Below are 54,387 nucleotides of genomic sequence, written 5' to 3'. Positions count from 1 at the left end.
AAAAAGGCTTTCTTGACCTGATACTGCAAACCGATCTGGTACGCCAGGAAAGTGTGCGCAGTCTGGCGCTGGCCAGCCATCCCGTGGGCTGGATTGTCGCCAGTAATTCGATCTACAACCGTGACTATGCGGATCTCGCCGATCTGGCCCGTGAGCGCATCATCACTTACTCGAAAAACTCCCGGCCGCATCAGGACATCGTCGCGTTGATGCAGGCCAACGACGTGATCACGCCGCGTTTGAACTGCGTGAATTCGGTGTCGGCAATTACCCGATTATTACGCGACGGTTTTGGTATCGGTGCGTTGCCACCCGTTCTGGTGGCCGAGGAACTGGCGCGTGGCGAGCTGACGCTACTGGACATCGAACAGCGCCCGCCAGATCTGCAGGTGGTGGTGTCGTGGCGGGTCGGTGTGGAATGGGTCGAGGAAATGGTGACGTTGTGTCAGCAGGTGCTGGCGGGGTATGCACGCAAGGTGGGTGAGGACTACGTGATTCTCACCTCACCATGATCGTTCCCATGCTCCGCGTGGGAACGGCCAACAGATCACGATCTGTTGACCTTCCGCTCTTACAATCCGCGCACATCCCGGTCTTCGATCGGCCGACTCTGGCGCAGGCGCCTGCCGCCCAGCACCACCCAATCGATCAACCGGAACAGGCACTCAATGCCAAACGAGAGCAGTAACGCGCCACTCATGCCCCAGATCATCGCTTCCGGGGTCAGCAGAATCTGATAACTGTAACCGTTCCAGGTTTCCTGGCGGATATCCGGGTCGGCGGCCAGCGCCACTTGCAGGAAGCGGATATACCACGGGCCCTGCATGGCTTGAAATTGTTTATCCAGCGCCACCTGACGATTAAGCATCGTGTTCAGGCTGTCGGCATCGCTACGAAACACCGGATCGTCGCTGGCGCGGTAATGGGCGACCAATGCCTGCAAGTCACCCTTGAAGAACTGCTGGGCCGTGTTCTGGAAACCCTGCAATCCAGTCTGCGCTTCGATCAGGTGCGCCTCGACCCGCTTCGCATAATCGTTGATGAACCCCGGCACCTGGACACCGATCAACAGGCCCGCCGCAAACAACACCAGCCTTAGATAACTGAGCAACATTGGGGAATCCTTATTCGGTCTTGCCCTGGCTGACGCATTCGCCGCGTCGCCAGAGGCTCCATTGACCCGGTTCGTAGCGAGTCCAGGTTTCGTTTTCGGTCAGGGGTTCGGTGGCAATTACCGTGACTACGTCGTTGGGCGTGGTTTCGGCCTGAAAGTCGACGATCACATCGACGTCCTTCAATCTCGCGGGGCCGAACGGTGCGCGTCGGGTGATTTGTGCCAGTTTGGTCGAGCAATAGCAGAACAGCCAGTCGCCGTCGCTGAGCAGGCAATTGAAAACGCCTTTGCTGCGGTACTCGGCGCACGCGGCCACCAGATCCGGCAGCAGCGCTTCGATGTCCACCGGCTCAGGGAACGCTGCACGAACGCGGTTGAGCAAATCGCAGAATGCCGCTTCACTGTCGGTATCACCGACCGGGCGGTAGAAACTCTTGATCGGGGTGAAATCCGCCAACTGGCCGTTGTGCGCGAAGCACCAGTTGCGTCCCCACAGTTCACGGACGAACGGGTGAGTGTTGGACAGGCAGACCTTACCGACGTTGGCCTGGCGAATATGACCGATGACCACTTCGCTCTTGATCGGATAGCGCTGCACCAGATTGGCCACCTCCGACTCGCTGCTCGCCGCCGGATCCTGGAACAGCCGCAATCCGCGACCTTCATAGAACGCGATGCCCCAACCGTCGCGGTGCGGACCGGTGCGACCGCCGCGCTGCATCAGCCCGGTGAAGCTGAACACGATATCGGTCGGCACGTTGGCGCTCATGCCCAGTAATTCACACATGTGCGGATTCTCTACAGACGCGGCTCGACCCGCATGCGTTGCGGGTTGCTCGGCACCGGCGGGCGGCCGTAGCGGTCATCACCGGCGCCGCCGAACGGAACATCATCATCGCGCTCATCGGCCTTGGCAGCCGCGCGCGCGGCTTCGGCTTGTTCCTTGCGGGCGTTGGATGCACGTTCGATCGGGAAGCGGATCAACACGAAAATCAAGTAAACACCGAAGGCGATCATGGCGTACATGAGCAGGTCGGACACGGCACGCCAGGCGTTGTTGCCGACCTTGAAGGCCAGATCCAGCGCAGTGATGGCGATGGCCGGAGCAACCTTTTCCTTCACCGGATCGATGACCGTCGGGCTCAGCAGCAACACGGCCATCAGCAAACGCAGCGGCTCACGCAGCCAGCGAAACATCCAGCGGGTCATGCGCATCCATACCAACAGGCAGCCTAAAGCGGCGAAGGCGTAAAGGCCCCAGGCGATCAGATAGTCGTTCTCGGTCATGGTGTCCATGGCAAGGCAGGCAAATAGGCGCTTATAGTAACGACTTTTCGCCCGCCCGGCTTGTCCCAATGCCAGAGGGTCACGCTCCCACCGGGTCTGCAGCGCCATCAAGCCCTATTTCCGTTTACTGTCCGAGAGCCTTTCATGCCCGTATCCACCACCGTCATCACTGCCCCGGTTGCCCGCAAGGACGCCGGTGCCGACCCGTATGCCTGGCTTCAGGAGCGTGACACCGACGCGGTGCTCGATTACCTCAAGGCCGAAAATGCTTACCAAGAGGCGCTGACCGCCGATCAGGCTCAGCTGCGCGAAACGCTGTTCCAAGAGATCAAGGGCCGGATCCTCGAAACTGACCTGTCACTGCCGTCGCCGTGGGGCCCGTATCTCTATTACACCCGCACCACCGCTGGCGATGAATATGCCCGCCACTACCGCTGCCCGCGCCCGGCCGATGACAGCCTGACCCTTGATGAAAGCCGCGAACAATTGTTGCTCGACCCGAACGTGCTGGCCAACGGTGGCTTCTTTTCGATGGGGGCGTTCAGCATCAGCCCCGACCACCAGCGTCTGGCCTACAGCGTCGACGCCACGGGCGACGAGATTTACACGTTGTTCGTGAAGGAATTATCCAGCGACCGCGTCAGCGAACTGGAATTTCAGGACTGCGACGGCAGCATGACTTGGGCCAACGACAGCCTGACCCTGTTTTTCGGCGAACTGGACGACACCCATCGCCCCCACAAACTCTATCGCTACCGCCTCGATGGCACGGCGGCCGAAGAAGTGTTCCATGAGCCTGACGGGCGCTTTTTCCTGCATTGCTACCGTTCAAGTTCCGAACAGCAATTGCTGCTCTCACTGGGCAGCAAAACCACCAGTGAAGTCTGGGCACTCGACGCGTCTCTGCCGCACTTGCCGTTCACCTGTCTGGCGCCACGGGTCGAGGATCACGAGTACGACGTCGATCACGGCAAGCTCGACGGCGAATGGACGTGGTTCATCCGAACCAACCGCGATGGCATCAACTTCGCGCTGTATCAGGCGCCGGATACCGGTGTGGTGCCAAGCGAAACCGACTGGCAGAACCTGATCCCGCACAGCGACACGGTGATGATCGACGGCCTGAGCCTCAATACCGACGCCATGACGTTGAGTCTGCGTGAAGGCGGCTTGCCGATCATTGAAGTTCGCCCACAGGGTTTGGCGCCTTATCGCGTGCAATTGCCGGACGCGGCCTACAGCCTGTATGTGCAAAACAGCCTTGAATTCAACAGCGACCGCATCCGCCTGCGGTATGAAGCGTTGAATCGTCCGGCTCAGATACGCCAATTAATATTGGCCGACGGCAAGCAAACCGTTTTGAAAGAAACCCCGGTGCTCGGCCCGTTCGACGCCGACGCCTATGTCAGCCAGCGCCTGTGGGCCACGGCGCCGGACGGCACTCAAGTGCCGATCAGCCTGGTGGTCAAACGCGAAATGCTCGGCAAACCGGTGCCGCTCTATCTTTATGGCTACGGCGCTTACGGTGAAAGTCTCGATCCGTGGTTTTCCCACGCACGCCTGAGCCTGCTGGATCGCGGCATGGCGTTCGCCATCGCTCATGTGCGAGGCGGCGGCGAATTGGGCGAAGCCTGGTATCGCGCCGGCAAGCAAGAACACAAACACAACACCTTCAGCGACTTCATCGCGTGCGCCGAGCACTTGATCGCCAACGGCTACACCACCGCGCCGCAACTCGCGATCAGCGGCGGCAGTGCCGGTGGTTTGCTGATCGGCGCGGTGCTTAACCAGCGCCCGGAGCTGTTCGGCGTGGCGATTGCCGAAGTGCCGTTCGTCGATGTCCTCAACACGATGCTCGATCCGGATCTGCCGCTGACCGTCACCGAGTACGACGAATGGGGCAACCCTGAAGAGCCAGACGTTTACGAGCGAATCAAGGCCTACGCGCCGTACGAAAACGTCACCGCGCAGACTTATCCTGCGACCCTGGTGATCGCTGGCTACAACGACAGCCGCGTGCAGTATTGGGAAGCGGCCAAGTGGGTGGCGAAATTGCGCGCAACCAAAACTGACGACAATCCCCTGCTGCTCAAGACTGAATTGGGCGCCGGACACGGCGGCATGAGCGGTCGCTATCAGGGAATCCGTGACGTAGCCCTCGAATACGCATTTGTTTTTAAGGTTTTGGGGATTGACTGAGGAACTCCGTCGGTCGACCGGGTCTTAATTCCAGACCCATAAGGCCGATACCCCACAGATCCTCTGTAGGAGCGAGCCTGCTCGCGATAGCCCTCTGTCATTCACATCAACGATGACTGACACACCGCTTTCGCGAGCAGGCTCGCTCCTACAAGGTTATTCGCTGACTTCGAGCCTGCATCCCAGACAAAAAAAGACCGCGACGACATGTCAGAACCGACCTTATTGAACAATGAAATCCGCGACTGGCTGATGGACTGCGGCCTGTTCGATCAACTGCTGCCGGTGGATTTTGCCGCCGCGTCTGGCTATTTCAGCATCAGCACGGTGCCGCAGGGCGAGGCGATTTTCCGCGAGGGTGATGCCGGCAGCTTCATGTGCATCATCCACACCGGCCAAGTGGCCGTGCAGAAAACCGGCACCGACGGCCAAGTGGTGACCATGGCCACCTTGCGTAGCGGCCGGGCGTTTGGCGAGATGGCCGTGCTGGATGGCGAACGCCGCTCGGCCACTTGTATCGCGGCGAGCAATTGCCAGTTGCTGAACCTTGGCAAGGACTCGCTGGAGAAGATGCTCAACGACGCACCGAAAATCGCCGCGAAAATCATTCGCGCCCTTGCCGTCTCCCTCTCCAAACGCCTGCGCATGGCCGACGGCCAATTGGCCGCTCAACAGTTTTAACCGCCGGGCGGCTTGCCCGATGACGTTGCCGGATCAAGCCCCGGCAACGGCTGATCCTTGGTCGGCGGGCTGGGCATCTCAATCGGCACCAAGGGTGGACCGCCACTGCCGGGGCCGCTCTTGGGAATCGGTGACGGGGTGATCTGCGGGTACGGCGTCGGCGTCGCGGTGCCCGGCGAGCCCGGTTGCAGCGTCGGACTGACGGGAAGCGTCTGTTGCGCTTGCACCGCAGTTATCGTGAGCGCGGCCATGGCAATGGCCGTTAGAATGGTGCGCTTCATTCAGGGCTCCGTTGGCCTCTTGTCTGCCCTCAGGCTACTCCCAACCCGGGCGGCTTGCCTTCCCTTCTTTTATCGAGATTTTCATGAAACGTTTTGTTCTGCTCGACACCACCCCGATCCCTGATAACGGCGGCGCCCTGTGCCTGTTCGAATATGGCGAGGATTTCGTCATCAAGATCCAGGGTGGCGACGGCGGGCAACTGATGAACACGCGCATGCACGGCTCCGAAGATGCGCTGGCCGAGATTCCCTGCCGCAAGGTCGCCGGACGTGCAGATTCTCGGGTGCTGATCGGCGGCCTGGGCATGGGTTTCACCCTCGCCTCGGCGCTCAAGCACCTGGGTAAGACCGCCGAAGTGGTGGTCGCTGAACTGGTGCCTGGCGTGGTCGAGTGGAATCGCGGCCCCCTCGGTGAAAAGTCCGGCCGACCGTTGCTCGATCCGCGCACGGTGATTCGCATGGAAGACGTCGCCAAGGTGCTGCAAAGCGAGCCGAACGGTTTCGACGCGATCATGCTCGACGTCGACAACGGCCCTGAAGGCCTGACCCAGAAGGCCAACAGTTGGCTGTATTCGGCCGGTGGCCTCAGCGCCTGCGCCAAAGCCCTGCGCCCTAAAGGTGTGTTGGCCGTCTGGTCGGCCAGCGCCGACCGGCAGTTTTCCGATAAATTGAAGAAAGCCGGCTTCAAGGCCGAGGAAGTTCAGGTCTTCGCCCACGGCAACAAGGGCACCCGCCACACGATCTGGATTGCCGAGAAGCTCAAGGGCTGAGCTAAACTGGCGTCATAACCGTCATTAGTCTTTCGATAAAGGTGAACCCATGAGTTCGTCCACTCCAACCAACACGTCGAAGCTGGATCGTATCCTCGCCGACAACCAGCGCGACAAGGAAATGGGCTACCGCGACAAAGCCCTGAAAATGTACCCGCACGTCTGCGGCCGTTGCACCCGCGAGTTTTCCGGCAAACGCCTGAGCGAGCTGACCGTGCACCACCGCGACCACAACCACGACAACAACCCGCAGGACGGCTCGAACTGGGAGTTGTTGTGCTTGTATTGCCACGACAACGAACACTCGCGCTACACCGATCAGCAGTATTTCAGCGAAGGCTCGCTGAGCACCCCGAAAATTGCCAAGGCCACGCATAACCCGTTTGCGGCGCTGGCCGGGCTGATGAAAAAAGACGACTGAAGATGTGCATCGCCTGAGCTGGCCCTTTCGCTGGCAAGCCAGCTCCCACAGTGATTTCGGTCGTACGCAAAAATTGTGTATTCCAAGGACTCTGTGGGAACTGGCAGGCTTGCTCCCACAATGATTTCGGTCGCGCACAAATTTTGTGTAGTTCAGAGAACCTGTGGGAGCTGGCTTGCCAGCGATGGGGCCGGATCAATCGCCACACCTCTTGAATCTGACCACCCTCCCCCAATCCCCGTATAATCGCCCTCTTTTTTTCCCGAAGGCACCTCGCTCGTGGCAGACAAACGGTACAGCTGCATTGGTTTGTATAACCCCAAATCACCGGAAAACGTCGGCTCGGTCATGCGCGCCGCCGGCTGCTACGGCGTGGCGTCCGTGTTCTACACCGGCAAGCGCTACGAGCGCGCCGCCGATTTCGTCACCGACACCAAGCGAGTGCATTACGACATTCCGCTGATCGGCATCGACGATCTGAAGAAAATCCTCCCGCTGAACTGCGTACCTGTCGCTGTGGAATTGGTCGAGGGCGCCCGCCCGCTGCCGGAATACACCCATCCGGATCGCGCCCTGTACATCTTTGGCCCGGAAGACGGCTCGCTGGATAAAGAAATCCGCGACTGGTGCGAAGACGTCGTCTACATACCGACCACCGGCTGCATGAACCTCGCCGCCACGGTCAACGTCGTGCTTTACGACCGCATGGCCAAGGGCTTGAACACCCGCTCCGGGCCGAAATTCCGCTGAACCGCAACATATCCGATGGAACGAGCTGACCGCCATTGCAGTCAGCTTATCTATCAATCACACGTTGCCTGGAGACAGATCATGAGCGAACTCAAACGCGTCGAACGTATCGATTCCACCCCGTTCCAGAGCCCGTCGAACCAGAATGTTCATGGCTGGGAACGCATCGGCTCGCTGACGGGCGGTGTGGTCATGATGGGTAAAGGGCTGCGCCGAGGTGGCATTTTCGGCCTGATCCAAGTGGCGATCGGCGGCATGGCGCTGGCGCGTGGCATCACCGGCCATTGCTCGGCGAAGAGCCTGCTGGAGAAAGGTCGTCAGGACATGAACAACGTGCGGGCCAAGATCGAGCGTGCCGGTGACGAACTGAGCAAATTGAAGGCCAACGCCGAAGCGGCGACCAGCACCGCCACGGTGACCGGCAATGATTCGGTGAAATCGCCGAAGGCCGGGGTTTGAGTTTTTAGAACAAGATCACAAGGTCGCAGCCTTCGGCAGCTCCAACCTAAAGGCGTTGTAAACCCTGCAGGAGCTGCCGAAGGCTGCGATCTTTTGATCTTCATCCTCAGCACAACCCCAGGATAATCACCCCGCCCGAAAAATCAGATGATCTTCCCAATCATCTTCCGCCACGCTGCCTTCCGCCAACATGCGCCCCGACTGTGAAATCCGTTCGTGGTGCACCGCATCGCGGTCGCCGCACACCAAGTGATGCCACAGCGGCAGATCCTTGCCTTCACTGACTAGCCGATAACCGCAGGTCGGCGGCAGCCATTTGAACTCGTCAGCCTTGCCCGGGGTGAGCTGGATGCAGTCCGGGACAAACTTGATGCGATTCGGATAATCGCTGCACTGACAGGTCTTCAGATCCAGCAGTTTGCAGGCGATGCGCGTGTAATAAACGCTGTTGTCCTCTTCGTCTTCGAGCTTTTGCAGGCAGCACAGGCCACAACCGTCGCACAGCGATTCCCATTCCTCAGGGTCAAGCTGCTCAAGGGTTTTGCGTATCCAGAAGGGTTCGACTTTGGCGGCCATGGCTCAAGCATCTGCATCAGGTGGTGAAAAGGCCGCCAGTCTAGTGCCCCGGGGGCCGTGGGCCAAGCGCTGACGACTGACGGTTACAGGGCACTTGTCAGTTTTTACGACGGCGCGTAGTTTTGCCTGTCCCAAGCGATCCCGGTTTCTTACCTAAACGTAGCAAGGAAATTCCAGATGAGTGCCAACCCTCGCGTTGCCGAATATGCCATTCACCCGCAGTTCACCGATCGCTGGTCGCCCCGCGCGTTTACCGGCGAAGCAATCCCGCTGGACACCCTGCTGAGTTTTTTTGAAGCCGCGCGCTGGGCGCCGTCGGCCTACAACTCGCAGCCATGGCGTTTTCTCTATGCGCGCCGTGACACGCCAAACTGGGAACGCTATCTGGGCCTGCTGAACGAATTCAATCGCAGCTGGGCGCAACATGCCTCGGCACTGGTGATCGTGATCTCGAAAACCACCTTCACCGCGCCCGGCGCCACTGAAGAAACCCCGGCGCTGTGGCACACCTTCGACACGGGTTCGGCGTGGGGCCATCTGGCGTTGCAAGCCAGCCTGAGCGGCTGGCACACCCACGGCATGGCCGGTTTCGATCAGGAACTGACTCGCAAGGAGCTGAACATTCCTGAAGGTTATGCGCTGCATGCCGCCGTGGCGGTGGGCAAGCTGGGCGACAAGGCCTCGCTGGCCGAGTACCTGCAGGCGCGCGAAGTGCCGAGCCCGCGTCGTCCGCTGGCAGAAATAGCTGCTGAGGGCGATTTCACCCTTTAAGCCACAGCAAAAACCAATGTGGGAGCGAGCAGGCTCGCTCCCACATTTTTATTGCGGTTAATCAGTAACCGCGCGTGAAATCCACTTCCCCGCGCAACGGTTCTCCCGTCTGATACGCCCGCAGGTTCTCGACGAACAGATCGACCATCATCGGTGGCGAGGTCGGCGCCGAGCTGTGCCCGGTCAACAACAAACCCCACGCTGTCCAGAACGGATGCCGTTGCGGCAGCGGCTCCTGGCGGCAGACGTCGATAACGGCGCCAGCCAGATGCCCTTCTTTCAACGCTTGCACCAGATCCGCATCGACCACAGCGACCCCGCGCCCGGCATTGATGAACAACCCGGTCGGCTTGAATTGCTTAAACAGCGCCGCGTCGTAGATATCGTGGGTGTGATCAGTGTTGGGCAACAGGTTGACCACGTAATCGACCTCACCGACCAGACGCGGCAAGTCCGCCATCGAACCGACTTCGACAAACGGCGCCAGTTCACGGGCGCTGCTGGCGATACCGTACAGCTCGACACCGAACGGCTTGAGGAAACGCGCCACGCTCTGGCCGATGTCGCCGGTGCCGACAATCAACACCTTGCGCCCTGACAGACTCTGGCCTGTGCGGTTGTCCCATTTGCGCTCGACCTGGCTGACCAGTCGCGCCAGCACTTCGCGCTCGTGACCGAGCATGTAAGTCAATACGTATTCGGCCATGACCTGGCCAAAAATTCCTACCGCCCGGGTCAGGCGATAATCCCGCCGCAGGCCGTCGGCCAACAGCGGCGTGATACCCGCCCAGGTCGACTGCATCCATTGTGGCTGATGGCCTTGGCGCAGCAGAGTCGCCAGCAGATCCGGCTGGCCCAGCCACACCGGGCAATCGGCCGCCTGACGGGCCAGTTCGGCGGAGTCGTCGCTGGTCAGCACTTCAAGCTCCGGGGCCGCTTGCCGCAGGAGGCCTTCGTAAATCGCGTGGTCGTGTTCGGCAATCAGAACGCGCATGTTCAAACCTTTCGCAAACCGTGCAGAGGACTGCCCTTTAAAGGACAGTCATCGCCATAAAATCATTCAGGGTATCGAGAGGCCCAAGGACAGGGCCTCGTAGATCAGACCGGGTCGTTGCGTCGCAGCAACTCTTCAGGCAAGTGCTCGATGTACTCGTCCTCGGCGGGCGGCATCTGCAGGTGGTAGCCCTGCTTTTCGAGATTTTCCAGCACCACCGCGATGTCTTCGCGGGCCAATTTACGCTCGGGTGTCAGCACCAGGTCGAAGGCATGCTTGGCTTTGCCAAAAGCGGCCATGAGGGCTTCCGGCACGCGTTCGAGCGCATCGGCCTTCAGCACGTAAAGGTACATGCCGGTTCTTTTTGAGCTGTGATAAATGGAGCAAATACGTTTCAAGGCTGTTCTCCGGCAGTGGCCAAGCTGTCAAGCAGCGCCTGGCCCATCAATTCGCGGCGCCAGCCACGCAGCGAATCAGGCAATTGGTAAGGCCCATCGGGGTAGCCAGTCTTGACCAGCGCTTCGAGGGTTTTCTTGCGCAGCATCAGTTCCGGCGCAATGTTCAGGCGCTCGGCTTCGGCCTGTCCCAGGGCGCGCAGTTGCTTGATCAGCGCAGCGGCGTCCACCGGCAGCGGTTCGGGCACCGCCGGCGGCCATTGATCTGGCCCCACACTGCCAGAGCGCTTGATCAGATCAAGCAGAAACTCGCCGTCCTGACGCACGGTACGCGGGTGCATGTCTTCGATCTTCGCCAGCGCGCCGAGGTTGTCCGGCTGCGTGCGGGCCAGCGGCCACAGCGAGTGCTCACGCACAATACGGTTGCGCGGCAGATCGCGGGCACGGGCCTCGCGTTCACGCCAGGCGCAGAGTTCGCGCAGCACGGCCAGTTGCGCCCGCGAGAGTTTCCACGCCAGTTTGGCGTCGCGGTAAACCTCGTAGGGATCTGTTTCGCGGCGCAGGTTGGCGACCAGCTCGGCGCCATCCTCCAGCACCCAGGCGAATTTATCGTCAGACAGCTTCGGCCGCAGCTGTACGAAAACTTCCGCCAGGTGCAGCGCATCTTCGGCGGCATAACTGATTTGCGTCTCCGACAATGGGCGCTGCAACCAGTCGGAACGGGTTTCGCCCTTGGGCAGTTCGATGCCGAGCACTTCGTGCACCAGACGCGAATAGCCCATGGAGAAACCGAGGTTCAGGTAAGCAGCGGCCAGCTGCGTATCGAACAGTGGCGCCGGCAGACTGCCGGTCAGGCGCAGCAGGACTTCGAGATCCTCGCTGCAAGCATGCAGGACTTTGAGCACCGCCGGATTTTCCAGCAACTCGGCCAGCGGTTGCCAGGCGTTGATGGTCAGCGGATCGATCAGGTAAGCGCGTTTGCCGTCACCAACCTGCAACAGACCGGCAATCGGGTAGAAGGTGTCGACCCGCATGAATTCGGTGTCGAGGGCCACGAAAGGCAGCTGCTGCCACTCGGCGCAAAACTGCGCGAGGCTTTCGTTGTCGCGAATCCAGTGAATATCGATGGCCACACGGCTCTCCCTTGAAGAATGGCGCGCAGTATATATCGCCGTCGGCGATTTCCGCGCCTCCACTGGACAAGAGCTTTGATGAAATATCCCGCCCAAGGGCAAGAATAGTCTGACGGAGGGATGAACGGGCCCGTTGCGTCAGGTCAACAGGCCGCTTCGATCATTGCTTGGCGAGCACGCCGTCGATCACCGCGCCACGGCAGCCGGCGAACATGTCCAGATCGGGTTGATAGACCTTGCTCTGCACTTCCAGCAGGCCAAGCATCGAATGGAACAGGTTGTCCTGACTCAACGGCTTGTCGCGGCTCATTTGCAGGCAGTGGGTGTCGACGGAAAACGACTTCTGATAGCTGTCGGAAAACCATGCCAGCATTGCCACGTGCTTTTGTTGATCCGGCGCCAACATGTACGGCGTGCCATGCAGGAACAGGTTGTATTCGCCCAGCGACTCGCCGTGATCGGACAGGTAGAGCATGGCGGTGTCGACCTTGTCCTGATTGGTGCGCAGTACATCGATCAGGCTTGAGAGAACGTGGTCGGTGTACACCAGTGTGTTGTCGTAACCGTTGACGATACTTTCGCGGCTGCAATTGTTCAGTGCGTTGCTCTCACACACTGGGGTGAAGTGTTCGTATTCTTTCGGATAACGCTTGAAGTACTCCGGCCCATGACTGCCCATCTGGTGCAGTACCAGCACGGTGTCTTTATCCAGGTTATCAATGAAGCTCTGCAGGCCTTGCAGCAGAATCTCGTCGCGGCATTCGCTGTTGGCACACAACACCGGATCCTTGAGGTTGCTGACGTCCTGCAGTGTGACGCGGTCGCAGGTGCCTTTGCAGCCGGACTGGTTGTCGCGCCAGATCACGTCAATACCCGCACGCTTGAGCACGTCCAGCAGCCCTTCTTCGTTTTTTGCCTTGCTCGCGTCGTAATTTTTCCGCCCCATGTTGGAGAACATGCACGGCACGGACACGGCGGTTTCCGTGCCGCAGGAATGCACATCGGTAAAGGCGATCAGACCGGTTTCTTTATCGAGCCGCGGCGTCGTGTCCCGGTCATATCCCAGAATGCCGAAGTTCTCGGCCCGGGCACTTTCCCCGACGACAAGCACGGTCAGGGATTTGCGCGGATGGTGTTGCCATTGCGGATCGCGCCGCGCATCTTCACCCAGTTTGATGAACGGCTGCTGCGCCGAAGCGACCTGCTCACGTAAATAACCCGCCGATGCACCGATGTAATTACTCGGCACCAGCATCAGGCGCAATTCATGGTGATTGCGAAACAGCGACGACAACCCTTGGTAATTGGCCAATGCCACGCCGCCGATGACGGCTACAGAGGCGACACTTACGATAACTTTGCTCAACAGTTCTTTATGCCAGCGACGATAATCAACCGGCACTTTCCATAACAACCAGGAAGGCAAGACACCAAGCAAAAATATATAAGCCAGCAACTTCAAAGAGAGCAGATCACGAATTTCCGTGGCATTGGTTTCGGCAAAGTTACGAAACATGCCTGCATCAATCATGACGCCATACTGGCTCATGAAATATGCAACGCCGGCACTGACCATAAACAACAAGGTCAACACCGGTTTAAATACCGGTCGAAACGCCAACAACGTCAGCACAATGTTATAGGCTGCGAAAATCATCAGCCCGAAAGCCACGCGCATGGCAATGCCTTTGCCGTCCGGGGCGGTGATCTCGAACAAATGCTGCCAGAGCATAAAATTGAATCCGGCCAAAAGAAAGGCACTGGCAAACAACGTCACCCATTCCGGGCGTACGGCTTTTGACTTGAACATAAGAAGTGGCTATTCCTGGAAAGAAGCACCGCCGTCAATTGTGAAAAATTCATTGACTCAGACAACACAAACTTTAAGCAGGCAACCATCAATTTTTTGTGAAAAAGAAGCCAACGATTAGTTGGCTAATGGCAAAGAGCTAAAACTTATGAAGTGTTTGAGAATGGTTCAGGTTTTGTTCAGAAAAAGAGCAAGTTTTCACTTGTAGGAGTGAGCCTGCTCGCGAAGGCGTCGCGCCAGCCAGCATCGATGCTCAATGAGCCAACGCGTTCGCGAACAGGCTCGCTCCTACAGATTCCTCTGTCGGGTCAAGCCCCGGGCTGGAGGCCTCTGGCCATCTTTTTGCCGATTTTTTGCAAGCGTCGTGTTGCTTAAAGTTTCTGTCCCACCAACGACAGGGAAACGGCCTACAGGTGATTCTCCTGGCACCATCGTTCCGCTAGGATCGTACGCACACGTTTGCGCACCTCTGGCGCAAGGAGCACAGCGAGAGGCAATGGATGCTGAACAGTAACTTGCTTAGAAAGCTCGACATGCAGGATCTGATGGTGTTTGTCGCTGTTTACGAGCAAAACAGCGTCACTGGAGTATCGGAAACGTTGTTCGTTAGCCAGTCCACCGTCAGTTACTGTCTGAAAAAGCTGCGCACCAGTTTTGAAGATGAATTGTTCATCAATACCCGCACAGGCATGCGCCCCACCTACAAGGCCAGCACCATGTATGGCCATGTGCTGAAGATCCTCGAAAACATCAACCTGTGCCACGCCGGTGCGACGGCATTCGATCCTGCCTCCCGCCCGATGACGTTCAACATCTGCGCCCCGGAATACTTTGAGCAATTGATACTGCCGCGCCTGTTAAAACGCTTCGATTTCGCCGATCTACCGGTGATGGTCAACGTGCACACCTTTGAAACCGACGTCCCCGCCGAGGCGTTACGCGACGCCAGCCTGGATCTGGTGATCTGTTTCGGACCAAACTTTCATCGTCACTACACCGATCTCAAATCAAGGATGCTGCTGGAGGACGATCTGGTCTGCGTGTTCGACAAGCGCGCCACGCCATTGGAGCCGCGCCTGAGCCTGCAAGCGTTCACTGAGCGTCGGCACGTTTTTCCCACACCGTGGATGTCCAGCACCAACATGGTCGATGGCTGGCTGGCGCGGCAGGCGCAAAAGCGCCAGATCGTTGCGCGCTCCAACAGTTACGGCGCGGCCCTGAAGACAATTACTGGCACCGACTTCATCCTCACCCTGCCCCGGCGTATTCAGCAGCAGCTGACCAATGAAGCCGTGTTTAACCACTGTGAAGCGCCGGACGGCTTGCCGGGTTTCACACTCGACATGCTCTGGAGCGGGCACGCCGATCAGGACAGCGCGAACGTCTGGCTGCGAGAGCAAGTGATTCACGCCTGCAGCGAACTGCAAGCGGCGTGAGACTTACACGCCGATGGCGGTTTTGCTGTAGGACTCGCGATCAATGTCGAGCAACTCGACACACAGCTGCACTTCCACATCCGCCGGCCATTCACAGAGTTCCTGCAACACGGCCAGCAGGCTTTCCGAGAGCTGCTTCTTAATCTGCGGCGAACGCCCGCTGAGCAGCGCCAGCTTCACATGGACAAAACCGCGCTCGGCCATCGCGGTGCCCACCTTGAACGTCTCGACCTTCACCGCCCGGCCCTTGATGTCGGATTCAGCACCAAACTGGCCTGATCCCACCAGCGTGTTATTGAGACGGATCAACGCCACGTCGGCATTCAGTTGCGGCAGGTTGGCGGTGTATTCCATGTGCAGGTGTGGCATGAGACGGCTCCTGTAGGTCGGCGGAAAGTTCGTACGTATAGCACAGCAAAACGCTGCTTACTCGAGTGACGGTAGCAGCGGCCGCTCACTCATGAATGCCTCCAGGCGAGAACGCAACCAGCGCTCCGCCGGATCGGTGTCAACGTGACTGAGCCAGACCATCGACAAGTCCAGGGTCGGCGTCTTGAACGGGAATGGCTCCTTGAACAGAGTGCCCGACAGCGCCATCGCTTCGGCCGTGTAGTCCGGCAGGCTGGCGATCAGGTCGGTGCCGGCCAGCAGTGCCGGCAATGAACTGTATTGCGGCACCGACAAGACCACCCGCCGCGTGCGGCCGATTTCCGCTAGCCATTCATCGGCGTAACCACTGATGTTGGCCGTATGGGAAACCAGTACGTGGGGACGTGCGCAATATTCATCGAGGGTCAGCGGCGCGTCGGACGCATCGGCGCGCAGGACGCTCGGCTGAATATGCCGCAGCAGTTTGCGCTTGGCGTTCGCCGGCAGGCCTCGGGTCTGGCTGATGCCAACGGTGATGTCGCCAGCGGCCAGCAAATCGGGAATGCGCCAGTAATCGACATGCTGCACGACGAACACCACTTTCGGCGCCTCTTGGCGCAAGGCCCGCAACAAGGGAGGCAACAGGCCGAACTCGACGTCATCGGAAAGGCCGATGCGAAACGTCATGTTACTCACGGCCGGGTCGAAATCGTGGGTCAGGCTCAACGCCACGGACAGCGAATCCAGCGCTGGCGACAGATGCCGAAACAACTCTTCGGCCCGCGCTGTCGGCTCCATCCGATGGCCGACGCGGATAAACAGCGGATCGTTGAACATCACACGCAGACGGTTGAGCGCCGAGCTGATGGTCGGCTGGCCGAGAAACAGTTTCTCCGCCGCCCGGGTCACGTTGCGCTCCAGCATCAAGGTCTCGAACACCACCATCAGGTTGATGTCGGCCTTGCGTAGTTCATTGCGATTCATCCCTTACCCCGCGATCCCCAGACTGCGGGCAGTTTAGAAAGCACGGAGGGTTGCGTCTACGGGCGATGCTGTCAGTTGACGCTCATCGACTTCAATCCCAAGGCAAGCTTTCGTGCATCGTCACCTATGCCTAACTGCTGAGGACTGACTGCATCGGCAAATTGCAGTTGCAGGCGTAGCAACCCCTGAGCCTTTATTCGCTGGCGCATCGCAGGCGTCAGATTGAACTCGATAACGTTGCCGTCTGGCTTGTCCAACATGGTCGACATTGCCTCGATGTCATTGAGTTTAATCACCACGCTTTGCCGCTCGTGATCAGGCGCCACGAATGCCATGGTTTCGAGACGCAAGGTTCGAGCAGAGTCCGGCACCCGCAACACGATTTCGGCTTCAGTTCCATTGGACCAGACACCCCACGCCTCAGCATCCGACCATCCGCGCGACAGAAACGCCTTACCGGTTCCGCCGTAACCGAACCGGGCAGCTTGACCGGATCCAAATTCCGGAACCAATTGCTGAGGCACCTGTACAGCGTATTGCTGCACGCATTCGGCACACTGTTTCCAACCCGGAGCCAGTACGGTAAAGCCATCGATGACGGCGAACAGATCCGTTTTGGAATTGACGGTTGGAACGGCCTGCAACAAGGCCCGATCACTCAGCAGATACAGCGAGTCAGCGTCATAACGACCCGAGGCCAACATTTGCGCCGTGCGCCGATCGGCTTGAATCCATTGGTCTTTGCCCATGCGTCCCAGGTACACCGCATCGGTCTGCAACCCGTGGCTTGCGGCGAAGGCTGCGACATTGAGCCAATGCGCCGACAAGTTTTGCGGCAGGATCCAGCGAATCTTTCCATAGTGCGCGGCAGCGCTTTGCCAGAACGGGTCGACAAACGGTGATGACCATTGAGTGGTCGGTTCGACCATCAACTGTTTGCGCACCACTGACCAGCCGCTGCGCGTATCCGCCACTTGAACCACCAGCGCCAACGCCATCAGGTACATGGCCGTGCGCGGCTTGTTCGCACGAATCACCAGGAAGATGACCAGCAGAATGACGGCATAATAAACGGGCCAGAACATACGGCCCGACGCCCGGAAAATATTGGCGATCTCGATGATTTTTGCCGGCAGTGGATAACTAAAATCCGCGCCGCCCACCGCCACGTGATTGGACAGCGCAAAAACTGCCAGTCCCGCCAGAGCGGCGAGTAAAAAAGGGTAGCGGCGCAACGACTGAATCAGTCCGGTATGCCCTTGCAATGCGCCGACCAGACCGCACACCGCCAGCAACAAAATACCTAAACCCAAAAAGCTGAAGCCTTCCGAATCTCCCACTCCGTTTGGCAAATCCTTGAGCACATAAGACCAGGTGTTGGGATTCAACAACGTAAACACATTGGCGCGGTACAAACCGAAACCTTCGGAAACCGCATCACTGCCGTTCACGCTGAAATAACCCGCCTGCCAGCAGCAGACACTGACCAGCGAAAACAGCAAAACCAGTTCGACGGCCACATGACGCAACGTCAGCTGCTTTTTGAAATAACGACCACCAAGATCAGCCAGCCAGACAAGCGCGACCATCGCCAGAAAGTACGCGTGAATCAGCGCAGTACAACCCAGCAACACGGCCCAAGCCAAACGGCGGCGCTCCTGCGATGGACGCAACGCCAGGTACAACGCCGCGAGAATCACGAAATGCCCGGCCAATGACAGATGCACCGGCATCCGAATGATCATCGGCGGCGCGAACAGAAACAACGCTGTGCCCAAGGTTTTCAAACCAACATGTGACGTCATCAACCCGATCAGTTTCCACGCGAACCAGGCCTGCAACACAAAACAGGCCAGAAACCACATTCCGAAATACTGAAAAGTTTCGGGCAGCAGCGCAGAAAAAGGTTTGAACAAGAACGCCAGAAGCGGATTCGAGTCCGAGAAAATCAGTCCATTGCTCAGTTCCAAGCCATAGCCGGGGTTCAGGCCCAGAGGAAATGACCAGGGCGATTGGCGGAAAAAGACCCATCCCAGGTAATGAGTGGCAGGATCGCCCTGCCCCAGCCAGGCAATGTTTTGCGGATTGAGCGCGCGCGGGCCAACCACAATCAGAAAGGCCAATACCCCGAGAACTAACGGCAAAAACGTGATCGCCAGGCGTTTCGCAGAATCCTTCATCGATACGTCCAAAAGTTATGCAACACAAAGGTGAACGCCGGGATCGTCAATGCCACCGCACCAATGCCCAGCAAGTAATGCAATCCGGCCATCTGTGCGGCCCAGGCCACACACATTGCCAACAGAAAGCCCGCCGCCGACACCATCATGAAGCGCAGCAGCGTGCGGCCATGCAATCGGGCGGAAAAACTCCAGGTGGTATTGATCAGGTATGACACGACAGTGGCGATCGCAAATGCCACGCCATTGGCCAGCGGCGGCAACGGCGCGACATGCTGGATGAACAACACCGCCACCAGCCCATGCAACGCGGTGACGAACAGACCGGTGATGGCGAAACGCAAGCCGCGCTGCACCAAGGCTGTTTTTTCGGCTGCCGTCACGGTTTCTGCGCCAGCACGAAAACGCTCAAACCGGCTAACCGGTTGAGGCCCATCAACGGCAATTCGAGCCGGCACATTGTCTTGAGCAGCGAGTTAACCAGCGGATGATGGCGCTTGAGTTGCGAATGGGGTTGTCTCGTCTGCGTACCTTGAGGCAACAAGCGCAGGACTGCCGCAATTGGAAACACCGCACCGAAGTAATAGGTACCCTTGCTCACCGTCAAACCGGCATCTCGCGCCAGGGTTTCAAACTGCGCCAGGGTGTAGCGACGCTTGTGCTCAAGGAAATCATCGTGACCGCTCCACATGAACTGAAACGCCGGCACTGTCATCAGAAAACGACTGCCGCAAGGGACTTTGTCGACGTAGGTTTTGAGCAGGCCCAGATCATCGTCGACATGCTCCAGCACATCCATCAACAACACCAGATCGGCGTCGACCGCATCAATGTCGCGACGATAGTGCACCGGTTTGCCAGCGGTGGTCGCGGAAGAATCGGCGGGGTAGCTGATGTCGACGCACCAGGCCTCTTGAGCGGCCGTGCGGTTCAGCAAATGATGTGAAAAGAATCCCGAGCCGGCGCCGATATCGAGAATCCGCTTGATTGGCGCCTCACCCAACAAACGCGTGGTCGCTGCCGCTTTCGAGCAGTAATACCAGTGCTCGCCAATGTTGTCGCCGAGGATGTCGGTTTCCTTGAGATCCATGCTTCAGTCCTTCGGGTCATAGACACGACGCACCAGAAAAACCGGTCGGCGTTTGGATTCGATGTAGGTGCGACCCAGGTACTCGCCAAGCACGCCAATGCCAATCAACTGGAGCCCCCCGAGAAAGGTCACCGCCACCATCAAGGAAGCATAACCGGGCAGATCCACGCCATGCACCAGCGTGCGCACCACAATGAAAATGGCAAACGCAAAGGACACCAACGACACCAGCGCCCCCAGATACGTCCACACCCGTAGCGGTTCGGTGCTGAAGCTGGTAATGCCCTCAAGGGCAAAATTCCACAGCCGCCAGCCGTTGAACTTGGTTTGCCCCGCTACCCGCTCCGGTCGTTCGTAATCGATGTGCGTGGTGCGAAACCCGACCCAGGCGAACAGGCCTTTCATGAACCGACGTGATTCAGGCAAGGTCAGCAAAGCGTCCACCACACAGCGATCCATGAGGCGAAAGTCCCCGACGTTCTCAGGCAAGGGTCGTTCCGCGATTTTGTTGTGCAAGCGATAAAACCAGTTGGCCGACGTTTGCTTGGCCCAGGAATCGCTGCGGCGGCTGACCCGGTGGCCGAGCACGACTTCATAGCCCTCACGCCAGCGCTCGATCATTTGCGGAATGATTTCGGGCGGATCCTGCAGATCCGCGTCGATCGGAACGACGATCTGCCCGGTCGCCATCTGCAAACCGGCGGACAGCGCCGCCTCCTTGCCGAAGTTGCGGCTCAGGTCGACGACACGGATCCGCGCATCGCATTGCTGGCGCTCAAGCAGCCATTCAAGTGAGGTATCGGTGCTGCCGTCATTGACGAACACCAGTTGCAGAGTGATCAGCGCTTCATGCGCAAACACCTGCTGAATGCGGTTGAAAAAACTCTCGAGGCTTTCCGCTTCATTGAACACCGGGACAACCAGCGACAACGTCACCTGCCCTGAGTTTTGCGTTCCATGCTGATGATTCACAGGAGTGCTCTTTTTATAGTGATTGTCGGTCGCCGAAAAATTTTCGACGCCATGAGCCGTCCCGTATTAAGCAGTAGCGAACACAGTGATGCAAGGGCATAAAAATGGCATTACGGCCAATCTTGACGCCCATTGTGGCGCTCTAGTCCGGACATCTCCGTAACATTTCACAATGATTGGAAACAAATGCTCGATAGCCAAAAAAACATCCTCCGCTACGCTTCTGCGTTGCGTCATCGGGATATCCCACAGACTCAATCGCAAGGAGCGAACTGAATGTATTTCGAGATTTACAGGCAATCCAAAGGCACCCCAAGCACCGGCAAAGGCCAATGGCGCTGGAGATTGCGCGCCGGCAACCACGAGACCGTCGCCAGCGGGGAGTCGTATGTGAACAGAGCGGATTGCCTGCATGTGATCGAGTTGATCAAGGGTGTGCACGGGGATACGCCGGTCAAGGAGATTTAAGGGCCGGGAAAGGTGCCTGAAAGTTGAAGCAACAACAAAAATGCCGCTATCCGAGTCGGTTAGCGGCGTCTTTGCGCCCGCGAACAAAGTTATTTGAGGCGAGTTGGCGTTTATCAACTGGCTTCGACAGCGTCGTAGGCATGAAGGCGGTTACGCCGAAACCCGAGAGAATGGCGTTTAAGGTTGCAAAATAGCGGCGACCCAATCTGAGACGCACCCGAAACAAAAAGCCCGGTGCGGTGCATCGGGCGTTAGGGTGAATCAGGTGTAAACCTATTTCAGGACTAGACAAATACAAAAAAGCCCCGCAGCTTCTCAGCCGCGGGGCTTTTTATATGTATGGCGGAGAGATAGGGATTCGAACCCTAGGTACCGGTGAAGGTACAACGGATTTCGAATCCGTCCCATTCGGCCACTCTGGCATCTCTCCAACGGCGCGCATCATAACAACACTTTCGCCGGAAGCGAACCCCCTAGACGAAATTTTTCCGTGCTATCAGATGCTTGCGTCGATTAAAGCGGTACGCCCAGACGGTTGGCGACTTCTTCGTAGGCTTCGATGACGTCACCGAGGCCCTGGCGGAAGCGGTCTTTGTCCATCTTCTTCTTGGTGTCTTTGTCCCAGAGGCGGCAGCCGTCGGGGCTGAATTCGTCACCGAGGACGATGGAGCCGTCGCTGAATACGCCGAATTCGAGTTTGAAGTCGACCAATAGCAGGCCCGCGTCGTCGAACAGCTTGGTCAGCACTTCGTTGACCTTGAGCGACAGTTCTTTCATGCGAACCAGTTGCTCGGCGGTGCCCCAACCGAATGCCACGACGTGGGATTCGTTGATGAACGGGTCGCCCTTGGCGTCGTCCTTCAGGAACAGTTCGAAGGTGTATGGATTGAGCTTCAGGCCCTCTTCCACACCCAGGCGCTTGACCAGGCTGCCGGCGGCGTAGTTACGCACGACGCACTCGACCGGGATCATGTCGAGTTTTTTCACCAGGACTTCGTTGTCGGCCAGCAGTTTGTCGAATTGGGTAGGAATACCCGCCGCTTCGAGTTTCTGCATGATGAAGGCGTTGAACTTGTTGTTCACCATGCCCTTGCGGTCGAGCTGTTCGATGCGCTTGCCGTCGAACGCCGAGGTGTCGTTGCGAAACAGCAGGATCAAGCGGTCAGCATCGTCGGTCTTGTAAACCGATTTGGCTTTGCCGCGGTAGAGTTCTTCACGTTTTTCCATGATGGGCTCCGCTTGCTAAGTAGTTGGGCTAGGCGATGTGGCGCCAGTCGAGCCCTGAATCTTGATCGGCCAGTTGCAGCCAGTCCGGGTCGCACCCGAGGGTGTCGACAAAACATTGCCGGGCCAGCTGCGGCAGGTTGTTCTTGCTGCTCAGATGGGCGAGGACGAGGTGTTGCAGACCTTGCCAGCCCAACTCGGACACCAGGAATGCCGCCTGATGGTTGTTCAAATGTCCCAGCTCGCCGCCCACCCGTTGCTTGAGAAAGTACGGGTAATGACCACGGGCCAGCATGTCACGACAATGATTCGACTCGATCATCAATGCATCGAGATCCCGATAACCGTCCAGCACCCGCTCGCAGTAAGAACCCAGGTCGGTCAGCAGGCCGAAGCGCCGCTGTTCGTTGTCACTGAACACGTACTGGGTCGGCTCCTGCGCATCATGGGCCACGGCAATGACCCCGATATTCAGTGCGCCGATCTGCAGTTGCTCGCCGCCAGCCAGAAAACCGGTGGGTTCAATCGGTTTGCGCATCCCGCGCAGCGTGCCGCGGCTGAGGTAGACAGGCAGATTGTAGCGCCGAGACAGCAAACCCACGCCATGCACGTGGTCGGCATGTTCGTGGGTCACGAGTATCGCGCTCAGTTGCGCCGGGTGAACACCCAGGCGCAACAGGCGTTTTTCGGTTTCCCGCAGGGAAAAACCACAATCTACCAGCACGTACGTATCAGCACTGGCGATCAGCGTGCCGTTCCCTTGGCTACCGCTGCCGAGAACGGCAAAACGCATGTGATCAGCCCAGATTGTCCTGAATGACGCTCAACACTTTGCGGGCCACATCGGCCGGGGCAACGGTGTTGATGTTCTTCTCGACGGTGACTTGAACGTTCTCGCCAACCTTGCTCAGACGCACCTGGTAACGCTCGGCGCGCGCCTCAACCTCTTCCTTGCTCGGCGCGCTGCCGAACAGACTGCTGAAGAAGCCAGGCTTGTCATCTTCCTTCTCGGCTTTTTCGGCCAGGTTGATGTAGTACAGGCCCAGGCTACGGTTGATGTCTTCAACGCGCCATTCGCCCTGTTCCAGCGCCCGACCGACACTGGACCAGGCACGATCCAGATCCGGGCCGACGTTAAGCACCGGGTTGCCGCTGCCGTCTTCGCTCAGGCTGACACGGCTCGGGGTCTCGAAATCACGCGAGGCCAGCATCGACACCGAACCACCCTTCTCGGAAGTACGGCTCATGCTCGCAAGCATGTCGTCGACCAGCGCAGCGTCCAGGCCCGTGTTGACCGAGCGGTTGGTGAAATCCACGTCGGCGGTACTGCCGGCAGGACGCTCGGCGCTGACCACGTAGACTTCACTGGTGTTGCGCTGCACGCCTGGCTCGATGCGCACACGCACACGGCTTTCGCTGTCAGCGGCGACACCGGCGGCGCTCAAGCGCTTGGCCATGGCAGCGGACAGTTCGTCGGAACGCTGCCAAGTGGTAGTGAACTCACCGGTCTGCGGACGCTGTTCATCCAGACGGAAACCGTTGTCCTGGAAGAACTGGATCGCCACAGGCCAGACTTCGGCCGGAGGGTGCTGAGCCATGACCCAACGGGAATCGCCGCTCTTTTGAAGCGAGTAGTCCGTCGCATCGGCGGCGGCCGACAGCGGTTGAGGACGCGGAACCACGTATTCGCCCTTGGCAGTGTCGTCGGCGACGTTGCGCGGGATCGGCAGCAGCGGATCCAGACGCTTGGAGGTGGCGACATCCGGTGGCAGTTGCATCGGTGCTGTCTGTTGCGCTTCCAGGTAATCGCTACCACGGTCACGGAAATAACCTTCCGGGCCCCAGACCCATCCGCAGCCACTGGTGCTGGAGATAATCAAGGCAAGTGCGGAAAGTCCGGCCATTCGCTTCATGCGTTGTACTTCCTCAATTAAACCAGGACGCTGCACTGGCGCAGAGCCGTGCGAAGCGTTTCATGACAAGGGGTGCTCAGCCAGGTCAGCGGCAGGCGGATGCCTTCGTGCATCAGGCCCATTTCGACCAAAGCCCACTTCACCGGAATCGGGTTGGCTTCGATGAACAGGTCTTTGTGCAGCGGCATCAGTTTTTCGTTGATTGCCCGTGCGGTATCGGCGTCGCCCTTGAGCGCGGCCTCGCACAGGTCGGCCATGTCGCGCGGAGCAACGTTGGCGGTGACGGAGATATTGCCTTTGCCACCCAGCAGGATCAACTCGACCGCGGTCGGATCATCGCCCGACAGCACGATGAAATCCTTGCTCACGCCATCGATGATGGTCTTGGCACGTGCCAGATCGCCAGTGGCTTCCTTGATACCGATGATGTTCGGCACGGTGGACAGGCGAATCACGGTCTCGGCCTGCATGTCGCAGGACGTGCGGCCAGGAACGTTGTAGAGGATCTGCGGAATATCGACCGCTTCGGCGATGAACTTGAAGTGCTGGTACAAACCTTCCTGAGTCGGCTTGTTGTAGTACGGCACCACCAGCAGGCAGGCATCGGCGCCGGCTTCCTTGGCATTGCGGGTCAGCTCGACGGCTTCGCGAGTCGAATTGGCGCCGGTACCGGCGATAACCGGAATACGGCCATTGACCTGCTTGACCACGGCCTTGATGACGGCGATGTGCTCATCGACGTCCAGGGTTGCCGACTCGCCGGTCGTGCCGACCGCGACAATGGCATGGGTACCGTTTTCAAGATGGAAGTCCACGAGTTTGCTGAGGCTGTCCCAGTCAAGACGCCCTTGTGCATCCATGGGAGTGACCAGTGCCACCATACTGCCCGCAATCATGAAACCGCTCCTGCCGGAAAAAGAGAGCGGTAATGGTACTGGCGCCAAGATGCTTGCACAAGCGAAGTACTACGCCGCCGCCATTCCCCTTGGCGCCGCTTTTCGCTACCCTTCAGACTTTGATCGGTACTGATCAGCTTGCACGCCGGGTTTCAGCCTTCCTTTTCGGCCCTTCAGATCCCGTTCCTGCGTTGTTGCCATGGATTCCCGCTTCTATATGGGAACCGCCCGCGACCCGTGGCCCGGAGTTCTCGACAGGCTTGCGCAGGCATTTCCGGCAGTCAATGCACGTCAACCTACCGACCGCTCATCGCTTTAGGAATGCTGCATGTCCACCCCCACAGTTCGCGAACAATTCCTTGTCATCAGTGCCCTCGGCGCCAACCCCATGGAGCTGACCAACGTCCTGTGCCGCGCCAGCCATGAGAATCGCTGCGCCGTGGTGACTTCCCGCCTGACCCGCCACGGCGAGTGCAGCGCGTTGGTGCTCGAAGTCTCCGGTAGCTGGGACGCCCTGGCGCGCCTCGAAGGCAGCCTGGCCGGCCTGGCCAAACGTCATGCGTTTACCGTCAACGTGGTGCGCAGCGCCGCGTCCGAAAGCCGCCCGCAGGCGTTGCCTTACGTGGCCTACGTGAGTTCGGCGTACCGCCCGGACATCATCAACGAGCTGTGTCAGTTCTTCATGGATCACAATGTCGAGCTGGAAAACCTGACCTGCGATACGTATCAGGCGCCGCAAACCGGCGGCACCATGCTCAACGCCACGTTCACCGTGACCCTGCCGGCCGGCACTCAGATCAGTTGGTTGCGCGACCAGTTCCTGGATTTCGCCGACGCAATGAACCTGGACGCACTGATCGAGCCTTGGCGCCCACAAAACCCAATGTAAGGAAGTTTTCATGGCCGTTGTCATCGACCAGCCGGTTGCCGATTTCGAAGCACCTGCCACCAGCGGGCAGTCCGTCAGCCTGTCTGCCCTGAAAGGCAAGCAAGTGGTGATCTACTTCTATCCGAAGGACAGCACGCCAGGCTGCACCACTCAGGGTCAGGGCTTTCGCGATCAATATGCGGCGTTCAAGGCTGCCAACACGGAAGTCTTCGGGATTTCCCGTGACAGCCTCAAATCCCATGAGAACTTCAAGGGCAAGCAGGAATTTCCGTTCGAGCTGATCAGCGACAAGGACGAGGCGGTTTGCCAGTTGTTTGATGTGATCAAACTGAAAAAGCTCTATGGCAAGGAATACATGGGCGTTGATCGCAGCACTTTTTTAATCGACAAGGACGGTGTGCTGCGCCAGGAATGGCGTGGCGTGAAAGTGCCGGGGCATGTCGATGCGGTGCTCGCGGCGGCGCAGGAATTGAACAAGGGCTGAAGATCAAAAGATCGTCCGAAGGCGGGGCCGCGTTCGGACGATCTTTGTTTTTAAAGCAGCGGCGCCACCACAGGTTCCTTGCGCGGCCAGGCATCCAGCACAGCCTTGAACAGCGTCGCGAGGGGAATCGCAAAGAATACGCCCCAGAACCCCCACAACCCGCCAAACAGCAACACTGCGCAGATAATCGCCACCGGGTGCAAATTCACCGCCCCCGAAAACAGCAGCGGCACCAGCACGTTGCCGTCCAGTGTCTGGATGATCCCGTAGACCGCCATCAAATAAATGAACTGGTCGCTCCAGCCCCACTGGAACAATGCGATCAATAACACTGGCACGGTCACCACCACCGCCCCCACATACGGCACCACCACCGACACGCCCACCAGCAACGCCAGCAATGCCGCGTAGTTCAGACCAAGGGCGGCGAACGCGATGTACGTCACCCCGCCGCAAATAACGATTTCGATGACTTTTCCGCGAATGTAGTTGGCAATCTGCCGGTTCATTTCCTGGGCCACTCGGGTAATCAGCGCGCGTTCGCGGGGCAAGTAACCTCGCACCCATTCGCCGATCATCAGCCGATCCTTCAGGAAGAAGAACACCAGGATCGGCACCAGCACCAGATAGATCATGATGTTCACCAGCAACGGCAGGCTCGACAGCGAAAACGTCAGCGCCCACTGGCCGAACTTGCCGATTTCGCCGCGCGCCGCTGCGATGGCCTGCAGCACTTGCTCGTCGGACACCAGATGCGGGTAGCGCTCTGGCAGCAGCAAAAGCAACGACTGCCATTTGGCGAGCATGCCCGGCAGTTCATTGAACAGCGTGATCAACTGATGCCAGAGCAACGGTACCACCACGACGATGAACACGAGCAACACGCCCATGAACAACGCAAACACCAGCCCCACCGCTGCGGCGCCCGGCACGCGCAGGCGCTCAAGCGTAACGACTAGTCCCTGCATCAGATAGGCGAGCACCATGCCCGCCAGCACTGGCGCGAGCATGCCGCCCAGCGTGAGCACAGCGGTGAAGGCCAGAAACAGCAGTACCGCAAGCACCACGGCTTCTTCGTCGGAGAAGTAGCGCTGAATCCAGTCGCGCAACACTTTGAACATCAATAATCCTTAGTCATTTACGCCGTCGGCTTCAGGCCTTTTTCAACCAGTAACGGTAGACGCCCGCTTCGTCTTCTTCACGCAGCAGCGTATGTCCGGCCAACTTGGCAAAGGTGCGGAAGTCACGCTGCGAGCCGGCGTCCGTGGCGATGACCTTAAGCACGGCGCCACTGGCCAGCTTATTCAACTCCATCTTGGCCTTGAGCAACGGCAACGGGCAATTCAGGCCACTGGCGTCCAATTCACAGTCATGGGCTACAGCGTCAGTCATTGCGTCACTCCGGATCAGGTTCGAGTTGCCTAGAATATCTGGTCGCAGGGCTGGTGTCCGGCTACAGTAAGCTCTTTGTCGACCAAGGCTCTGTGCATGACCTTCCTGCGCCCTACCCTGCTGACGCTCGCTTGCCTGCTTGCCTCACCGGGCTTCGCCGACGACCTGCCGTCTCTCGGTGACGCCAGTTCTGCCATTGTCTCTCCACAACAGGAATTTCAGTTGGGTCGCGCCTGGCTGGCGCTGCTGCGAAGCCAGGTGTCCCAGCTCAACGACCCGCAACTTAAGGACTACGTCGAATCCAGCGTCTACAAACTGGTGGAAACCAGCCAGGTCAACGACCGGCGCCTTGAGTTCATCCTGATCAACAGTCCGCAGCTCAACGCTTTCGCCGCACCGGGTGGCGTGGTCGGGGTCAATGGTGGTCTGTTCCTCAATGCCCAGACTGAGGGCGAATATGCGTCGGTACTGGCCCACGAACTCGCGCACTTGTCTCAACGCCACTTTGCTCGCGGCGTAGAAGCCTCGCAGCGGATGCAGGTGCCGATGATGGCCGCGCTGCTCGCCGGCATTGTGATGGCCGCCGCTGGGGCCGGTGATGCCGGTATCGCTGCGATTGCCGGCACGCAGGCGGCGGCAATACAGGAACAGCGGCGCTTCTCGCGCCAGAACGAGCAGGAAGCCGACCGTATCGGCATCCTCAATCTGGAAAAGGCCGGTTACGACCCTCGCTCGATGCCAACCATGTTCGAGCGTTTGATGCGCCAATATCGCTTCGACGCCAAACCGCCGGAATTCCTGTTGACGCACCCGGTAACCGAATCGCGGATTGCCGACACCCGCAACCGCGCCGAGCAGGCCAAGCCCGGCGGCATCGAAGATTCCAAGCGCTATCAGTTGATTCGCGCTCGGGTGAAGCTGATCTACGAAGAAACCCCGGGGCTGGGCGCCAAACGCTTTCGCGCTGAGCTGGATGAGAACCCGAAAAACGACGTAGCCCGCTACGGTCTGGCGATTGCGCAGATTAAGGGTGGCCAGTTGAATGAGGCACGGGAGAATCTCAAGCAGCTGTTGGCCACATCGCCGAACGAGATCATTTACAACCTCGCTCAGGTCGATTTGGACATCACCAACAATCGCTTGCCCGATGCGCAGTCGCGGGTCGACCGCATGCTGGCGCAATATCCCGGCAACTATCCGCTGAATCAAGTACGCGTCGATTTGCTGCTCAAACAGAACCGCGCCGCCGATGCGGAAAAAGCGCTGGAAAACCTGCTCAAATCCCGCCCCGATGATCCGGACATCTGGTATCAGGTCGCCGAGACACGCGGCTTGTCCGGCAACATCATCGGTTTGCACCAGGCCCGCGCCGAATACTTCGCACTGGTCGGCGATTATCGTCAGGCCATCCAGCAACTGGACTTCGCCAAACGCAAGGCCGGCAGCAACTTCCCACTGTCTTCACGCATTGATGCCCGCCAGCGCGAACTGATGGAACAGGAGCGCATGGTCAAGGACATGATGGGCTAATCCCACCTCAACTTTCCGGCACAAAAAAACCGCCTCTTTCGAGGCGGTTTTTATTTACCGCTCAGCTGGATTATTCGGCCAGTTTGAAGGTAATGAAACTCGCACGGCCCTGACGCAGAACGCGCATCGACACCGAACGGTTCTTCGGCAGCGCCTTGGCGATTTCGCCGAACTCTTTGGCGGAACCGATGGCTTGATTGTTCAGGTGAGTGATGACGTCGCCGGGTTGCAGACCGATCAGGGCAGCCGGGCCGTCCTGAACTTCCTTGATCACCACACCACCTTTCAGGTCGTAGGTTTTCTTCTGCTCGGCAGTCAGTTCACCGACCGCAACGCCCAGACGGTTGCTGCTGGTCTCGACGCCGGATTTCGGCAACGCGTCCAGCTCTTTATCCTCATCAGGTATCGCGCCAACGGTCAGCTCGACATTCTTGCGTTTGCCTTCACGAATCACTTCCAGATTGGCTTTCGCCCCAGCCTTGAGTGCACCGACCAGATGAGGCAGATCCGCTGACATGACAATCGGCTGCCCGTTCATGCTCAGGATCACGTCGCCCACTTGCAGGCCGCCCTTCGCTGCCGGACCGTCATCCTGAATCTGCGCGACCAGGGCACCGGCCGGTTTTTCCAGACCGAACGACTCGGCGAGATCCTTGTTCACTTCCTGAATGACCACACCCAACCAGCCACGGCTTACTTTTCCGCCGCTTTTAAGTTGATTGGAAACGTCCAGGGCCACGTCGATAGGGATCGCGAACGACACGCCCATGAAGCCGCCGGAGCGGGTGTAGATCTGCGAGTTGATCCCCACCACTTCGCCATTCAGGTTGAACAGCGGACCACCGGAATTGCCTGGGTTGATCGGCACGTCGGTCTGGATGAACGGCACGTAGTTTTCGTTCGGCAGGCTACGGCCGACAGCACTGACGATGCCCTGGGTCACGGTGTGATCGAAGCCGAATGGCGAACCGATCGCGACGACCCACTGGCCAGCTTTCAGATCTTGGGACTTGCCGAGCTTGAGCACCGGCAGATCCTTGCCTTCGATCTTTAACAGCGCCACGTCGGAACGCGGGTCGGTGCCGACAAGTTTGGCTTTCATTTCGCTACGGTCGGCCAGACGGACGAGGATTTCGTCGGCGTCGGCAATCACATGGTTATTCGTGAGAATGTAACCGTCAGCCGAGATGATGAAACCCGACCCCAGGGATTGGGCCTCACGCTGACGATCACCGCGCGGCGAACGCTGCTGAGGCGGCATGCCACGCTCGAAAAACTCACGCAGCATTGGCGGCAAGCCTTCCAGGTCCGGCATCTGCTGATTCACTCTACGATCAGGCAGCTTCTGGGTGGTACTGATGTTCACCACGGCTGGCGAAGCTTGCTCGACCAGTTGAGTGAAGTCCGGCAGGTCAGCCGCCTGCACGGCAGGAACCGCCTGACCGAGCACCAGCACGGTGGCGAAAATGGATAGATAAGATTTCAAGCTAGGTATCGACATACAGCTCCCGTTACGACGAGCAGGGTTAAGCGATATGGAGCAAGGGAACACCGGAAACTGCGGGCCGGCATTTTTGTTCCGGGAACAACAACAAGGCCAGAGCCGTGAAGCCCTGACCTATAAAAAATTTTTGGGTGATTTGCAAATGAAAATGCTCAGCAAACATTTCGACGGCTCGGCGACGAGGTGAGATGGCGGGGTTCAACTCATTGCTTACTGGTGGCCGCATCGCCGTTGCGCATGGAAAGCGCAATGCGTTCAGCGGTACCGATTGGAATTTCCCCGACCACGGTGACCATCATCTCACCCTGAGGAGTCGTCAGCCGCCGGGACACGGCAACCGTCGGGCCTAATTGAGTACGGGTGTCCGTAACGGTCGCACCGTTCAACGGCTCAAGAAACACGGAGAAGCGCGCCAGACCGTCGTCATACATCAAACTGCTGACTTGAGTCTTCGTTTCCGGGTCTTTATGCGAGGTGCTGCTGGTCAATTCGAAACCGGGTGGCACCCACTCTGAGTGCCAGACCTGAGCGGTCTTGATGGCAGAGGCCTTGTCACTGTCCAGCGTGATGGCCTTGCAATCAGAGTCGGCCTGAAGATCCTTGTCCGACGGCACTTCGTCAGTATTCAGCCGCGTGAACTGAAAGCGCTCCAGCAATTGCCCTTTGTCGTTGAGCAGCAACGATTTTAGTGGCAACCCGGTCTGCTTGTCCAAGTGCAACTCAAACCCGTATCGATGCTGGTCACGAGGCGTGAGCGATAGGATCACCGCTTCACGTCCGGCCACACGCGACTTGCCAACGACGGCAAGGTCATACCAATTCTTGAGCTTTTGGGGATCGAGGGCGCGGGCCGCAGAGTTGGGAGAATCCCCCAGCCCCGCTATCAACGTGCCGCTGACGCATTGCGTACGTCCATCGACACGTACCACTTCCTGCGCAGATCCGTCGAGCTGTAGTAACCGCTCACGGATTTGACCATTCTGGACACGATGCCAGATGGTGTGGGTCGAAAAACTGCCATTGCGCTCGTAAACGAAAGTACCGTGAAAGCTCTGCTGCTGCTCGGCCTTGCCCAGACGGGTCAACCAGTCTTGGGCTTCATCGGCGTGGGCTGGAACAACGAACCAGCCACTGAGCAGAAGCGAAAGTAGAGGTATGGCGCGCATGATCCTCCTTAACGGTTTTCCAGACTTGCTGCACGTGCGTACGGCAGCGCGCTTTCAGTACCTTTCAGAGCAGCCTGTTGGGCGTGCTGACGCAAGTAGCCTGGCAGACGCTGATCATGCCAGCCTGGCTGACCTTGCAGAACACCATTGGCCATCGGGCCGGTGGTTTCCGAGCTTTCCTTGTAGCCTGCCAACACAGCCGGACCTTTAACCTGCGGCGCAGCCAGCGAGGACTGGTTCGACTGCTGGGCCAGTTCGACACCGGCAATTTCGTCCTGGTTGTAGAGGCGCACACCGGCCAAAACTGCAACAGTCACCGAGGCCGCAACGGCCAGACGACCGAGATTGCGCCAAGGGCTACGCGAAACCTTGGCCGGAGCCGTTTCGTCTTCCAGTGCAGCAGACACTGCCGCAGCAATATCCAGACGCGGTAGCAGCAAGTCCTTATGCATGGCAGCCCGGGCAATCTGGTAACGCGCCCAGGTGTCACGGGTTTCAACATCGTCCAGTGCATTGATCACTCGACGCAATTCAAGTTCGTCCGCTTCGTTATCCATCACTGCGGACAGCGATTCCTGCAGGGCTTCACGACTCATGGCGTTCCTCTCTTGGCTATCGCCGCTGTCTCTAGTTTTCCTGCAACAAAGGTTGCAGGGCTTTATCGATGGCCTCCCGGGCGCGGAAGATCCGGGAGCGCACGGTACCCACCGGACACTGCATGACGCTCGCAATGTCCTCGTAACTCAGACCATCGAATTCGCGCAAAGTTAACGCCGTGCGCAAATCCTCTGGCAGTTGCTGAATGGTTCGATGGACAGTGCCTTCGATCTCATCCCGCAGCAATGCACGTTCAGGCGATTCGAGATCCTTCAGGCCGTGATCGCCATCGTAGAACTCTGCATCCTCGGAACTGACATCGCTATCCGGCGGCCGGCGGCCGCGTGAAACCAGATAGTTTTTCGCCGTGTTAATGGCGATGCGGTAGAGCCACGTATAAAACGCACTGTCTCCGCGAAAATTCCCCAACGCCCGGTAGGCTTTGATAAAAGCTTCCTGAGCAACGTCCTGCGCTTCATGGGTGTCGTGCACAAAACGCACGATCAACCCGAGAATCTTGTGCTGATACTTCAGCACCAACAGATCGAAAGCTCGCTTGTCGCCACGCTGAACGCGCTCGACCAGCTGCTGATCCTCTTCCTGGGTTAGCATGAACTCTCCTCGATAAGCTCAGAGGAGCCTTGCATGGCCAAACGACCAGACTTGCAAACATAGACTCGGGCTTTTCGCAAAAGTTCTCCCCCTCCAAGCAAGTTTCCTGCGCGCTCTGATTTGGCACGCACGAAAAACGCAGCTCGGGATAAACCGGCTGCGCGAATAATCTTTTCATCGATTCGCTGGCAGGAATCCAACAGCAGATTCCGCACGGGAGCCGACACTGTCCCTTGGTTCAGGCAACCGTCTATTGATCTTGGGCCTTTGGCAAAAGTTCCAAATATTTATAGACGTGCAGTACCGACATTGGGCGACCGTGTGCAGAAAAAGCATGTTTCGTCACCGATACAGTCGCCTTTTACCAAAACAGGCGAAAAAATCTTCCGACGAACCGCGCAGATTTACTGCTCACAGTAGTTTCACAATGCCATCTGAGCCCGGCTATTGTGCCGCTCCACCCCTCTATATACTAGTGCGCTGTGTGGCGCCTTGACTCTTGGATCAAGTATCTTGCGCCAACCCCGACCCGGGTCGCTTTAAGCGGAATCCTGAAATGAGCCAACAGTTTCAACACGATGTATTGGTCATTGGCAGCGGCGCTGCCGGTTTGAGTCTCGCGTTGACCCTTCCCGGTCACTTGCGCATTGCCGTATTGAGCAAAGGCAACCTCGCCAACGGCTCGACTTATTGGGCCCAGGGCGGCGTCGCTGCCGTGCTGGACGATACCGATACTGTCGAATCTCACGTTGACGACACCCTGAATGCCGGCGGCGGACTTTGCCACGAAGACGCCGTGCGTTTCACCGTCGAGCACAGCAAGGAAGCGATCCAGTGGCTGATCGATCAGGGCGTGCCCTTTACCCGCGACGAACAGTCGGGCACTGAAGACGGCGGTTTTGAATTCCACCTGACTCGCGAAGGCGGCCATAGCCATCGGCGCATCATCCACGCCGCCGATGCCACCGGTGCTGCAATCTTCAAGACCTTGCTGGCACAGGCCCAAGAGCGCACGAACATCGAATTGCTCGAACAGCGCGTCGCTGTCGACCTGATCACCGAACGGCGTCTCGGGCTCGATGGTGACCGTTGCCTTGGCGCCTATGTGCTCAATCGCAACACCGGCGAGGTCGACACTTACGGCGCACGCTTCGTGATTCTGGCGTCCGGCGGCGCCGCCAAGGTTTACCTCTATACCAGCAACCCTGACGGCGCCTGCGGTGATGGCATCGCGATGGCCTGGCGTTCGGGCTGTCGGGTGGCGAATCTGGAATTCAACCAGTTCCACCCCACGTGCCTGTATCACCCGCAGGCCAAGAGCTTTTTGGTCACCGAGGCGCTTCGCGGTGAAGGTGCCCACCTGAAGCTGCCAAACGGCGAACGCTTCATGCAGCGATTCGACTCTCGTGCCGAACTGGCTCCACGGGACATAGTCGCCCGGGCCATCGACCATGAAATGAAGCGACTGGGCGTCGATTGCGTCTACCTCGACATCAGCCACAAGCCTGAAGAGTTCGTCAAAAGCCACTTCCCCACAGTTTATGAACGCTGCCTGGAATTCGGCATCGACATCACCAAACAACCCATTCCGGTCGTACCCGCCGCGCACTACACCTGCGGTGGCGTGATGGTCGATCAACAGGGCCGCACCGATGTGCCGGGCCTGTATGCCATCGGCGAAACCAGTTTCACCGGCCTGCATGGCGCTAACCGCATGGCCAGCAACTCGCTGCTGGAATGTTTCGTCTACGCCCGTTCGGCAGCGGCAGACATCCTTGAGCAATTGCCGGATATTCCAGTGCCGAGCGCCCTGCCCGTCTGGGACGCCAGCCAGGTCACTGACTCCGATGAGGACGTCATCATTGCGCACAACTGGGATGAACTGCGCCGGTTCATGTGGGACTACGTCGGCATCGTGCGCACCAACAAGCGCTTGCAGCGCGCCCAGCACCGTGTGCGCCTGTTGTTGGATGAAATCGACGAGTTCTACAGCAACTATAAGGTCAGTCGTGACCTGATCGAGTTGCGCAACCTCGCGCAAGTTGCCGAATTGATGATCTGTTCGGCCATGGAGCGCAAGGAAAGCCGCGGACTTCACTACACCCTCGACTATCCCGATCTGCTGCCTGAGGCGCTCGACACTATTCTGGTGCCGCCCACCTACGCCGGCTGAACTTGAGCCTGACCCGCAGACGTCGGTGCAGATCCGCCGTCTGCGCGTCGCGGGGTATACAGATTGATCTGACCCGGCGCTCACCCTTCAAGCGAAAACGCAGCACCACGATCAGCGGCAGCGCGAGGCTGTCGGGTCGCAATTGCACCGCCTGCCAGCCATTGGCCGGATTCCATAGCTGCCAGCCATCGGCATCGCGGCGCAATCCGCGAAATGCCTCTGGATGGGTCAGGAGGATTTGCCGTGGCATCACCCACGCAGCGTGAGCCAGACAACAGAACGCTGCGAACAGACTGATCCAGAGCGGAACGGCAAGCAGAAACAATGAACCCAGAACGAACGCCTGGGCCAAAACGTACGCCGCCAGCAACTGCCGAGAGGCATGCCAGCGGCATTCAAACGAATTACTTGGGCTGGACACGATCCAGAATCATCCGGACCATGCGCTGCAATTCCGCGTCTTCGGATTCGCTGCGCTCCATGAACCAGCCGAACATGTCCTGATCCTCGCACTCGAGCAGGCGGACATACAGCGCACGATCCACCTCGTTCAGCGTTGCGTAAACCTCCTTCACGAACGGCACCAGCAACACGTCAAGCTCAAGCATCCCGCGACGGCTGTGCCAAAAGAGGCGATTCAGTTCAACTTGTTCGACCATGGAGCGCTCCTCAAATAGGCCGCAAGTATACAGACCCGAGACAGGTCGCACAGTCGGCTTTGGTCGGGCATCACCGATCCTTTGTGAACTACCCATTTCACGAACGCCCCCTTATGATGTGCACCAGACTTTTTACCCTGCGATGACCCATGGCCGATTCTGCTTTTTTCTGCACCCTGTCTCATGAAGGCGTTCTCGCGGTTCGCGGCGTAGATGCCGGCAAATTCCTGCAAGGTCAGCTGACCTGCAACCTCAATTACCTGAGCGACACCAAAGCCAGCCTTGGCGCGCGCTGCACGCAGAAAGGCCGGATGCAATCGAGTTTCCGCATTTTGCTCGAAGGCGACGGCGTGCTGCTGGCCATGGCCAGCGAACTGCTCGAGCCGCAACTGGCGGATCTGAAAAAGTACGCAGTGTTCTCCAAATCCAAATTGACTGACGAGAGCGCTGCCTGGGTGCGCTTCGGTCTGGAACACGCCGATGCCGAGCTCGCCAGCCTCGGCCTGGCTCTTCCGGCCGAGACCGACAGCGTGGCGCGTGGCGAAGGTCTGATCGCCATCCGCGTGTCGCCGGATCGCGCCGAACTGTGGGTGGCGGTCGATCAGGCTGACGCCGTCAAAGGCCAATTGTCCGCCCAGTTACCCGAAGCCGAACTGAATCAATGGCTGCTGGGCCAGATCCGCGCCGGTATCGGTCAGGTCATGCCGAGCACGCGCGAGCTGTTCATCCCGCAGATGCTCAACCTGCAGGCCGTCGGCGGCGTCAGCTTCAAGAAGGGCTGCTACACCGGCCAGGAAATCGTCGCGCGCATGCAGTATCTGGGCAAACTCAAGCGTCGCCTGTATCGGGTGCAACTGGACGCCAGCGAATTGCCTGAGCCCGGCACGCCGCTGTTCGCCCCAAGCCACAACAGCGCCATCGGTGAAGTCGTGCTGGCTGCCCGTGCCGAACAACAGATTGAACTGCTCGCCGTATTGCAGGCCGAAGCTGCTGAAGCCGGCGATTTGCATGTGGGCACGCCCGAGGGCCCCGCTTTGCATGTACTCGACCTGCCGTACGAACTGGATCGCGACCGCGAAATCCAGCGCTGATCGCCGCTTTGGCTGCAAGACCTAGAGAATTCACATGAGCGAGCTGGCGGATAAGGTCCAACAGGATTTGGTTGAGGCCATCGATAACGATGACCTGGTTCTGCCGACATTGCCGGAAGTGGCCATGCAGATTCGCAAGGCCGCCGAGAATCCGGACATCAGCGTCAGTGAGCTGAGCAAAGTCATCGGCCGCGACACCGCGTTGTCGGCGCGCCTGATCAAGGTGGTCAACAGTCCTTTGTTACGCGCCACCCAGGAAGTCACCGACCTGCACACCGCCATCACTCGCCTGGGCGTCAACTACAGCAGCAACCTGGCAATCGGGCTGGTGATGGAGCAGATTTTCCACGCCCGCTCCGAAGTTGTTGAGCAGAAGATGCGTGATGTCTGGCGCAAAAGCCTGGAGATCGCCGGGGTCAGCTATGCGCTGTGCCGCCGCCACACCCAGCTCAAGCCGGATCAGGCTGCACTCGGTGGGTTGGTGCATCAGATCGGCGTGTTGCCGATTCTCACCTATGCCGAAGATCACTATGAGTTGCTGTCCGACCCCGTCAGCCTCAACCATGTGATCGACCGTATTCATCCATTACTCGGCGATAAGCTGCTGCGGGTCTGGGAGTTTCCGGAGCGGCTGGTGCAATTGCCCGGGCTGTATCAGGATTTCAAACGCGATTCGGCGCAAATCGATTACGTCGATCTGGTGCAGGTGGCGAGCCTGTATTGCCACAAGGACAGCGACCACCCGTTTGCGCGAATCGATCCGCTCAGTGTCCCGGCATTTCGCAAGCTCGGCATCGATCCGGATAACGCGGCCATGTGCGCGGATCTGGAAGAATCGCGGTCGATGTTTTACTGATCCCGAGCCTGCTCGCGAAGAGGCCGGGACCAGCACCACAATCATCCTGCAATAAAACTCACCCGCACCTTCAACCCCGCCTTCTCGCCATCATGCAGACTGATCTGCGCCAGGTGCGCGCGGCAGATTTCGCCGACGATTGCCAACCCCAACCCGGATCCTGCCACCTGCTGATTGCGGCGATAGAAACGTTCGAACACCCGCTCACGCTCCTCCAGTGGAATGCCCGGCCCGTCATCCTCGACTTCCAACACCGCCGGCGCCGAGACCCGCAAAATCACGTTGCCGCCCGACGGCGTGTGCGCCAGCGCGTTGTCCACCAGATTGCTCAGCAGTTCATTCAGCAAGGTCGGTTCGCCGCGCAACCACACCGGCTCGTCCGCCTCCAGCGCCAATGCGACGCCTCGGGCGTGAGCCAGCGGCGCCATGGCCATGCCCAGTTCCCGGGCCAACTGGCTCAGGTCGAGCAATTGCGCACCGCCCTCAGCAATCGCCCGCGCACCGTTTTCGACCCGCGCCATCGACAGCAATTGATTGGCCAGATGAGTCAATCGATCAGTGCCTTGGGCGGAAGATTCCAGCGTGCTGCGCCAAGTCTCGGGCTCGCTCGACCGCAACCCCAGTTCCAGCCGCGCCTTGAGTGCCGCCAGAGGCGTGCGCAATTCGTGAGCGGCATCGGCAATGAATTGCGCCTGACGCTCGAACTGCCCGCGCAGGCGCTCGGTGAAATGGTTAAGCGCGCGCACCAACGGCCACAGTTCGTGCTGCACTTCCACCAGCGGCAGTGGCCGCAGATCATCGGGCTGACGCTCTTCCACTGCCGTGCGCAAACGCTCCAGCGGCCGCAATGCGGCACTCACCGCAAACCACACCATCAGCAACGCGCCAATCCCCAGCATGCCCAGGCGCAACAATGTATCGGCCATCAGACTGCGGGCCATTTTCACCCGGGCTTCGTCGGTTTCAGCGACGCGAATCTCCGCCATGCCGTTCATGTTCGGCTCGCTGACCGCTTTGAGCAGGCTGACAACGCGCACGTTCTGGCCTTGGTATTTGGCGTCGTAGAAACGTGCCAGCGCCGGATAATCATCGGTACGCGGCGTGCCGGGCGGTGGCCCCGGGAGATTTTCGTAGCCCGAAATCAGCTTCTGATTGATGTCGTTGACCAGATAGAAAATTCGTCCGGCGCTGTCGTAGGCGAACGTATCGAGCGCCACGTACGGCACGTCGGCGCTCAGGCTGCCGTCGCGCTGGGACAGTCCGGCGGCGATGGTGCGTGCGGATGCCAGCAAGGTGCGGTCGTAGGCCGTATCGGCCGCTTCGCGCCCATTCCAGTAGGCGCTTAACGTACTGGCGATTGTCAGCCCCACGAGCAACAACGCGAGGTTCCACAGCAACCGCCAGCGCAGACTGCTGGGATTATGCATCGCGGCTTTCCAGCAAATAACCGAGGCCCCGGAACGTCACAATGGCCACCGGTTGGCCATCGAGTTTTTTGCGCAGTCGGTGGACGTAGATTTCGATGGCGTCGGGGCTGGCCTCTTCGTCGAGACCGAACACCTGTGCCGCCAGTTGTTCCTTGCTCATCACCCGCCCCGGCCGTGCGATCAACGCTTCAAGCACCGCTTGTTCGCGCGAGGTCAGCGTCAGCAATTCTTCGCCAAGGGTAAAGCGCCGAGTCTCGAGATCGTACGCCAGCACGCCGCAACGCTGCACCCGTTCGCCGCCGAGCACGCTGCGGCGCAGCAGGGCTTTGACTCGAGCCTCCAGCTCAGTCAGTTCAAACGGTTTGGCCAGGTAGTCATCGGCGCCGAGGTTGAGCCCGTGCACCCGATCCTTGACGTCGCTGCGTGCGGTGAGCATCAGCACCGGCAGATTTTTGCCTCGGGCACGCAAGCGTGCCAGCACTTCGAAACCGTCCATGCGCGGCAGGCCGACGTCGAGGATCACCACGGCATATTCCTCACTGCCAAGCGCCAGATCTGCCGCGACGCCGTCGTGCAACACGTCCACGGTCAAACCGGTGCTCTTCAGCGCCTGGGCGACGCTTTCGGCGAGCTGCAGATGATCTTCGACGAGCAGGACACGCATGGTTTTACACCTCATTCAGGGATGGTCGACGCCATTCTTTGGCGCGAAGTTTACAGCCGACGCCGCCGGTGTGAAGCCCCGCCTCCTATTGAAAGGTGGGTGAAAGCCTGCTGAAAGCTTATTGAAAGGTTAGCGAAAGGTTGGGCCGTTAGAGTCCGGTTACGGAATGTTTCAACATTCAGCGCTGCCGCCAATCAGCGCACGAAAAACGCCACGAAGCGTTTTCGACCCATAAGAACAATAACGAGGTATCGCATCATGCTGTCTTCACAGCCCCGGATTCATCCCGCCCGAATTTTTTCGCACTCGTTTTTGCTTGCCAGCACCGTTGTCGGCTGCTCGTCTTTCGGCCCATCCGGGTTTGAAGAAGGCCAGCCGCGCGCGCCACACAACCACGCCTGAAACCAACCAAAAACAACAACTCCCATGGAGACACTCATGAACCCATCACTGCGTCGTTTTGCTCTCGCCGCCGGTTGCATTCTGTTCGCCGGCCAGCTCATGGCCGAACCGAAACGCCCGGAATGCATCGCACCGGCCTCACCTGGCGGCGGTTTCGACCTGACCTGCAAACTGGTGCAAAGCGCACTGGTCAACGAGAAAATCCTGACCAAGCCGATGCGCGTGACCTACATGCCTGGCGGCGTCGGTGCAGTGGCGTACAACGCGGTGGTGGCCCAGCGTCCGGGCGACGCCGGCACGCTGGTCGCGTGGTCGAGCGGTTCGCTTCTGAACCTGGCCCAAGGCAAGTTCGGTCGTTTCGATGAAACCAACGTGCGCTGGTTGGCAGCGGTTGGCACCAGCTATGGCGCCATCGCGGTAAAAAGCGATTCGCCCTACAAGACCCTCGACGATCTGGTACAGGCATTGAAGAAAGATCCGGGCTCCGTGGTCATCGGTTCCGGCGGCACCGTCGGCAGCCAAGACTGGATGCAAACCGCGCTGGTCGCCAAGGCTGCCGGGATCAACCCGCGCGACCTGCGTTACGTCGCCCTCGAAGGTGGCGGCGAAATCGCCACTGCTCTGCTCGGCGGCCACATTCAAGTCGGTAGCACCGACATCTCCGACTCCATGCCGCACATCCTGAGTGGCGACATGCGTCTGCTCGCGGTGTTCGCCGACAAGCGTCTGGACGAGCCGGAAATGAAAGACATTCCGACCGCTCGCGAACAGGGTTACGACATCGTCTGGCCAGTGGTTCGTGGTTTCTACGTCGGCCCGAAAGTCAGCGACGAAGACTACAACTGGTGGAAAGCCTCGTTCGACAAAATGCTGGCCTCCGACGAGTTCGCCAAGCTGCGCGATCAGCGTGAACTGTTCCCGTTCGCCATGACCGGCCAGGAACTGGACACCTACGTGAAAAAGCAGGTCGCGGATTACAAAGTGCTGGCCAAAGAGTTCGGCCTGATTCAGTGATCGTCTCTGTCTAGCGGCCACGGCCCCGTTTTGTGGGGCCATGGCACAGGAGCTTCCCATGCTTATTCAACGTATTTTCGCGTCCGTGCTGTTGCTGGTCTGCGTCGGCCTGGCACTGATGGCGTGGCCGTATCAAGCGGCGTTTTCCTATGAGCCGGTCGGGCCGCGCGCCTTCCCGCTCCTGATGCTGGCCCTGATGGGGCTGGCTCTGTTGTACATGGCGTTCCGCCCTGCACCGATCAAACACAACGACGACGAGATACCGCTGGATCGTGAAACCCTGACCAAGATCGGTATTTGCGTCGTGTTGCTGCTGGTATTCGCCGGCACTTTCGAACCGCTGGGTTTCATCGTCGCCAGCATCATCACCGGCATCCCGATGGCGCGCTTGTACGGCGGCCGCTGGTTGCCGAGCGTGATCATCATCAGCTTGATGGCCGTCGGCCTCTACCTGCTGTTCGACAAGGTGATGGACGTCCCGTTGCCTTTGGGCCTGCTCGACGTTCTGGAGAACTGATATGGATACTCTCGGCTATTTGGGCCATGGTTTCGGCGTCGCGCTGAGCCCGTACAACCTGGTGACCGCGCTCTGCGGCACCTTGATCGGCACCGTCGTCGGCCTGTTGCCGGGCCTGGGCCCGATCAACGGCGTGGCCCTGTTGATCCCGATTGCGTTCGCCCTCGGTCTGCCGCCGGAATCGGCACTTATCCTGCTCGCGGCCGTGTACCTGGGCTGCGAATACGGCGGCCGGATCAGCTCGATCCTGCTGAACATTCCGGGCGAAGCCTCCACCGTGATGACCACCCTGGACGGTTACCCGATGGCGCGCAAAGGCTTGGCGGGTGTCGCGCTGTCGCTGTCGGCATGGAGCTCGTTCATCGGCGCTTTCATCGCAACCTGCGGCATGGTGCTGTTCGCCCCGCTGCTGGCGAAGTGGGCGATTGCCTTTGGGCCGGCGGAATATTTTGTGCTGATGGTGTTCGCGATTGTCTGCCTCGGCGGCATGGCCGGTGATCGTCCGTTGAAGACTTTTATCGCGGCGTTGATCGGTCTGTTCCTGTCGACGGTCGGCATCGACGCCAACAGCGGCGTGTACCGCTTCACCGGTGACAACATCCACCTCACCGACGGCATTCAGTTTGTCGTGCTGGTGCTGGGCCTGTTCTCGATCAGTGAAATTCTGCTGCTGCTGGAGAAAACCCATCACGGTCAGGAAGCGGTGAAAGCCACCGGCCGCATGATGTTCAACTTCAAGGAAGCGGCGTCGGTGTTCACGGTGAACGTGCGTTGCGGCGTGCTTGGTTTCATCATGGGCGTATTGCCGGGTGCCGGCGCGACACTGGCCAGTGCGGTCGCCTACATGACCGAAAAGCGCATAGCCGGTGCCAGCGGCAAATTCGGCCAGGGTGACGCTCGCGGTCTTGCGGCACCGGAAACCGCCATCGGCGGTGCAGCGTGCGGCGCACTGGTGCCGATGCTGACCCTGGGCGTTCCAGGTTCGGGCACCACCGCCGTGATGATCGGCGCACTGTCGCTGTACAACATCACCCCGGGCCCGCTGCTGTTTCAGCAACAACCGGACATCGTCTGGGGCCTGATCGCTTCGCTGTTCATCGCCAACGTAATGCTGGTGGTCTTGAACATCCCGATGATCCGCATCTTCACCCGCATCCTGTCGGTGCCGAACTGGGCATTGGTGCCGGTGATCGCGATCATCACCGGGATCGGCGTGTACGCGGTACATGCGACCACGTTCGACCTGTTCCTGATGATCGGTATCGGCATTTTCGGTTACATCCTGCGCAAGCTGGATTTCCCGCTGTCGCCGCTGTTGCTGGGTTTCATTCTCGGCGGTCTGATGGAGCAAAACCTGCGTCGTGCGCTGTCGATTTCCAACGGTGCGCTGGACATTCTCTGGTCGAGCCCGATCACCTTCGGTTGCTGGGTACTGACCGCGATCATGCTGGCCATGCCGATCATCCGCATCTGGCGCAAACGCTCCGCTGTGCGGAACGCTGTCGCCGATGTCTGATGCGCCATCGCTCAGACAATGGTGGGGAACCCCGCTGGTCGGTCTGCTGGGCGGCTACATCGCCAGCCAGATCGGCTGGCCGCTGCCGTGGATGGTCGGCTCGTTGCTGGCGATCATCCTGGTGCGCTGCCTGACCCCATGGCAACTGGCGGAAATCCCCGGCGGCCGCAAATGCGGGCAATGGGTGGTGGGCATCGGCATCGGCCTGCACTTCACCCCGATGGTGATGGAGCAGGTGCTGAGCCACTTCGGCCTGATTTTCTTTGGCGCGCTGGTCACCAGCGTGTCGGCGGTGGTCGGCGTTTGGCTGATGCGCCGCACCGGCGAGGATCGCGCCACCGCGTTCTTCTCCAGCATGCCCGGCGGTTCCGGAGAAATGGTCAACCTCGGCGCGCGTAACGGCGCGATGCTCAGCCATGTCGCGGCGGGGCAAAGTTTGCGGGTGCTGGTGGTGGTGCTGTGCGTGCCGGCGGCTTTCAAATATCTATTAGGCGACGGCGCGCCGGTTTCTCATACGGGTGCGGTGAATTGGGCCTGGCTGGCGATTCTGTTTCCGGCGGGCGCCCTGCTCGCCTGGCTCTGGCAACGTCTGCGACAACCTAACCCGTGGCTGTTTGGGCCGTTGCTAATCAGTGCGACCGTGAGCATTGCCTGGGATTTGCACATCAGTTTGCCGAACGGTGGCAGTCAGATTGGCCAATGGTTGATCGGCAGCGGACTGGGTTGTCACTTCAACCGGCAATTCTTCCGTCGCGCGCCGTCGTTCATGGGCCGCACCTTGATCGGTACGGTGTTGACCATGTTGATTGCCACGCTGGCGGCATTGGGCTTGAGTGCCCTGACCCATCTGGATTTGCGCTCGCTGACCCTGGGCATGATGCCCGGCGGTATCGCGGAGATGAGCCTGACGGCAGAGACTTTGCAATTGTCGGTGCCGCTGGTGACGGCGATGCAGGTGATGCGGCTGTTGTTCGTACTGTTTCTGGCGGAGCCGTTGTTCAAGTATTGGAACCGTAGACCCGAATCAAATTGATAGACCGAGTCGGCCTCATCGCTGGCAAGCCAGCTCCCGCAGATTTTTGTGATTGCCCATCAATCATGTGCATACCCCAAACCCTGTGGGAGCTGGCTTGCCAGCGATGGGGCCGTCCCTGACTACCATCAAATCGGTGGCAACCGCCACTCGATCGGCGTCTCGCCGTTCTGCTCAAGAAACTTGTTGGCACGACCAAAATGCCCGCAGCCGAGAAACCCGCGATAAGCCGACAACGGCGACGGATGCACTGACGTCAGCACCAGATGCTTGGTCGGATCGATCAGTTTCTGCTTGCTCTGCGCATGCGCCCCCCACAGCATGAACACTAGGTGCGGCTGCTTCTGACTGACCACTTCAATGATCCGGTCAGTAAAAAATTGCCAGCCCTTGTCCTTGTGCGCGTTGGCGGTGGCGCGCTCGACGGTCATGGTGGTGTTGAGCATCAACACACCCTGATCCGCCCAGCTCTGCAAATAGCCGTGCGCAGGAATGTCGATGTTCAAGTCGCGCTTGAGCTCTTTATAGATATTGAGCAGCGACGGCGGCGTTGCAATGCCCGGCTGCACCGAGAAACATAAACCGTGGGCCTGACCCGGGCCGTGGTAGGGATCCTGACCGAGAATCACCACCTTCACCTTGTCCAGCGGCGTCGAGTTCAGCGCACTGAAAATCAGCGGACCCGGCGGATAGATTTCCTTGCCGGCATCGCGTTCCTGCTGCAGGAACGTGCGCAACTCTGCCATGTAAGGCTGGTCGAACTCAGCACGCAGTGCCTCCTTCCAGCTCGGTTCGAGTTTGATACGGTCGTCAGCAGTCATGGTCATACCCGGCAAAAACAATGGGGCGCACCCTAGGAAACCCTGTTCCCCTTGTCAATTGATCTGACGCAGATCCGGCACTTTCCCACACAGCGGTCATACTGATCGTTCAAATTTCCGATCGAGGTCACGATGAATTTGCACTTCGAAGAACGCACCGGCACTGATGGTGCGCGTCTGGGCATCGCCAGCCTGGATGCCGAAAAATCGCTCAATGCGCTGTCCCTGCCGATGATCAACGCCTTGAGCGACAAACTGAACGCCTGGGCCAAGGATCCGCAAATCGTCTGCGTATTGCTGCGTGGCAATGGCGCCAAGGCGTTCTGCGCCGGCGGCGAAGTACGCAGCCTGGTCGAAGCCTGCCGCGCCCATCCCGGCGAAGTCCCGCCGTTGGCCGCACAGTTTTTCAACGCGGAATATCGACTGGATTACAGCCTTCACACTTACCCGAAACCGTTGATCTGCTGGGGCCACGGCTACGTGCTGGGCGGCGGCATGGGCTTGCTGCAAGGCGCAAGTACGCGGATCGTCACACCGAGCACCCGTCTGGCGATGCCGGAGATCACCATCGGTTTGTACCCGGATGTCGGCGCCAGTTGGTTTCTGGCGCGGCTGCCCGGCAAGCTTGGGTTGTTTCTCGGTTTGACCGGGGCGCACATGAACGCCCGCGATGCGATCGATCTGGATCTGGCGGATCGCTTTCTACTCGACGAGCAACAGCCGGATTTGATCGACGGCCTGCTGCAATTGAACTGGCAGGAACAGACCGCCATGCAGCTCAACAGTCTGCTAAAGGCCTTGCAGCAAGAAGCCGTCGCACAGATGCCGCAAGCGCAATGGCTGCCGCGACGTCAGCAGATCGACGAATTGCTGGATGTCAGCGACGTCGCCTGCGCCTGGAAAGCCATCGCGTTGCAAAAAGACAGCAGCGATTCACTGATCGCCCGGGCCGCCAAAACCATGAGCGAAGGCTCACCGCTGACCGCGCATCTGGTCTGGGAACAGATCATCCGTGCGCGCCATATGTCACTGGCCGAAGTCTTCCAGATGGAATACACGCTGAGCCTCAATTGCTGTCGGCATCCGGAATTCAGCGAAGGGGTTCGTGCGCGATTGATCGACAAGGATCAAAAACCTCATTGGCACTGGCCAGACATCAATCATGTGCCGGAGGCAGTGGTTGAAGCGCACTTTCATAAGGCTTGGGAGGGACGGCATCCGATGGCGGATCTGTCTTCTTACTGACGTCGATTTATATACGGCAGGCATAAAAAAGCGGCGCTCGATGCGCCGCTTTTTTACGGGGGTTACCAGCGATTGCCACGACCATTGTGGTCGCTGCGACCGCTGTGTCGGTCGTAGTTGCCGCGACTGCGGTGGTCGTTGTTCCAGCCACGACGGTGGTTGTCGTAACGCCCGCGATCATTGCCGTGCCAGCGACGGCTTTCGTAGTAACGCGGGGACGGTTGGTAGTGACGGGGCGCCGAGTAGTAACGCGGAGCCGGTTGGTAATAGCGTGGCGCTGACTGGTAGTAACGTTGATTGGAATAGTACGAGTTGCCACCCGTGTAATAAGTACCTCCACCGTTGTAGTAGGCCGGCGCGGGTGAGGAGTAGACCTCTGAGCGGTAGTAGCCGTCTCCATAGGAGTACGGAACGCAACCGGCGACGGAAAAAAGCAACGTTGCAAGCAGAAGAATTCGTCGATACATGGCGGCCTCCTGGACCGCGGGTTGCCCATACCAGCGACGCTGGCGGGCGACAGTCATTCATTTGGCGACTGTCGAAAGATCAGACAGTGCTTTCGGAATCTGGTGCGTTTCTGCAACAAGTTGAAACAAGTGATTAATGAAGGGTTGTTCATTCGGAATCGCGTTGACTCCGGCCGTCATACAACTGCCAAGTCCTGCAAAATCCCCAGCCATTCCCACGCCGTGCCATTAGAATGCCCAGCATCGGGCCACCGCCAACGGAATCGCCATGTCGCTTCGTTCCCCGCTGTATTCCCAACGTTCACTGGTTCTGACACTGGTCGCCCTGCTCGGCGCGGGGTTTCTTGCCACCTCGTTGCTCAGTTACTACGCCTCCCGCGCGTCGATCCGCGACAACATCGTCAACACCGAGTTGCCGCTGACGTCCGACACGGTGTATTCGGAAATTCAGAAAGACCTCGTCAGACCCATCCTGATTTCCTCGATGATGTCCCGCGACACGTTCATGCGCGACTGGGTGGTGAACGGCGAGCAAAACGCCGATCAGATGACCCGTTACCTCGACGAGGTCATGACCCATTACGGCGCCTACACCGCGTTTTTCGTTTCCAACAGCACGCTCACCTACTACCACGCCAAAGGCGTACTTAAACAAGTGAAAGTCGACGAGCCGCGCGACGCCTGGTATTTCCGCGTGCGCGACATGAAAGACCCGTACGAGATCAACGTCGACCCGGATCTGGCCAACAAAGACAACATGACTTTCTTCATCAACTACAAGGTCTACGACTACCACAACCGTTTCATCGGCGCGGCGGGCGTCGGGCTGACGGTGGACGCGGTGATCAAGTTGATCGACAAGTACCAGCAGCGCTATCAACGCAGCGTTTACTTCGTCGACACCTTCGGCAGACTGGTGCTGACCGGGGCCGAAGGCGGGCCGCAAGGTGCGCACGTCGGGCAAACATTGGGCGATCTTGAAAGCATGAAAGGGCTGATCAGCCAACTGCCCAAACCCCACTCCGGCAGCTACGAATATTCCGCACATGGCCAAGGACATTTCCTCAATGTGCGGTTTATTCCGGAGCTCAACTGGTACTTGTTCGTCGACAAGCGTGAAGACGGCGCATTGAGCGAAATCCGTCAGTCGCTGTACCTCAATCTATTGATCTGCCTGCTGGTCACGCTGATTGTGCTGGCCTTGCTCAACCGCGTGATCAACCGCTTTCAGGACAAGATCCACGCACAGGCCACCCTCGACAGTCTCACCGAACTACCGAATCGGCGCGGCTTTGACTTGCTGGCCGCCCAAGCCTTGCACGAAGCGCAACGGGAGCCGAAGCCGTTGACCGCATTGCTGCTGGATCTCGACCACTTCAAGGCCCTCAACGACACGTTTGGCCACCTCGCCGGCGATCAGGTACTGGTCGGTTTTGCACGGGATCTGCAAAGCTGCCTGCGCCATTCAGACATCGTCTGCCGCTGGGGCGGTGAGGAATTTATCGTTTTGCTGAAGGACACTGACGGCGATACCGGTCAGAAAATTGCCGAGAAGATCCGCCAGCACGTCGAACTACAGGATTATGCCTACGACGGACACACCTTGAATCTGACGGTCAGCATCGGCGTGACAGCGCTGCAACGAGACGACACCTTGCACACGCTGCTGTCCCGGGCCGATCATGCGATGTACCGGGCCAAGCAAACCGGCCGCAATCGCGTTTGCGTGGAAAGGCCTCACTCGAGCTATGCCTGACATCCATGAATAAGCCTGATCTCTGCCCGGCCTGCGGCGCTCGCAATGACTGCGCCCTCGCCGACCCACGAACCGCCGATCGCGCCTGCTGGTGCTTCGGCGTGTCCATCGATCCGGCGGTGCTCGAAGCCCTGCCATCGGAACTGCGCGACCAATCCTGCCTGTGCCCGCGCTGCTCCCAGGTCGACGCGCAACTGCAAGCAGCCAACCGGCCGATCCCGTAAGATGCGCAGCCCTTTGTCCGCCGACTTCTGACATGCGCGTCGACCGTTTCCTCAGCAATTTGCCCCGCTACAACCGCCAGCAGGTTCGTTTGTTGATGGTGGAAAAGCGCGTGCGCATTGACGGAAAAATCATCAGCGATCCTCACGCCGAAGTCTTGGAATTCAGCCGCGTCGAAGTCGACGACGAAGTGCTTCAAATTGGCAAACCGGCGCGCTATTTCATGCTGCACAAACCGCCGGGCTGCGTCAGCGCCACCCGCGATCCGCAGCATCCAACGGTGCTCGACCTGATCGATGAACCGGACAAGGACGACCTGCACATCGCCGGACGCCTGGACTTCAACACCACCGGCCTGATGCTGATCACCAACGACGGCGCCTGGTCGCGACGCCTGACTCAACCGCAGACCAAACTGCCGAAGGTCTACTACGTCGAAACCGAGCGGGAAATCGGCCCGGAATATGCGATCAAGTTTGCCGAGGGGATGTATTTCGCGTTCGAAGACTTGACCACGCAACCGGCGCAGCTTGAAGTGCTCGGCCCGAAGTCAGCGCGGTTGAGCATCGTTGAAGGCCGTTATCATCAGGTAAAGCGCATGTTCGGTCACTTCAACAACAAAGTACTGCGCCTGCACCGCGAATCCATGGGCCTGTTATTGCTGGATGACGCGCTAAAACCGGGCGAGTACCGCGCTTTGCGCACCGAAGAGATTCATTTGTTCTAAGCCGGCGACCGCTCAGCAGAAGTTGTCGAACAATTTACCAACGGCACTTGCGCGATCCCCCTCCCCCTGCTTGAATCAGGACGTCGGCCGAAATGTGACCGATGAGTCACTACATACTTCTAAGAAACTTTTTGCCGGTCGGAGCGCCACCAGACTCCTTCTCCTCCCGGTAGATTGCCCGCCAAAAACAATACCCGTCGACCTGCCTTACCGGATCGACATGGGCCTCCAAATTTCAGGCGTATGCCTACCTGTCACAAAGCTCGTGCAATGTCAGTTGCGCGCATACCCGCTTGCCAGGAGTCTTATGTCATGAGGCCAGAAATCGCTGTGCTGGATATACAGGGTCAGTATCGGGTGTACACGGAGTTCTATCGCGCAGACGCCGCAGAGAAGACCATTGTTCTGGTCAACGGCTCGATGGCCACGACTGCGTCGTTTGCTCAAACCGTGAAAAACCTGCATCCGCAATTCAACGTAGTGTGCTACGACCAGCCCTACGCGGGCCGGTCAAAAATCCACAATCGCCACGAGCAAATGCTGACAAAGGAAGTCGAAGGGCAAATCCTGCTGGAGCTGATCGATCACTTCGCCGCCGAACACGTGTTGTCGTTTTCCTGGGGTGGCGCGGCCACGCTGGTCGCGCTCGCGCAACAGCCACGGCGCATCGAGAAAGCCGTGATCAGCTCGTTCTCCCCGGTGATCAACGCGCACATGCTTGACTACCTGGAGCGCAATGTCGATTACCTCGGCAGCCGTGACGGCGACCGGGTTGGCAATCTGGTGAACTCCACCATTGGCAAGCACTTGCCCTCGTTGTTCAAGCGCTTCAACTATCGCCACGTCAGCAGCCTGGCCGAGCACGAATACGGGCAGATGCACTTTCACATCAGCGACGTGTTGCAAAGTGATCGCCAGTGCTATTTGAACACCGCGCAGAAGATCAGCGTGCCGGTGCTGTTCATGAACGGTGAATGGGACGAATACACCGCCGCCGTCGATGCCAAACTGTTTGCCAACCATGTCGCGCAGAGCAGTTTCACCACCCTGCAAGCCACCGGGCACTTTCTCGACATGGAACACAAAGCCGCCTGCCGCGACAGCCAAAACGCCCTGCTCGGCTTTCTGAAACCTTCGCAATACGACAGCCGACCGCGTTACCACTTCGTCCAGGATCACCATGCATTGGCCATTTGAAACAGCGTCATTGCAGGCAAGCCTGCGGTGTTGAGCCATCCCCATCTCATCACCGTCAGGCTTGCTCGCGATTGACCGATTTCAGCGCGGTAACATCATGCGAACAAAAGAAAACTTCAAATCCCGGCCTGAGTCTGGTACAAAGTCAGCCGCTCTGAGCGGGTATAGTTTAATGGTAGAACAGTAGCTTCCCAAGCTTCCGACGAGGGTTCGATTCCCTCTACCCGCTCCAACCGAATTCAGGTCTCACGTTGTTTTTCGACGGGGGATGCAGGAATACAAAAAACCGGCCTTGATAGCCGGTTTTTTTTGTCTGGTGTTTGGTGGCTCCAGATAGCCGAATCTATCTCTCTAGTTTGCTGAACGAACCACCAGTGCATGCGTTGAAACTATGGCTACGCTATATCCCATTAGCGTTTTCAGTGGATATCACTGAATCAGTATCAAAATTCTCCTCGCGATAGCATTTTCACGCTTACACCATCAATGTTTTCGCGTCGTACCGCTTGCGTTCAGGCGGCATTGTTATTTGATCCACGCACCGCACTGGGCGAACTGAACCAGACCTTCGGCCCAGACATCTTGATGCGGACGGCCAGTTGGCTGACGTTCAAGGAATCGCGCGCCAGTTTTCTGATCGAGAAAGAAGCCGATCAGGCTGATCGCATTCAGCGCTTTGCCCATGTCATTGCCCAGCACTGCTGGTCAAATCAAGGATCCATTGAGTAATGACAGCCTGCATTCCCTACAAGCCGGCATTTTAGGTCACGATGCCATCGGGCTCGGCTTACGCCGTTCTCCCGCATTCGTCGGACAAGCCACGATGCGCGAAGACATCGTGCATTACATTGCGCCGCATTTCAGTGATCTTGCGCCACTGCTCGAGGGGCTCAATGAGTTTGAAGTTGCGACGCGGGGCGCAGAATCGCTGGCTCGTGCTGCCGTGCTCGCTTTTGGTTTTGTTCACATACATCCCATGCGCGATGGCAATGGCCGAATTCATCGATTCCTGATCAACGACACATTGATTCGAGATGATGCTATTCCCGACGGAGTGATATTGCCGGTGTCGGCCACAATCGCCAATTCGCTGGATTTCCGGGCGGGCTACGATCGAACGCATGAAGTGTTCTCGCGACCCTTCATGCGACGATACGCGTCTGCCTACCGTTTCGGCGAACTCCTCACGTATGAGGACGGAACCCTCAGCAACTTCACCTTTGACGAATACCAAGATGCAGGTTTTGCCTGGCGATATCCAGATTTGACCGAACACGTGTTGTATACCTCGCGGGTGGTCGAATACACGATACGTACTGAAATGGTTGATGAAGTCAGAACTCTGCTGACTTTTCAGTTGCAGAATGTGTAGTGGAAGCAGTGCGATCCGCTTTTGAAAACTGAGCAAAAAACCGGTCGTGATGACCGTTTTTTTGTTTCCAAAATTCATTGGCTTCGCCTCCGCTCACTACGGCAAAAGCCCGCAACACAGTTTCCAGCCCGCTCCAGCATCTCTTCCTAGACTCGTTTCAACCGCCAAATTATCGAAGGACGATGACCAACGGTGGTTAGAGTATTGATCAAAATTAATCGGTAGGTATAGTACCCACCAAGCACACCACAAGGAGGTGTTGTGAATAGCCGTTTTCTAATTGGCCAGCTCGTCGCGGACGGCTGGTATCTGGTGCGGGTCAGGGGCAGTCACCACCACTTCAAACACCCGAGCAAACCCGGATTGGTCACCGTACCGCATCCGAAAAAGGATCTGCTCAGGAAAACGGCCATCAGCATTTTGCAACAGGCGCTGCTTTGATCCGCTCGGTCAGCAGCACCAAGGAGGACAACACACATGCGCTATCCGATTGCGATTTCAACGGGTGATGACGAACACGCTTGGGGCGTGGAAGTGCCGGACATTCCGGGCTGCTTTTCTGCCGGTGATGATCTGGATGAAGCGATCGACATGGCTCGCGAGGCCATCGAGGGCCATTTTGAAATTCTGGCCGAGGATGGTTCGCCCATTCCGCCAGCCAGCAAGGTTGCCATTCATGCGGCCGATCCCAAGTACGCAGGTTGTACGTGGGCATTGGTGGACATTGATGTCACCAAATACTTGGGCAAGGCGCAGAAACTCAACATCACGTTACCTGGCTATCTGCTGAATCGTATTGATGAATACGTGTTGCATCACCCGGAGGAAAAGAGCCGTTCGGGGTTTCTGGCGTCTGCGGCGTTGAAAGTTTTGCAGCAGGGGTGATTTTTTAATGACCGGCCCGATGGGCCGGTTTTTTATGCTTGCCAAAAGCGCTGCCTGACTTTACTCAGCCTTGAGTTCGACGTTATCCAGCGCCCGGTTCACCGCCAGCTCACCCAGCATCACAACCTGTGCGATGCCAAGGACGGCTTTGCGGTGCGGGCCTTGAAGCAGATCGGCGAAGTTGTTGAGCATGACGGTGGCCGAAGACAGGTTTTCGCAGGCGTTGGCCAGCAGGGACTCGGTGTCGGTTTTCGGATTGACCTGGTACATCTCGTTCGGCGAATAGGGCTCGGACATGATGAGGTTTACTGGGTTGAGGTAGTGGTCGAGGGCGCGTTCGGCAGCTTCGTTGAGTTTTCTGGAATCGAGTGATTCGTAGGGAGAGCCCGGGTCTGTGACCGGCGGGTTGGGAGTTACTTTGAACATGTGCTGAATACTCCGTTTGGAGCCGCTTCACTTCCCTACTAAAAGAAGGGTGGCAGCTGTATGCAGGTTAGTAGACCGGGGAGATCAGCATTACCGGCGCGCCGAAGCGCCCTGCACACAGCCACCATCAAGCACGGACGATATGTCTGAGTGACAGCGCTTTGCACCTTACTGAAATCACCACGGGCTACTAAACCCGATCACTGAAAACCAGTGACCCGACCAAGTTACCGACAGCCCCACAGGCACACAAGCCGGCGGATTCTGTCTTACCGGTAGGCAGTGACGCAAGCCGCTGTAGGCCGAGCGACGAAACAACGCCCTCCTTTAAACGCTGATTGCGACTCCCGTTTAATCGCTCGACCTGCCAGGGACGTTTTCCGACAGACCGAAACGGAGTCGATCACCGCGTCGCCACAATAAACAACCGCGGAAACGGCAACAGCACCGAACCGTCCGCCAGCGCCGGATACGCCTGCGCCACCGCCGCCAGATATTTTTCCAGATATTGCGTTTTCTCTGATTCAGTCAACGGTGCAAGAAACGGAATCAACCCACTGCCCTTGAACC

The 54,387-nt window shown here is 58.6% G+C and carries 60 protein-coding genes, 2 tRNA genes and 2 pseudogenes (1 of these 64 only partly in view); 29 read left to right on the top strand and 35 right to left on the bottom strand.

Features of this window, described 5'->3' with window-relative positions:
- Positions 1-512, top strand: partial view of a LysR family transcriptional regulator gene (locus GIW69_RS19045; protein ID WP_236484329.1) — the 3' portion only. Its footprint begins 406 nt before the window's first position; 512 of the gene's 918 nt are visible here — the last part of the coding sequence; its start codon lies beyond the left edge, outside the window; it ends in the stop codon at positions 510-512.
- A 59-nt stretch (positions 513-571) separates the two neighbouring features.
- Here the strand turns inward: GIW69_RS19045 and GIW69_RS19040 are convergent, their stop codons facing one another.
- Genes GIW69_RS19040 through GIW69_RS19030 form a run of 3 tightly spaced genes read right to left on the bottom strand, consistent with a single transcriptional unit; the run spans position 572 to position 2,410 of the window.
- A complete protein-coding gene (locus tag GIW69_RS19040) occupies positions 572-1,114 on the bottom strand; it encodes a DUF2937 family protein (RefSeq protein ID WP_236484328.1) in 543 nt (180 codons plus the stop codon).
- A 10-nt stretch (positions 1,115-1,124) separates the two neighbouring features.
- Positions 1,125-1,901, bottom strand: coding sequence for a class II glutamine amidotransferase (locus GIW69_RS19035; protein ID WP_186634495.1), 777 nt, complete (start codon positions 1,899-1,901; stop codon positions 1,125-1,127).
- 11 nt (positions 1,902-1,912) lie between these two features.
- Positions 1,913-2,410 carry an MFS transporter gene (locus tag GIW69_RS19030; protein ID WP_236484346.1) on the bottom strand — a complete coding sequence of 166 codons (498 nt, stop codon included), beginning with the start codon at positions 2,408-2,410 and terminating at the stop codon, positions 1,913-1,915.
- A 135-nt stretch (positions 2,411-2,545) separates the two neighbouring features.
- On the opposite strand from GIW69_RS19030, the gene GIW69_RS19025 reads away from it, so the two are divergent.
- The gene (locus tag GIW69_RS19025) at positions 2,546-4,600 is read left to right on the top strand and encodes a S9 family peptidase (protein ID WP_236484327.1); all 2,055 of its coding nucleotides are present in this window, start codon (positions 2,546-2,548) and stop codon (positions 4,598-4,600) included.
- A gap of 207 nt (positions 4,601-4,807) precedes the next feature.
- Positions 4,808-5,281, top strand: a complete 474-nt coding sequence (locus GIW69_RS19020) for a cyclic nucleotide-binding domain-containing protein (protein WP_236484326.1) — start codon at positions 4,808-4,810, stop codon at positions 5,279-5,281.
- Here the strand turns inward: GIW69_RS19020 and GIW69_RS19015 are convergent.
- Entirely contained in the window at positions 5,278-5,562 is a 285-nt protein-coding gene (locus GIW69_RS19015) for a hypothetical protein (protein ID WP_236484325.1), read from the bottom strand. The genes GIW69_RS19020 and GIW69_RS19015 overlap by 4 nt on opposite strands.
- An 83-nt stretch (positions 5,563-5,645) precedes the next feature.
- On the opposite strand from GIW69_RS19015, the gene GIW69_RS19010 reads away from it, so the two are divergent.
- The 4 genes from GIW69_RS19010 (at position 5,646) to GIW69_RS18995 (ending at position 7,962) form a co-directional block, all read left to right on the top strand.
- The gene (locus tag GIW69_RS19010) at positions 5,646-6,332 is read left to right on the top strand and encodes a spermine/spermidine synthase domain-containing protein (protein WP_236484324.1); all 687 of its coding nucleotides are present in this window, start codon (positions 5,646-5,648) and stop codon (positions 6,330-6,332) included.
- 49 nt (positions 6,333-6,381) lie between these two features.
- Positions 6,382-6,753 (top strand): YajD family HNH nuclease, encoded by a 372-nt coding sequence (locus tag GIW69_RS19005; RefSeq protein ID WP_095171662.1) that lies wholly within the window; start codon positions 6,382-6,384, stop codon positions 6,751-6,753.
- Positions 6,754-7,032: 279 nt separating this feature from the next.
- Positions 7,033-7,503: an RNA methyltransferase gene (locus GIW69_RS19000; RefSeq protein ID WP_007911337.1), complete on the top strand. Its 471-nt coding sequence runs from the start codon at positions 7,033-7,035 to the stop codon at positions 7,501-7,503.
- Between the two features lie 81 nt (positions 7,504-7,584).
- A complete protein-coding gene (locus GIW69_RS18995) occupies positions 7,585-7,962 on the top strand; it encodes a YgaP family membrane protein (protein WP_236484323.1) in 378 nt (125 codons plus the stop codon).
- A gap of 126 nt (positions 7,963-8,088) precedes the next feature.
- On the opposite strand, the gene GIW69_RS18990 is transcribed toward GIW69_RS18995, so the two are convergent.
- Positions 8,089-8,538, bottom strand: a complete 450-nt coding sequence (locus tag GIW69_RS18990) for a YcgN family cysteine cluster protein (RefSeq protein WP_236484322.1) — start codon at positions 8,536-8,538, stop codon at positions 8,089-8,091.
- Positions 8,539-8,715: 177 nt separating this feature from the next.
- Here GIW69_RS18990 and GIW69_RS18985 point away from each other — a divergent pair, with 177 nt between their 5' ends.
- On the top strand, positions 8,716-9,309 hold the full coding sequence (locus GIW69_RS18985; RefSeq protein ID WP_236484321.1) for a nitroreductase family protein: 594 nt from the start codon (positions 8,716-8,718) through the stop codon (positions 9,307-9,309).
- 61 nt (positions 9,310-9,370) lie between these two features.
- Here GIW69_RS18985 and GIW69_RS18980 read toward each other — a convergent pair whose 3' ends face one another.
- The 4 genes from GIW69_RS18980 to GIW69_RS18965 all read right to left on the bottom strand — a co-directional run bounded on the left by GIW69_RS18980 (position 9,371) and on the right by GIW69_RS18965 (position 13,641).
- A complete protein-coding gene (locus tag GIW69_RS18980; RefSeq protein WP_236484320.1) occupies positions 9,371-10,303 on the bottom strand; it encodes a D-2-hydroxyacid dehydrogenase in 933 nt (310 codons plus the stop codon).
- 104 nt (positions 10,304-10,407) lie between these two features.
- Positions 10,408-10,701, bottom strand: coding sequence for a YcgL domain-containing protein (locus GIW69_RS18975; RefSeq protein WP_236484319.1), 294 nt, complete (start codon positions 10,699-10,701; stop codon positions 10,408-10,410).
- Positions 10,698-11,831, bottom strand: coding sequence for a ribonuclease D (gene rnd / locus GIW69_RS18970; protein WP_236484318.1), 1,134 nt, complete (start codon positions 11,829-11,831; stop codon positions 10,698-10,700). Before rnd ends, GIW69_RS18975 begins: the two co-directional genes overlap by 4 nt.
- Before the next feature lie 160 nt (positions 11,832-11,991).
- The gene (locus GIW69_RS18965; protein WP_236484317.1) at positions 11,992-13,641 is read right to left on the bottom strand and encodes a phosphoethanolamine--lipid A transferase; all 1,650 of its coding nucleotides are present in this window, start codon (positions 13,639-13,641) and stop codon (positions 11,992-11,994) included.
- Positions 13,642-14,141: 500 nt separating this feature from the next.
- On the opposite strand from GIW69_RS18965, the gene GIW69_RS18960 reads away from it, so the two are divergent.
- On the top strand, positions 14,142-15,077 hold the full coding sequence (locus GIW69_RS18960; protein ID WP_236484316.1) for a LysR family transcriptional regulator: 936 nt from the start codon (positions 14,142-14,144) through the stop codon (positions 15,075-15,077).
- A gap of 3 nt (positions 15,078-15,080) precedes the next feature.
- On the opposite strand, the gene GIW69_RS18955 is transcribed toward GIW69_RS18960, so the two are convergent.
- From GIW69_RS18955 to GIW69_RS18930, 6 genes are all read right to left on the bottom strand, one after another.
- Positions 15,081-15,446 (bottom strand): 5-carboxymethyl-2-hydroxymuconate Delta-isomerase, encoded by a 366-nt coding sequence (locus GIW69_RS18955; protein WP_236484315.1) that lies wholly within the window; start codon positions 15,444-15,446, stop codon positions 15,081-15,083.
- Between the two features lie 57 nt (positions 15,447-15,503).
- Positions 15,504-16,430 (bottom strand): LysR substrate-binding domain-containing protein, encoded by a 927-nt coding sequence (locus GIW69_RS18950; RefSeq protein WP_236484314.1) that lies wholly within the window; start codon positions 16,428-16,430, stop codon positions 15,504-15,506.
- A 71-nt stretch (positions 16,431-16,501) separates the two neighbouring features.
- Positions 16,502-18,610: a DUF6311 domain-containing protein gene (locus tag GIW69_RS18945; protein ID WP_236484313.1), complete on the bottom strand. Its 2,109-nt coding sequence runs from the start codon at positions 18,608-18,610 to the stop codon at positions 16,502-16,504.
- The gene (locus GIW69_RS18940; protein ID WP_236484312.1) at positions 18,607-18,993 is read right to left on the bottom strand and encodes a GtrA family protein; all 387 of its coding nucleotides are present in this window, start codon (positions 18,991-18,993) and stop codon (positions 18,607-18,609) included. Before GIW69_RS18940 ends, GIW69_RS18945 begins: the two co-directional genes overlap by 4 nt.
- On the bottom strand, positions 18,990-19,700 hold the full coding sequence (locus tag GIW69_RS18935) for a methyltransferase domain-containing protein (RefSeq protein WP_236484311.1): 711 nt from the start codon (positions 19,698-19,700) through the stop codon (positions 18,990-18,992). Before GIW69_RS18935 ends, GIW69_RS18940 begins: the two co-directional genes overlap by 4 nt.
- A gap of 3 nt (positions 19,701-19,703) precedes the next feature.
- Positions 19,704-20,672, bottom strand: a complete 969-nt coding sequence (locus GIW69_RS18930) for a glycosyltransferase family 2 protein (protein WP_236484310.1) — start codon at positions 20,670-20,672, stop codon at positions 19,704-19,706.
- Positions 20,673-20,948: 276 nt separating this feature from the next.
- Here GIW69_RS18930 and GIW69_RS18925 point away from each other — a divergent pair, with 276 nt between their 5' ends.
- Positions 20,949-21,140, top strand: a complete 192-nt coding sequence (locus GIW69_RS18925) for a DUF1508 domain-containing protein (protein ID WP_236484309.1) — start codon at positions 20,949-20,951, stop codon at positions 21,138-21,140.
- Between the two features lie 340 nt (positions 21,141-21,480).
- On the opposite strand, the gene GIW69_RS18920 is transcribed toward GIW69_RS18925, so the two are convergent.
- From GIW69_RS18920 to dapA, 5 genes are all read right to left on the bottom strand, one after another.
- A tRNA-Ser gene (locus GIW69_RS18920) sits at positions 21,481-21,570 on the bottom strand.
- An 83-nt stretch (positions 21,571-21,653) separates the two neighbouring features.
- Positions 21,654-22,367: a phosphoribosylaminoimidazolesuccinocarboxamide synthase gene (purC, locus tag GIW69_RS18915; protein WP_008077821.1), complete on the bottom strand. Its 714-nt coding sequence runs from the start codon at positions 22,365-22,367 to the stop codon at positions 21,654-21,656.
- A gap of 28 nt (positions 22,368-22,395) precedes the next feature.
- Positions 22,396-23,157, bottom strand: a complete 762-nt coding sequence (locus GIW69_RS18910) for an MBL fold metallo-hydrolase (RefSeq protein WP_236484308.1) — start codon at positions 23,155-23,157, stop codon at positions 22,396-22,398.
- A 4-nt stretch (positions 23,158-23,161) separates the two neighbouring features.
- Entirely contained in the window at positions 23,162-24,277 is a 1,116-nt protein-coding gene (gene bamC, locus GIW69_RS18905; protein ID WP_236484307.1) for an NlpB/DapX family lipoprotein, read from the bottom strand.
- Positions 24,278-24,294: 17 nt separating this feature from the next.
- The gene (gene dapA, locus GIW69_RS18900; protein ID WP_236484306.1) at positions 24,295-25,173 is read right to left on the bottom strand and encodes a 4-hydroxy-tetrahydrodipicolinate synthase; all 879 of its coding nucleotides are present in this window, start codon (positions 25,171-25,173) and stop codon (positions 24,295-24,297) included.
- A 328-nt stretch (positions 25,174-25,501) separates the two neighbouring features.
- On the opposite strand from dapA, the gene GIW69_RS18895 reads away from it, so the two are divergent.
- Together GIW69_RS18895 and GIW69_RS18890 are read left to right on the top strand one after the other, a co-directional pair.
- The gene (locus GIW69_RS18895) at positions 25,502-26,062 is read left to right on the top strand and encodes a glycine cleavage system transcriptional repressor (RefSeq protein WP_236484305.1); all 561 of its coding nucleotides are present in this window, start codon (positions 25,502-25,504) and stop codon (positions 26,060-26,062) included.
- 10 nt (positions 26,063-26,072) lie between these two features.
- Complete coding sequence (locus GIW69_RS18890; protein WP_236484304.1) at positions 26,073-26,546, top strand: peroxiredoxin family protein; 474 nt, start codon at positions 26,073-26,075, stop codon at positions 26,544-26,546.
- Between the two features lie 50 nt (positions 26,547-26,596).
- Here GIW69_RS18890 and GIW69_RS18885 read toward each other — a convergent pair whose 3' ends face one another.
- Both GIW69_RS18885 and GIW69_RS18880 read right to left on the bottom strand, forming a co-directional pair.
- Complete coding sequence (locus tag GIW69_RS18885) at positions 26,597-27,667, bottom strand: AI-2E family transporter (protein ID WP_236484303.1); 1,071 nt, start codon at positions 27,665-27,667, stop codon at positions 26,597-26,599.
- A gap of 31 nt (positions 27,668-27,698) precedes the next feature.
- Positions 27,699-27,938 (bottom strand): sulfurtransferase TusA family protein, encoded by a 240-nt coding sequence (locus GIW69_RS18880; protein WP_236484302.1) that lies wholly within the window; start codon positions 27,936-27,938, stop codon positions 27,699-27,701.
- Between the two features lie 96 nt (positions 27,939-28,034).
- On the opposite strand from GIW69_RS18880, the gene GIW69_RS18875 reads away from it, so the two are divergent.
- Positions 28,035-29,468 carry a M48 family metalloprotease gene (locus GIW69_RS18875; protein ID WP_236484301.1) on the top strand — a complete coding sequence of 478 codons (1,434 nt, stop codon included), beginning with the start codon at positions 28,035-28,037 and terminating at the stop codon, positions 29,466-29,468.
- 70 nt (positions 29,469-29,538) lie between these two features.
- On the opposite strand, the gene GIW69_RS18870 is transcribed toward GIW69_RS18875, so the two are convergent.
- The 4 genes from GIW69_RS18870 to rpoE form a co-directional block, all read right to left on the bottom strand.
- Positions 29,539-30,969, bottom strand: a complete 1,431-nt coding sequence (locus GIW69_RS18870; RefSeq protein ID WP_236484300.1) for a DegQ family serine endoprotease — start codon at positions 30,967-30,969, stop codon at positions 29,539-29,541.
- Between the two features lie 206 nt (positions 30,970-31,175).
- Positions 31,176-32,138 carry a MucB/RseB C-terminal domain-containing protein gene (locus tag GIW69_RS18865; protein WP_236484299.1) on the bottom strand — a complete coding sequence of 321 codons (963 nt, stop codon included), beginning with the start codon at positions 32,136-32,138 and terminating at the stop codon, positions 31,176-31,178.
- An 8-nt stretch (positions 32,139-32,146) separates the two neighbouring features.
- Complete coding sequence (locus GIW69_RS18860; protein ID WP_236484298.1) at positions 32,147-32,734, bottom strand: RseA family anti-sigma factor; 588 nt, start codon at positions 32,732-32,734, stop codon at positions 32,147-32,149.
- A 31-nt stretch (positions 32,735-32,765) separates the two neighbouring features.
- Positions 32,766-33,347 carry an RNA polymerase sigma factor RpoE/AlgU gene (rpoE, locus tag GIW69_RS18855; protein ID WP_003172477.1) on the bottom strand — a complete coding sequence of 194 codons (582 nt, stop codon included), beginning with the start codon at positions 33,345-33,347 and terminating at the stop codon, positions 32,766-32,768.
- Between the two features lie 556 nt (positions 33,348-33,903).
- Here rpoE and nadB point away from each other — a divergent pair.
- Positions 33,904-35,520, top strand: a complete 1,617-nt coding sequence (gene nadB / locus GIW69_RS18850; protein ID WP_236484297.1) for an L-aspartate oxidase — start codon at positions 33,904-33,906, stop codon at positions 35,518-35,520.
- On the opposite strand, the gene GIW69_RS18845 is transcribed toward nadB, so the two are convergent.
- Positions 35,489-35,941: a protein YgfX gene (locus GIW69_RS18845; protein WP_236484296.1), complete on the bottom strand. Its 453-nt coding sequence runs from the start codon at positions 35,939-35,941 to the stop codon at positions 35,489-35,491. The genes nadB and GIW69_RS18845 overlap by 32 nt on opposite strands.
- Positions 35,925-36,179 (bottom strand): FAD assembly factor SdhE, encoded by a 255-nt coding sequence (locus GIW69_RS18840; RefSeq protein ID WP_236484295.1) that lies wholly within the window; start codon positions 36,177-36,179, stop codon positions 35,925-35,927. The genes GIW69_RS18845 and GIW69_RS18840 overlap by 17 nt, the downstream gene beginning before the upstream one ends.
- Positions 36,180-36,328: 149 nt before the next feature.
- Between GIW69_RS18840 and ygfZ the strand changes: the two genes are divergently transcribed.
- Positions 36,329-37,270, top strand: coding sequence for a CAF17-like 4Fe-4S cluster assembly/insertion protein YgfZ (ygfZ, locus tag GIW69_RS18835; protein ID WP_236484294.1), 942 nt, complete (start codon positions 36,329-36,331; stop codon positions 37,268-37,270).
- 34 nt (positions 37,271-37,304) lie between these two features.
- On the top strand, positions 37,305-38,126 hold the full coding sequence (locus tag GIW69_RS18830; RefSeq protein ID WP_236484293.1) for an HDOD domain-containing protein: 822 nt from the start codon (positions 37,305-37,307) through the stop codon (positions 38,124-38,126).
- A gap of 41 nt (positions 38,127-38,167) precedes the next feature.
- Here GIW69_RS18830 and GIW69_RS18825 read toward each other — a convergent pair whose 3' ends face one another.
- From GIW69_RS18825 to GIW69_RS18815, 3 genes are all read right to left on the bottom strand, one after another.
- Positions 38,168-39,553, bottom strand: coding sequence for a sensor histidine kinase (locus GIW69_RS18825; protein WP_236484292.1), 1,386 nt, complete (start codon positions 39,551-39,553; stop codon positions 38,168-38,170).
- A complete protein-coding gene (locus tag GIW69_RS18820; protein WP_236484291.1) occupies positions 39,546-40,217 on the bottom strand; it encodes a response regulator in 672 nt (223 codons plus the stop codon). Before GIW69_RS18820 ends, GIW69_RS18825 begins: the two co-directional genes overlap by 8 nt.
- 281 nt (positions 40,218-40,498) lie before the next feature.
- Entirely contained in the window at positions 40,499-40,657 is a 159-nt protein-coding gene (locus GIW69_RS18815; protein WP_236484290.1) for a hypothetical protein, read from the bottom strand.
- Here GIW69_RS18815 and GIW69_RS18810 point away from each other — a divergent pair.
- The 4 genes from GIW69_RS18810 to GIW69_RS18795 are packed head-to-tail and all read left to right on the top strand — an operon-like array spanning position 40,656 to position 44,699.
- Positions 40,656-41,633, top strand: coding sequence for a Bug family tripartite tricarboxylate transporter substrate binding protein (locus GIW69_RS18810; RefSeq protein WP_236484289.1), 978 nt, complete (start codon positions 40,656-40,658; stop codon positions 41,631-41,633). The genes GIW69_RS18815 and GIW69_RS18810 overlap by 2 nt on opposite strands.
- A 58-nt stretch (positions 41,634-41,691) precedes the next feature.
- Positions 41,692-42,150, top strand: coding sequence for a tripartite tricarboxylate transporter TctB family protein (locus tag GIW69_RS18805; RefSeq protein ID WP_236484288.1), 459 nt, complete (start codon positions 41,692-41,694; stop codon positions 42,148-42,150).
- A gap of 1 nt (position 42,151) precedes the next feature.
- Positions 42,152-43,666: a tripartite tricarboxylate transporter permease gene (locus tag GIW69_RS18800; RefSeq protein WP_236484287.1), complete on the top strand. Its 1,515-nt coding sequence runs from the start codon at positions 42,152-42,154 to the stop codon at positions 43,664-43,666.
- Positions 43,659-44,699 carry an AbrB family transcriptional regulator gene (locus tag GIW69_RS18795; protein ID WP_236484286.1) on the top strand — a complete coding sequence of 347 codons (1,041 nt, stop codon included), beginning with the start codon at positions 43,659-43,661 and terminating at the stop codon, positions 44,697-44,699. The genes GIW69_RS18800 and GIW69_RS18795 overlap by 8 nt, the downstream gene beginning before the upstream one ends.
- Positions 44,700-44,827: 128 nt before the next feature.
- Here the strand turns inward: GIW69_RS18795 and ung are convergent, their stop codons facing one another.
- Positions 44,828-45,520: a uracil-DNA glycosylase gene (ung, locus tag GIW69_RS18790; protein ID WP_236484285.1), complete on the bottom strand. Its 693-nt coding sequence runs from the start codon at positions 45,518-45,520 to the stop codon at positions 44,828-44,830.
- A 132-nt stretch (positions 45,521-45,652) separates the two neighbouring features.
- Here ung and dspII point away from each other — a divergent pair, with 132 nt between their 5' ends.
- Positions 45,653-46,765 (top strand): enoyl-CoA hydratase/isomerase DspII, encoded by a 1,113-nt coding sequence (gene dspII / locus GIW69_RS18785; protein WP_236484284.1) that lies wholly within the window; start codon positions 45,653-45,655, stop codon positions 46,763-46,765.
- A 62-nt stretch (positions 46,766-46,827) separates the two neighbouring features.
- Here dspII and GIW69_RS18780 read toward each other — a convergent pair whose 3' ends face one another.
- A complete protein-coding gene (locus GIW69_RS18780) occupies positions 46,828-47,232 on the bottom strand; it encodes a hypothetical protein (protein WP_236484283.1) in 405 nt (134 codons plus the stop codon).
- A gap of 268 nt (positions 47,233-47,500) precedes the next feature.
- Here GIW69_RS18780 and GIW69_RS18775 point away from each other — a divergent pair, with 268 nt between their 5' ends.
- The 8 genes and pseudogenes from GIW69_RS18775 (at position 47,501) to GIW69_RS18740 (ending at position 53,391) form a co-directional block, all read left to right on the top strand.
- Entirely contained in the window at positions 47,501-48,988 is a 1,488-nt protein-coding gene (locus tag GIW69_RS18775; protein ID WP_236484282.1) for a sensor domain-containing diguanylate cyclase, read from the top strand.
- A 5-nt stretch (positions 48,989-48,993) separates the two neighbouring features.
- On the top strand, positions 48,994-49,212 hold the full coding sequence (locus GIW69_RS18770; protein ID WP_236484281.1) for a cysteine-rich CWC family protein: 219 nt from the start codon (positions 48,994-48,996) through the stop codon (positions 49,210-49,212).
- Positions 49,213-49,244: 32 nt separating this feature from the next.
- A complete protein-coding gene (locus GIW69_RS18765; protein WP_236484280.1) occupies positions 49,245-49,937 on the top strand; it encodes a pseudouridine synthase in 693 nt (230 codons plus the stop codon).
- Between the two features lie 312 nt (positions 49,938-50,249).
- Positions 50,250-51,134, top strand: coding sequence for an alpha/beta fold hydrolase (locus GIW69_RS18760; RefSeq protein WP_236484279.1), 885 nt, complete (start codon positions 50,250-50,252; stop codon positions 51,132-51,134).
- 158 nt (positions 51,135-51,292) lie between these two features.
- Positions 51,293-51,366: transfer RNA gene (locus tag GIW69_RS18755), tRNA-Gly, on the top strand.
- A 263-nt stretch (positions 51,367-51,629) separates the two neighbouring features.
- Positions 51,630-52,491: pseudogene (locus tag GIW69_RS18750) on the top strand (Fic family protein); the annotation flags it as partial.
- A gap of 276 nt (positions 52,492-52,767) precedes the next feature.
- On the top strand, positions 52,768-52,947 hold the full coding sequence (locus GIW69_RS18745; protein ID WP_236484278.1) for a type II toxin-antitoxin system HicA family toxin: 180 nt from the start codon (positions 52,768-52,770) through the stop codon (positions 52,945-52,947).
- 36 nt (positions 52,948-52,983) lie between these two features.
- Positions 52,984-53,391, top strand: a complete 408-nt coding sequence (locus GIW69_RS18740) for a type II toxin-antitoxin system HicB family antitoxin (RefSeq protein ID WP_236484277.1) — start codon at positions 52,984-52,986, stop codon at positions 53,389-53,391.
- Between the two features lie 60 nt (positions 53,392-53,451).
- On the opposite strand, the gene GIW69_RS18735 is transcribed toward GIW69_RS18740, so the two are convergent.
- Positions 53,452-53,817: a DUF6124 family protein gene (locus tag GIW69_RS18735; protein WP_236484276.1), complete on the bottom strand. Its 366-nt coding sequence runs from the start codon at positions 53,815-53,817 to the stop codon at positions 53,452-53,454.
- 403 nt (positions 53,818-54,220) lie between these two features.
- Positions 54,221-54,387: pseudogene (locus GIW69_RS18730) on the bottom strand (trans-aconitate 2-methyltransferase); the annotation flags it as partial.

The organism is Pseudomonas syringae (assembly GCF_021605415.1).
GTDB classification, from domain to species: Bacteria; Pseudomonadota; Gammaproteobacteria; order Pseudomonadales; family Pseudomonadaceae; genus Aquipseudomonas; species Aquipseudomonas syringae_S.
This window is presented reverse-complemented; position numbering and strand designations above follow the sequence as displayed.

What these genes read in the sequence shown, in the direction of transcription:
- GIW69_RS19015 (WP_236484325.1), bottom strand. Translation starts at nt 5,562, where the DNA reads ATGAAGCGCACCATTCTAACGGCCATTGCCATGGCCGCGCTCACGATA.
- bamC (WP_236484307.1), bottom strand. Translation starts at nt 24,277, where the DNA reads ATGAAGCGAATGGCCGGACTTTCCGCACTTGCCTTGATTATCTCCAGC.
- GIW69_RS18965 (WP_236484317.1), bottom strand. Translation starts at nt 13,641, where the DNA reads ATGTTCAAGTCAAAAGCCGTACGCCCGGAATGGGTGACGTTGTTTGCC.
- GIW69_RS18870 (WP_236484300.1), bottom strand. Translation starts at nt 30,969, where the DNA reads ATGTCGATACCTAGCTTGAAATCTTATCTATCCATTTTCGCCACCGTG.
- GIW69_RS18995 (WP_236484323.1), top strand. Translation starts at nt 7,585, where the DNA reads ATGAGCGAACTCAAACGCGTCGAACGTATCGATTCCACCCCGTTCCAG.
- GIW69_RS18810 (WP_236484289.1), top strand. Translation starts at nt 40,656, where the DNA reads ATGAACCCATCACTGCGTCGTTTTGCTCTCGCCGCCGGTTGCATTCTG.
- GIW69_RS18935 (WP_236484311.1), bottom strand. Translation starts at nt 19,700, where the DNA reads ATGGATCTCAAGGAAACCGACATCCTCGGCGACAACATTGGCGAGCAC.
- GIW69_RS19025 (WP_236484327.1), top strand. Translation starts at nt 2,546, where the DNA reads ATGCCCGTATCCACCACCGTCATCACTGCCCCGGTTGCCCGCAAGGAC.
- GIW69_RS18830 (WP_236484293.1), top strand. Translation starts at nt 37,305, where the DNA reads ATGAGCGAGCTGGCGGATAAGGTCCAACAGGATTTGGTTGAGGCCATC.
- GIW69_RS18910 (WP_236484308.1), bottom strand. Translation starts at nt 23,157, where the DNA reads ATGCGTTTTGCCGTTCTCGGCAGCGGTAGCCAAGGGAACGGCACGCTG.
- GIW69_RS18980 (WP_236484320.1), bottom strand. Translation starts at nt 10,303, where the DNA reads ATGCGCGTTCTGATTGCCGAACACGACCACGCGATTTACGAAGGCCTC.
- GIW69_RS18955 (WP_236484315.1), bottom strand. Translation starts at nt 15,446, where the DNA reads ATGCCACACCTGCACATGGAATACACCGCCAACCTGCCGCAACTGAAT.
- GIW69_RS19020 (WP_236484326.1), top strand. Translation starts at nt 4,808, where the DNA reads ATGTCAGAACCGACCTTATTGAACAATGAAATCCGCGACTGGCTGATG.
- GIW69_RS18735 (WP_236484276.1), bottom strand. Translation starts at nt 53,817, where the DNA reads ATGTTCAAAGTAACTCCCAACCCGCCGGTCACAGACCCGGGCTCTCCC.
- GIW69_RS18800 (WP_236484287.1), top strand. Translation starts at nt 42,152, where the DNA reads ATGGATACTCTCGGCTATTTGGGCCATGGTTTCGGCGTCGCGCTGAGC.
- GIW69_RS19035 (WP_186634495.1), bottom strand. Translation starts at nt 1,901, where the DNA reads ATGTGTGAATTACTGGGCATGAGCGCCAACGTGCCGACCGATATCGTG.
- GIW69_RS18880 (WP_236484302.1), bottom strand. Translation starts at nt 27,938, where the DNA reads ATGACTGACGCTGTAGCCCATGACTGTGAATTGGACGCCAGTGGCCTG.
- ung (WP_236484285.1), bottom strand. Translation starts at nt 45,520, where the DNA reads ATGACTGCTGACGACCGTATCAAACTCGAACCGAGCTGGAAGGAGGCA.
- GIW69_RS18990 (WP_236484322.1), bottom strand. Translation starts at nt 8,538, where the DNA reads ATGGCCGCCAAAGTCGAACCCTTCTGGATACGCAAAACCCTTGAGCAG.
- GIW69_RS18925 (WP_236484309.1), top strand. Translation starts at nt 20,949, where the DNA reads ATGTATTTCGAGATTTACAGGCAATCCAAAGGCACCCCAAGCACCGGC.
- GIW69_RS18815 (WP_236484290.1), bottom strand. Translation starts at nt 40,657, where the DNA reads ATGAGTGTCTCCATGGGAGTTGTTGTTTTTGGTTGGTTTCAGGCGTGG.
- GIW69_RS18820 (WP_236484291.1), bottom strand. Translation starts at nt 40,217, where the DNA reads ATGCGTGTCCTGCTCGTCGAAGATCATCTGCAGCTCGCCGAAAGCGTC.
- GIW69_RS18860 (WP_236484298.1), bottom strand. Translation starts at nt 32,734, where the DNA reads ATGAGTCGTGAAGCCCTGCAGGAATCGCTGTCCGCAGTGATGGATAAC.
- GIW69_RS19040 (WP_236484328.1), bottom strand. Translation starts at nt 1,114, where the DNA reads ATGTTGCTCAGTTATCTAAGGCTGGTGTTGTTTGCGGCGGGCCTGTTG.
- GIW69_RS18760 (WP_236484279.1), top strand. Translation starts at nt 50,250, where the DNA reads ATGAGGCCAGAAATCGCTGTGCTGGATATACAGGGTCAGTATCGGGTG.
- GIW69_RS19010 (WP_236484324.1), top strand. Translation starts at nt 5,646, where the DNA reads ATGAAACGTTTTGTTCTGCTCGACACCACCCCGATCCCTGATAACGGC.
- GIW69_RS18960 (WP_236484316.1), top strand. Translation starts at nt 14,142, where the DNA reads ATGCTGAACAGTAACTTGCTTAGAAAGCTCGACATGCAGGATCTGATG.
- GIW69_RS18985 (WP_236484321.1), top strand. Translation starts at nt 8,716, where the DNA reads ATGAGTGCCAACCCTCGCGTTGCCGAATATGCCATTCACCCGCAGTTC.
- GIW69_RS18740 (WP_236484277.1), top strand. Translation starts at nt 52,984, where the DNA reads ATGCGCTATCCGATTGCGATTTCAACGGGTGATGACGAACACGCTTGG.
- GIW69_RS18795 (WP_236484286.1), top strand. Translation starts at nt 43,659, where the DNA reads ATGTCTGATGCGCCATCGCTCAGACAATGGTGGGGAACCCCGCTGGTC.
- rpoE (WP_003172477.1), bottom strand. Translation starts at nt 33,347, where the DNA reads ATGCTAACCCAGGAAGAGGATCAGCAGCTGGTCGAGCGCGTTCAGCGT.
- GIW69_RS18865 (WP_236484299.1), bottom strand. Translation starts at nt 32,138, where the DNA reads ATGCGCGCCATACCTCTACTTTCGCTTCTGCTCAGTGGCTGGTTCGTT.
- GIW69_RS19030 (WP_236484346.1), bottom strand. Translation starts at nt 2,410, where the DNA reads ATGGACACCATGACCGAGAACGACTATCTGATCGCCTGGGGCCTTTAC.
- GIW69_RS18825 (WP_236484292.1), bottom strand. Translation starts at nt 39,553, where the DNA reads ATGCATAATCCCAGCAGTCTGCGCTGGCGGTTGCTGTGGAACCTCGCG.
- GIW69_RS18875 (WP_236484301.1), top strand. Translation starts at nt 28,035, where the DNA reads ATGACCTTCCTGCGCCCTACCCTGCTGACGCTCGCTTGCCTGCTTGCC.
- GIW69_RS18780 (WP_236484283.1), bottom strand. Translation starts at nt 47,232, where the DNA reads ATGTATCGACGAATTCTTCTGCTTGCAACGTTGCTTTTTTCCGTCGCC.
- dapA (WP_236484306.1), bottom strand. Translation starts at nt 25,173, where the DNA reads ATGATTGCGGGCAGTATGGTGGCACTGGTCACTCCCATGGATGCACAA.
- purC (WP_008077821.1), bottom strand. Translation starts at nt 22,367, where the DNA reads ATGGAAAAACGTGAAGAACTCTACCGCGGCAAAGCCAAATCGGTTTAC.
- dspII (WP_236484284.1), top strand. Translation starts at nt 45,653, where the DNA reads ATGAATTTGCACTTCGAAGAACGCACCGGCACTGATGGTGCGCGTCTG.
- GIW69_RS18890 (WP_236484304.1), top strand. Translation starts at nt 26,073, where the DNA reads ATGGCCGTTGTCATCGACCAGCCGGTTGCCGATTTCGAAGCACCTGCC.
- nadB (WP_236484297.1), top strand. Translation starts at nt 33,904, where the DNA reads ATGAGCCAACAGTTTCAACACGATGTATTGGTCATTGGCAGCGGCGCT.
- GIW69_RS18805 (WP_236484288.1), top strand. Translation starts at nt 41,692, where the DNA reads ATGCTTATTCAACGTATTTTCGCGTCCGTGCTGTTGCTGGTCTGCGTC.
- ygfZ (WP_236484294.1), top strand. Translation starts at nt 36,329, where the DNA reads ATGGCCGATTCTGCTTTTTTCTGCACCCTGTCTCATGAAGGCGTTCTC.
- GIW69_RS18950 (WP_236484314.1), bottom strand. Translation starts at nt 16,430, where the DNA reads ATGAATCGCAATGAACTACGCAAGGCCGACATCAACCTGATGGTGGTG.
- GIW69_RS19005 (WP_095171662.1), top strand. Translation starts at nt 6,382, where the DNA reads ATGAGTTCGTCCACTCCAACCAACACGTCGAAGCTGGATCGTATCCTC.
- GIW69_RS18885 (WP_236484303.1), bottom strand. Translation starts at nt 27,667, where the DNA reads ATGTTCAAAGTGTTGCGCGACTGGATTCAGCGCTACTTCTCCGACGAA.
- GIW69_RS18945 (WP_236484313.1), bottom strand. Translation starts at nt 18,610, where the DNA reads ATGAAGGATTCTGCGAAACGCCTGGCGATCACGTTTTTGCCGTTAGTT.
- GIW69_RS18895 (WP_236484305.1), top strand. Translation starts at nt 25,502, where the DNA reads ATGTCCACCCCCACAGTTCGCGAACAATTCCTTGTCATCAGTGCCCTC.
- GIW69_RS18840 (WP_236484295.1), bottom strand. Translation starts at nt 36,179, where the DNA reads ATGGTCGAACAAGTTGAACTGAATCGCCTCTTTTGGCACAGCCGTCGC.
- GIW69_RS18775 (WP_236484282.1), top strand. Translation starts at nt 47,501, where the DNA reads ATGTCGCTTCGTTCCCCGCTGTATTCCCAACGTTCACTGGTTCTGACA.
- GIW69_RS18765 (WP_236484280.1), top strand. Translation starts at nt 49,245, where the DNA reads ATGCGCGTCGACCGTTTCCTCAGCAATTTGCCCCGCTACAACCGCCAG.
- GIW69_RS18770 (WP_236484281.1), top strand. Translation starts at nt 48,994, where the DNA reads ATGAATAAGCCTGATCTCTGCCCGGCCTGCGGCGCTCGCAATGACTGC.